The sequence below is a fragment of the Mycobacterium sp. P7213 genome (genome assembly GCF_900604305.1).
Taxonomy (GTDB): domain Bacteria; phylum Actinomycetota; class Actinomycetes; order Mycobacteriales; family Mycobacteriaceae; genus Mycobacterium.
The window spans coordinates 1-46,837 of the sequence record NZ_UWOA01000040.1 but is presented as its reverse complement, the minus strand read 5'-3'; the positions used below and the strand labels follow the sequence as shown (position 1 = coordinate 46,837).

Here is a 46,837-nt window from a genome sequence, read left to right as displayed (position 1 = left end):
GCTAGCGCAGCTGGCGCCGCTGCCCGCGCGGGTGCTGATGGTGGGCGATCGGCGCCACGATGTCGACGGTGCGGCCGCGCACGGTATCGACACGGTGCTGGTCGGCTGGGGCTACGGCCAGACCGACTATGCCGAGACCGCCGATGCCGGTCTGGATTCCCCCGACGGTCCCCTCGCCCGCGTGCAGACCGTCACCGAACTACGGGAGGTACTCGGTGTCTGAGCCGATGCTGCATGTCACGTTCGTCTGCACCGGCAACATCTGCCGCTCGCCGATGGCCGAGAAGATGTTCGCCCACCAGCTCGCGCAGCGTGGACTGGGCGGCACCGTGCGGGTGACCAGCGCCGGGACGGCGGACTGGCACGTGGGCAAGGGCGCCGACGAGCGCACCAACCGGGTGCTGCGCGACAACGGCTATCCGGTGGAGCACCGTGCCGCCCAGGTCGGACCCGAGCATGAGGCCGCGGACCTGGTGGTGGCGCTGGGACGCAACCATGTCGGGCTGCTGCGGGGGCTGGGTATTCCGGCCGAGCGGATCCGGATGCTGCGGTCCTTCGACCCACGTTCAGGAGCCGCCGTGCCCGACGTCGACGACCCCTACTACGGCGGTCATGACGACTTCGTGCAGGCGTTCACCGTCATCGCGGCAGCCCTGCCGGGCCTGCACGCCTGGGTCGACGGGCAGCTGGCGTTGGGCGAGAGCGGCTGATGCGCCGCCTGGCCTTCCTGCTGCGCCCGAGCTGGCTGGCTCTGGCGGCGGTGGTGCTGGGCTTCGCCTACCTGTGTTTCACCGTGCTGGCACCGTGGCAACTGGGCAAGAACACCACCACCTCTCGCGCGAACAGCCAACTCGAACACGCACTGACCGCCGAGCCCGTGCCGGTGAACACGCTGCTGCCGCACCAGGATTCGTTTGCGCCGGACGAGCAGTGGCGGCCGGTGACCGCCACCGGGCACTATCTGGCCGACAAGCAGGTGCTGGTGCGGTTGCGGTCTATCGACGGAGTGCCCGCGGTGGAGGTACTGGCACCGTTCACGGTCAAAGACGGGCCGACCGTGTTGGTGAATCGCGGCTTCGTGCGCACCGACGACGGCGGTTCGCGGCTACCGGACATTGCGGCACCGCCTGCCGCCGAGGTCACCATCACCGCGCGGCTGCGCGACTCCCAGGGCGCCATACCGGGCAAGAACCCGTTCACCGAGAACGGGTTTCGCCAGGTGTACTCGATCAACACCGAACAGGTCGCGGAGGTGACCGGCGTCGAGCTGACCGGGTCCTACCTGCAGCTTGTCGAAGACCAGCCCGGTGGCTTGGGTGTGATCGCGCTGCCGCGCCGGGATGCCGGCCCGTTCCTGTCCTACGGCATTCAGTGGATCGCGTTCGGAATCCTGGCGCCAATAGGTCTGGGGTACTTCGCGTTCGCCGAGCTGCGGGCACGCCGGGCGGAGCGCGCCGCGACACAACCCGAGGCGGGCGAGGACGAGCCCGCGCCGCCGATGACCGTCGAGCAGAAGCTCGCCGACCGATACGGCCGGCGCCGGTAGGCCTCCGACCGCGCTGTGCCATCCTGGGGCCATGGTGAACATTTCCGGTGTCGGGATCTGGAGTGCGCCGCTGCGCTACGGCGATCAGGGCGAGGCCGCCGAGGCGGCCGCCGAATTAGAGGAACTGGGTTTCGGGGTGCTGTGGATACCCGACGTCGGCGGTCCGGTGTTCGACGCGGTGGCCAACCTGCTGGCGGCCACCCGCAACGCAATCATCGCCACCGGCATCCTAAACCTGTGGATGCATAGCCCGGCCGACGTCGCGGCGTCCTACGCTGCGCTGACCGCGGCGCACGGTGATCGGTTCCTGCTCGGCATCGGGGTCAGCCACGCCCCGCTGATCGACGCCGGCGATCCGGGGCGCTACCGCCGCCCGCTGCGCGCCATGAGCGAGTTTCTCGACGGGCTCGACGCCGCCGACGCGCCGGTGCCGGTCGAGTCGCGGGTGCTCGCGGCACTGGGCCCCAAAATGCTCGACTTGGCCGGCGCCCGTAGCCGCGGCGCCCACCCCTACCTGACCACCCCCGAGCACACCCGGTTTGCCCGCGAGCAGCTGGGCGACGGGCCGTTGCTGCTGCCCGAGCAGACCGGGATCCTGTGCGCCAGCCGCGACGAGGCACGCGCGATCGGCACCAAGTGGCTGAGCTCCTATTTGGCGCTGCCCAACTACGCCAACAACCTGCTGCGGTCCGGCTTCTCCGAGGACGACATCGCCGGCGTCAGCGATCGGCTGTTCGACGCGATCATCGCCTGGGGATCTCCGGAGTCCGTGCTCAGCCGGGTCGCCGAGCACCAGGCCGCCGGGGCCGACCACGTCTGCGTCCAGCTGCTGGATGCGGACCCGCGGGCCTTCCCGCGGGAGCAGTGGCGGCAGCTGGCCGCAGCGCTGCGCTGACCTCAGCCGACGGAACGGTCTGCGCCGGACCAGAACTGGGCGCGCACCGCCTTCTTGTCCGGCTTGCCCAACGCCGTCACCGGCACCGATTCTGCGACAATCACCTGCTTGGGCGACTGGACCGAACCCTTGCGGTCCTTGACCGCGGACTGGATCTCGGCGGTCATCGTGGCTACCGCGGCGGCATCGCTGTCCACGCCCGGACGCAGCACCACCACCGCGGTCACGGCCTCACCCCACTTCTCGTCGGGGGTGCCGATCACGCACACCTGGGCCACCGACGGGTGCTCGGCGATAACGTCCTCGACCTCGCGGGGGAACACGTTGAATCCGCCGGTGACGATCATGTCCTTGGTGCGGTCGACGATGAAGTAGAAGCCGTCTTCATCCTCGCGGGCCAGGTCACCGGTGTGCATCCAGCCGTCCCTGAAGGTTTCGGCGGTGGCCTCCGGAAGCTTCCAATAGCCGCCGGACAGCAGGGGCCCGGACACGCAGATCTCGCCGACCTCACCCTGGGGCACCTGGTTGCCGTCGTCGTCCAGCAGCGCGACCCGGGCGAACAGGGTGGGGCGCCCGCAGGAGGTGAGCCGCTTCTGGTCGTGGTCCCCCTTGGCCAGGTAGGTGATCACCATCGGCGCCTCGGACTGGCCGTAGTACTGGGCGAAGATCGGCCCGAACCGGTCGATGGCCTCCTGCAGCCGGACCGGGTTCATCGCCGAGGCGCCATAGTACACCGTCTCGAGTGACGACAGGTCGCGGGTGTGCGAGTCCGGGTGATCCATCAGCGCGTAGATCATCGACGGCACCAGCATGGTGGCGGTGATCTTCTGCTCCTCGATCACCCGCAGCACCTCGGCCGGGTCGAATTTGGTCAGCACCACCAATTGGCCGCCCTTGATGATCGTCGGCACGAAGAACGCCGCGCCGGCGTGCGAAAGCGGGGTGCACATCAGGAATTTGGGGTGCTCCGGCCATTCCCACTCGGCGAGCTGCGTGGTGGTCATCGCGGTGATGGACGACACGGTGCCGATGACGCCCTTGGGCTTACCGGTGGTCCCGCCGGTGTAGGTGAGACCGCCGATGTGGTCGGGGGCAAGGTCGGAGGCCGCTAGGGGCTGCGGGTCGTACTTGGCCGCCTCCGCGGCGAGATCGACGGCCTTGCCCTCCAGCTCCGGCGGCACCGGCCCGATGGTCAGCACCTGCCGCAACGTCGGCACCTTCTCCAGCAGGCCGAGGGCGCGCTCCACGAAGGCCGGTGTGGGGTCGATGATCAGCGTGCTGACCTCGGCGTCGGCCAGCACGTAGGCGTGGTCGTCCAGCGACCCCAGCGGGTGCAGGGCCGTGCGCCGGTATCCCCGGATCTGCCCGGCGCCGATGATCATCAGCACCTCGGGACGGTTCAGCGACAACAGCCCGGTCGCGTCAGCTCCGAGTTCCTCGAACGCCTGGATGTACTGGCTGATGCGCTCGGCGAGCTGACCACCGGTCAAGGTGGTGTCACCGAGGAACAGCACCGGCTTGTCCCTGTTGCGCTTGAGGGCGCCCACGGTGAGATGCCCGGAGTGAATGGGCTGGCGCAGTGACTGCGTCGACATCGAGTTACCTCCGCTAGAGCGCTGAGAACTTGCCCGCTGGACATTACCGACCGCCCCATCGGCCGCTGGGACGAGCCGAGGGTTGACACCCCACGGAATCCAAGGCTTATTATTTGCGTATGCATGCAGATAATGGTCCGGCGGATCGGTTGCCCGAGGATCAGGTCGGCCTGATCGTCGAGGTGTTCCGAATGTTGGCCGATGCCACCCGAGTACAGGTGCTGTGGGCGCTGACCAGCCGGGAGATGTCGGTCAACGAACTCGCCGAGCACGTCGGCAAGCCGGCGCCATCGGTGTCCCAACACCTGGCGAAACTGCGGATGGCTCGGCTGGTACGCACCCGCCGTGAGGGCACCACGATCTTCTACAGCATGGAGAACGAGCACGTCTGCCAGCTGGTCACCGACGCCGTCTTCAACGCCGAGCATGCCGGGCCCGGGGTGCCGCCGCATCACCGCGCCGCCACGAGCCTCCCGGCTGCTGCCGGAGAGGCGTTGCCCCAACTGAGGCAGCGCGCGATCGAACAAGGGAGATGAACCACCCATGTCGCACCACAACCACGGTGAAGACCACAGCCACGACGCGCCGCACGCGCACGAGCACACGCACGGCGACCTGACGCACACCCACGTGCACGACGCGCATGAGCACGACCACGTCGAGCACGACCACGAGCACACTCACGAAGACGGGACCGTGCACAGCCATCCGCACACCCATCAGGTCGGCCTGGAGCACGCCGGGCACGCTCACTCGCACTGAGGACTCCGCAGAGCTCCGGGCAGCGCTTTAGGCCGAGAGCACGATCAGCAGGGCGATGACGCCGATCAGCACCAGCAGTGCCGCCCACAGCACCGCGCGTACGCCGGGCGGCTTGGCGGAACGGCCCGTGGGAGTCAGCTGCGGGCTGGTCGACGGCGGCACCCCCCATTGGCCGGTCGGTGCCCGGTCAGGTGGAACGGGCGGCGACGCTGGAGTGGGTTCGTCCGGTGTCGGAGAGGTTGTCATGCTCACCGCATTGACGGTCTGCCGCGGTGTCAAACAACTGGTGGGCGCGGACGGTATCGAACCGCCGACCGCTGGTGTGTAAAACCAGAGCTCTACCACTGAGCTACGCGCCCCTGCCTCGGGCAGGTTACCCGGACCGGTACCCCAGGCCCAAAACGATCAGGACTTGAGCGCGCCCAGGGCGTCGAGCCAGAGCTGCTGGTCGCGCGCCTCGCCGGGCTGCTTCATCTCGGCGAACCGGATGACCCCGGACTTGTCGATGACGAACGTGCCGCGGTTGGGAAAGCCGGTGTCGGAGTTGAACACCCCGTAGGCCTCGCTGACGGCGCCATGTGGCCAGAAATCCGAGAGCACCGGGAACAGGAACCCACTCTCGGTCGCCCAGATCTTGTGGGTGGGCGGCGGGCCGACCGAGATCGCCAGCGCCACGCTGTCGTCATTGACGTAGCTGGGCAGATGGTCGCGCAGCTGATCCAGTTCGCCCTGGCAGATGCCGGTGAAGGCCAGCGGGAAGAACACCACCAGAACGTTCTTGTCGCCCCGGAAGCTGCTCAGCGTCACCTGCTGCTGGTTCTGGTCCTTGAGGGTGAAGTCAGGGGCCTGCGCGCCGACTTCCAGCATCAACGCTTCCCCGCGCGGGACTTGGGCTGCACCAGGCGACTGGCGCTCCAGTCCCCCAGGTTGACCGACGACGTCGGCATCAGGCCGGCGGTCGGCGCAGCTTCGGCGATCTCGGCGGGCTGCACGTGGCCGGAACGACCGGTCTTGGGCGTCAACACCCAGATCACCCCGTCGTCGGCCAAGGCGGTGATCGCATCCATCAGGGTGTCCACCAGATCACCATCGCCGTCACGCCACCAGAGCAGCACGACATCGACCACCTCATCGGTGTCCTCGTCGAGAAGTTCGCTGCCGGCGGCCTCTTCAACGTCGACACGGATGTCGTCGTCGGCGTCCTCGTCCCAGCCGAACTCCTGGATCAACTGCTTGCTCTCGATGCCCAGTTTGCGGGCGAAGCTCGGGGCGTTATCCGCCGCGACCACCGTGTGACCTCCTTCGATCGTCAGCGCTATGTGTGATGTGAATCATCGTTGCACAGCTCGCTGTGCTTGACAGTGCGAGCGGGGGCTCAGAACGCCTTGCACAGCTGCATTCCCTTGTCCCGGGCCCGGTTGAGCTCGTCCTTGCGCGCGTTGTACACCGACACCGGCGCCTTGGATGAAATCGCGGTCGCCACACCGCGAGCGGCCTGTGCGTAGGTGTTGAACGCGTCGGTCATCTCCTGCGACAACTTCTCGTTGATCGCGGCGGCGACCTCGTCGGCGCTGTGGTTGAGCGCCTCTACCGCCGGCCCGGCGGTGCCGGAGATATCGCCACCGTTGTTGAACGCCTCGACGTACTTGTTCACCACGTCGACGGCGTCGCTGCTGCTGGAGGCGAATCGGCCGCACGCGCCGCGGACCGCCTGGGTGGTCATCGACTGCTGGCGCTGGGTCTCACGAATGCTGGAGGTGGCCTCCGAGGCCGACACCGACGCCGACACCGAGGAGCGGTAGGCCGGGGCTTCGGAGGTGTCGGCTTGCGGGTTGCCGCCGATGATGCTGGTACAGCCCACGACACCCATCGCCAATGCCGCCACCACACCGGCCACCGACGCGCCTACCCGAGCGTGTCGCCGCGTCTGGGCGCGCGAGGCAGTCAGCCGTCGGGTCAGCACAACTTCAGACGTTACCGCGTACCTGCCACCAGGCCGAGATCAGCCCACCCCGCGGCACTCGCCCACCGGCGGGCGGGTGTCCGGTGAGGCACGATAGAAAAGACGAGACCGGCGAATCGATCGGTCGGTGTCATCCTGGCCACAAGCCGGGAGGCACATCTTGCCCTCCGAACCAAGGAGCAATGCGTTGACCACTGAGGCCGTAGATCAGGATCTGGCCAAAAAGCCAAGCAGCACAACCGAATCCGATCGGGTCCGGGTGATCCGCGAGGGGGTGGCGTCCTACCTCCCCGACATCGACTCCGACGAGACCTCCGAGTGGCTGGAGTCCTTCGACGAACTGCTGGCCCGGTCCGGCCCGGCCCGCGCCCGCTACCTGATGTTGCGATTGCTCGAACGCGCCGGCGAGCAGCGGGTGGCGATCCCCGCACTGACCTCCACCGACTACGTCAACACCATCCCGACCGAACTGGAGCCCTGGTTCCCCGGCGACGAGGAAACCGAGCGCCGCTACCGCAGCTGGATTCGCTGGAACGCGGCGGTGATGGTGCACCGCGCGCAGCGCCCCGGAGTGGGCGTCGGCGGGCACATCTCGACCTACGCGTCGTCGTCGACGCTGTATGAGGTCGGCTTCAACCACTTCTTCCGCGGCAAGGACCACCCCGGTGGTGGCGACCAGGTGTTCATCCAGGGCCACGCCTCCCCCGGCATCTATGCGCGCGCCTTCCTGGAGGGCCGGCTGAGCCCCCACGATCTCGACGGTTTCCGCCAGGAGCACAGCCATCCGGGCGGCGGCCTGCCCTCCTACCCGCATCCGCGGCTGATGCCGGACTTCTGGGAGTTCCCCACGGTGTCGATGGGCCTGGGCCCGATGAACGCGATCTACCAGGCCCGGTTCAACCACTACCTGCATGACCGCGGCATCAAGGACACCTCCGATCAGCACGTGTGGTGCTTCTTGGGCGACGGTGAGATGGACGAGCCGGAGAGCCGCGGGCTACTGCACGTCGGCGCGCTGGAGGGCCTGGACAACCTGACGTTCGTGGTCAACTGCAACCTGCAGCGCCTGGACGGCCCGGTGCGCGGCAACGGCAAGATCATCCAGGAGCTGGAATCGTTCTTCCGGGGCGCGGGCTGGAACGTCATCAAGGTGGTGTGGGGCCGCGAGTGGGATGCCCTGCTGCACGCCGACCGCGACGGTGCCCTGGTGAACCTGATGAACGTCACCCCCGACGGCGACTACCAGACCTACAAGGCCAATGACGGCGGCTACGTGCGGGAGCACTTCTTCGGCCGCGACCCGCGCACCAAGGCGCTGGTACAGAACCTGTCCGATCAGGACATCTGGCACCTCAAGCGCGGCGGGCACGACTACCGCAAGGTCCACGCCGCCTACCGCGCAGCCGTCGAACACAAGGGCCAGCCCACCGTCATCCTGGCCAAGACCATCAAGGGCTACAGCCTGGGCAGCTACTTCGCCGGCCGTAACGCCACCCACCAGATGAAGAAGTTCCGGCTGCAGGACCTCAAGGACTTCCGCGACGAGATGCGGATTCCGATCCCGGACTCCGAACTCGAGGAGAACCCCTACCTGCCGCCGTACTACCACCCCGGCGAGAACGCCCCCGAGATCCGTTACCTGCTGGATCGGCGCCGCGCCCTGGGCGGCTTCGTGCCGCACCGTCGCACCCAGGCCAAAGCGTTGCAGCTGCCGGGCTCCGAGGCCTACGCGGCGGTCAAGAAGGGTTCGGGCAACCAGGAGGTCGCCACCACCATGGCGACCGTGCGGGTGTTCAAAGAGTTGTTGCGGGACAAGCAGTTAGGCCCGCGTCTGGTGCCGATCATCCCCGACGAGGCCCGCACGTTCGGGATGGATTCGTGGTTCCCGTCGTTGAAGATCTACAACCGCAACGGCCAGCTCTACACCTCGGTGGATGCCGACCTGATGCTGGCCTACAAGGAAAGCGAAGTCGGCCAGATCCTGCACGAGGGCATCAACGAGGCCGGTTCGACCGCCTCGTTCACCGCGGTCGGGACGTCGTACGCCACCCACGACGAGCCGATGGTGCCGATCTACATCTTCTATTCGATGTTCGGCTTCCAGCGCACCGGCGACGGCCTGTGGGCGGCTGCCGATCAGATGGCACGAGGTTTCGTGCTGGGGGCCACCGCGGGACGCACCACGCTGACCGGCGAGGGGCTGCAACACGCCGACGGCCACTCACTGCTGTTGGCGTCCACCAACCCGGCGGTGGTCTCCTACGATCCCGCGTTCGCCTACGAGGTCGCCCACATCATCGAAAGCGGCCTGCACCGCATGTACGGCCCGGACCCGGAGAACGTGTACTTCTACGTCACGCTCTACAACGAGCCCTACGTGCAGCCGGCCGAACCCGACGGTTTCGATCCGGAAGGGCTGCTGCGCGGCATCTACCGTTTCCGCAAGGCCGCCGAACCGCGGTCGAACACCGCGCAGATCCTGGCCTCGGGGGTGGCGGTGCCCGAGGCGTTGCGGGCCGCCGACCTGTTGGCCGCCGACTGGGATGTGGCCGCCGACGTGTGGTCGGTGACCAGCTGGGGTGAGCTCAACCGAGACGGTGTAACCATCGAACGCGAGCGGCTGCGGCACCCGGACCGCCCGGCCGCGGTGCCATATGTGACCCAGGCACTGGCAGACGCCACCGGCCCGGTCGTCGCGGTGTCGGACTGGATGCGTGCGGTACCCGAGCAGATCCGGCCGTGGGTGCCCGGCAATTACGTCACCCTGGGCACCGACGGGTTCGGGTTCTCCGATACCCGGCCGGCCGCGCGGCGCTACTTCAACACCGACGCCGAGTCGGTGGTGGTGGCGGTGCTGGCGGCGCTGGGCCGCGACGGGGCCATCGACGCATCCGTTGCGGTGAGCGCGGCGACGCAGTACCAGATCGACGACGTGTTGGCCGCCCCGGAGCAGACGTCGGATTCCGGGGTGGCCTAGAGAGGCTTGAGCCTCGGTGACCGCCGGGTTGTCAGTTGTGGCCAGAAAATGGGCGTAGCTTTTAGGGATGACTGACAACCCGGCGGTTCCGGTCCTACCGCGCTCCACCCTGGACCAGCTCAGCGCCGTCCCGGACGCCATCCTGCGCCGACTGAAGAACTACTCGGGCCGCCTGGCCACCCAGGCTGATGCCGTGATGGGCGAGCGGTTGCCGTTCTTCGCCGACTTGGAGGCCTCCCAGCGAGCCAGCGTCCAATTGGTGGTGCAGACCGCCGTGGTCAACTTCGCCGAGTGGATGCGCGACCCGCACGGCAATGTCAGCCACACGGCGCAGGCGTTCGCACTGGTGCCGCAGGATCTGACCCGCCACATCGCGCTGCGCCACACCGTGGACATGGTGCGGGTCACCATGGAGTTCTTCGAGGAGGTCGTGCCACTGCTGGCCCGCTCCGAGGAGCAGGTGACCGCGCTGACGGTGGGCATCCTCAAGTACAGCCGGGATCTGGCGTTCACCGCGGCCTCCGCCTACGCCGACGCCGCGGAGGCCCGGGGCACCTGGGACTCTCGGATGGAGGCCAGCGTGGTGGACGCCGTGGTCCGCGGGGACACCGGCCCGGAGTTGTTGAGCCGGGCGGCCGCACTGAACTGGGACACCACCGCTCCGGCCACCGTCGTGGTGGGCACCGCTCCGCCGGGGCCGGATGCTCTCGCCGGACAGAAAGCCAGCCAAGACGTCCGCGACGTCGCCGAGCGTCACGGCCGGGCGGCGCTGACCGACGTGCACGGCACCTGGCTGGTGGCCATCGTGTCGGGTCCGCTGACGCCCACCCAGAAGTTCCTCGCCGACCTGCTCGGTGCCTTCTCCGACGGTCCGGTGGTGATCGGACCGACGGCGCCGATGTTGACCGCCGCCTATCACAGTGCCAGCGAGGCGATCTCGGGGATGAACGCCGTCGTGGGCTGGACCGGGGCACCGCGACCGGTGCTGGCTCGCGAGCTGCTTCCGGAGCGGGCGCTGATCGGCGACGCGTCGGCGATCGCGGCCCTGCACACCGATGTGATGCGGCCGCTTGCCGAGGCCGGGCCCACGCTCACCGAGACGCTGGACGCCTATCTGGACTGTGGTGGCGCGATCGAGGCCTGCGCCCGCAAGTTGTTCGTTCATCCAAATACCGTCCGTTACCGGCTCAAGCGGATCGCCGACTTCACCGGACGCGATCCGGCCGTGCCGCGCGACGCCTATGTCCTGCGGGTTGCCGCCACGGTCGGGCGGCTGGCCAACCAAGCGCAGCACGCCAGTTTCAGCAGTGCAGACGTCACCTACGCGGCCCCGCCGCTGTCGTCCGGCCGTCCCGATGAACCTCAGGTCAGCCCGGATGGGTGAGCCGCCGGCGGTAGTCCGGACACCTACAGGCGCACACCCACGGCGGACATTTGTCGCAGTTCGGTATCGAACACGTCGCATCGAACGGCAGGTTTGTAGGGTCTCCACAAAAACATAAGACAATGTTCATAATCTAGGACATCCTGCAAATCGCGCTTCACAATGTTCTCTTAAAGACGTGATTGCGTTGCTCGCTCCCGGACAGGGATCTCAGACCCCCGGCATGCTCGCGCCGTGGCTGGAGTCGGCCGGCGCCGATGCCGCCCGCGAGCGGTTGGCCGCCTGGTCGGAGATCGCCGGCTTGGACCTGGTCGCACTGGGCACCACCGCGACCGCCGAGGAGATCACCGACACCGCGGTCACCCAGCCGCTGGTGGTGGCGGCGACCCTGCTGGCCTACGCCGAGCTGGTCGAACGACGCAACGGCCCGGTGAGTGGCAGCGACGTGATCGTGGCCGGCCACTCCGTCGGTGAGATCGCCGCCTACGCGATCGCCGGCGTCATCTCCCCCGACGACGCCGTCATGCTGGCCGCCACCCGCGGCCGCGAGATGGCAAAGGCCTGCGCACTCGAGCCGACCGGCATGGCGGCGGTGCTCGGCGGCGACGAGGCCGAGGTCCTGACCCGCCTCGAGCAGCTCGACCTGACCCCGGCCAACCGCAACGCCGTCGGCCAGATCGTGGCGGCCGGCCCGCTGCCCGCGCTGGACAAGCTCGCCGAAGACCCGCCCGCCAAGGCCCGGGTCCGCAAGCTGGCCACCGCGGGGGCATTCCACACCCAGTACATGGCACCGGCGCTGGAGGCCTATACCGCCGCCGTCGAGCAGGTCAGCGCCGCCGGGGTTTCCGAGCCCAGCGCTATCCTGTTGTCCAACCGCGACGGGCAGCCGGTGACGTCGGCCGCGGAGGCGTTGGAGCACCTGGTGGCGCAGCTGACCCGGCCGGTGCGCTGGGACCTGTGCACCGAGACGCTCCGCGCCCGCGAGGTCACCGCGATCGTGGAGTTTCCGCCCGCCGGCACGCTGGCCGGCATCGCGAAACGCGAACTTCGGGGGACCCCGACGCACGCCGTCAAGTCCCCCGCAGATCTGGACGGACTGCCCGAGTTCTAGAGTCCGCTTCCAAACCTGCACAACCAGATACGCAGTAATCACGCCGCACACCCCGTGCGGATCCAACCGAAGGGAAACACAGTGCCTGCTAGTCAGGAAGAAATCATCGCCGGTCTCGCCGAGATCATCGAAGAGGTGACCGGTATCGAGCCGAGCGAGGTCACCGTCGAGAAGTCCTTCGTCGACGACCTGGACATTGACTCGCTGTCGATGGTGGAGATCGCGGTTCAGACCGAAGACAAGTACGGCGTGAAGATCCCGGACGAGGACCTCGCCGGCCTGCGCACCGTCGGTGACGTGGTGGGCTACATCCAGAAGCTCGAGGCCGAGAACCCGGAGGCCGCCGCCGCGCTGCGCGAGAAGTTCGGTTCCGAGAGCTAATCGTGTCCTCTCAGCCTTCTACGGCCAACGGCGGTTACCCGAATGTCGTGGTAACCGCCGTTGAGGCCACCACTTCAATCGGCGCGGACATCGAGAGCACGTGGAAGGGCCTGCTCGCCGGCGAGAGCGGCATTCATGTGCTTGAGGACGATTTCGTCTCCAAGTGGGATCTGCCGGTCAAGATCGGCGGACACCTCAAGGACCCGGTCGACGACCACATGGGCCGGCTGGACCTGCGACGGATGTCCTATGTCCAGCGGATGGCCAAGCTGCTCGCCGGGCGGTTGTGGGAGAACGCCGGATCGCCAGAGGTCGACCCGGACCGTTTCACCGTCGTCGTCGGCACCGGACTCGGTGGCGGCGAGAAGATCGTCGAGACCTATGACCTGATGAACGAGGGCGGCCCCCGCAAAGTGTCGCCGCTGGCCGTTCAGATGATCATGCCCAACGGTGCGGCCGCAGTGGTCGGTCTGCAGCTCGGCGCTCGCGCCGGGGTCATCACCCCGGTGTCGGCCTGTTCGTCGGGCTCGGAGGCGATTGCGCACGCGTGGCGTCAGATCGTCATGGGCGACGCGGACTTCGCGGTCTGCGGTGGTGTCGAAGGCGGCATCGAGGCGCTGCCGATCGCCACCTTCTCGATGATGCGCGCGATGTCGACCCGCAACGACGACCCCGAGGGTGCGTCGCGGCCGTTCGACAAGGACCGGGACGGCTTCGTCTTCGGTGAAGCCGGCGCGCTGATGATCATCGAGACCGAAGAGCACGCCAAGGCACGCGGCGCCAAGCCGCTGGCCCGGTTGATGGGCGCCGGTATCACCTCCGACGCCTTCCACATGGTGGCTCCCGGACCCGATGGCAAGCGGGCGGGCCGTGCGATGACGCGGTCGCTGGAGTTGGCGGGTCTGTCCGCCAAGGACGTCGACCACATCAACGCGCACGGAACGGCGACTCCGATCGGTGACACCGCCGAGGCGAACGCGATCCGGGAAGCCGGTTGCCAGCACGCCGCGGTCTACGCACCCAAGTCGGCGCTGGGCCACTCCATTGGGGCGGTCGGTGCGCTGGAGTCGGTGTTGACGGTGCTCTCGCTGCGTGACGGGGTCATCCCGCCGACGCTGAACTACGAGACGCCGGACCCCGAGATCGATCTGGACATCGTGGCGGGCGAGCCTCGTTACGGCGACTACAAGTACGCCATCAACAATTCATTCGGGTTTGGTGGGCACAACGTCGCGCTCGCCTTCGGGCGGTACTGACACCGGATCAGAGAGGGAAGTTCGCAACAGCCATGTCAACGCTGGCAACGGGAAAGGGTCTCCCCAACGTCGTCGTCACCGGCTACGCCATGACGACGGCACTGGCCGCGGACGGGGAGAACACCTGGAAGAAGCTGCTCGACGGCCAGAGCGGCATACGCAAGCTCACCGACTCATTCGTCGAGGAGTATGACCTGCCGGTTCGCATCGGCGGGCACCTCGTCGAAGCCCCGGAGTCATTCGACGAGGGGCTGAGCCGCACCGAGCTGCGTCGGCTTTCCTACCTGCAGAAGATGGCTTTGGTGCTGAGCCGGCGTGCCTGGGAGCACGCCGGCTCACCCGAAGTGGACACGCGGCGCCTGATGGTGTCGGTCGGTACCGGGATGGGCTCTTCCGAGGAGCTCGTCTGGGCCTATGACGGTATGCGCGAACGCGGCCTGAAGGCGGTCTCGCCGTTGGTCGTGCAGAAGTACATGCCCAACGGAGCGGCCGCTGCGGTCGGGCTGGACCGTCAGGCGAAGGCCGGGGTGATCACCCCGATCTCGGCCTGCGCGTCCGGCTCCGAGGGCATCGCCCACGCGTGGCAACAGATCGTGCTCGGCGAGGCCGACATGGCGATCTGCGGCGGTGTGGAGACCCGGATCGAAGCAGTGCCGATCGCGGGGTTCGCCCAGATGCGCATCGTGCTGTCCACCACCAATGACGACCCGGAGGGCGCCTGCCGCCCGTTCGACCGCGACCGCAACGGGTTCGTGTTCGGCGAGGGCGGCGCACTGATGGTGATCGAGACCGAGGAGCACGCCAAGGCGCGCGGGGCCAACATCCTCGCCCGGATCATGGGTGCCTCGATCACCTCGGACGGCTACCACATTGTCGCGCCAGACCCCGACGGCCAGAGCGCGGGTCGGGCGATGACACGGGCGATCCAGGCCGCCGGCCTGACACCCGGCGACATCACCCACGTCAATGCGCACGCCACCGGAACCACGGTGGGTGACGTGGCAGAAGGCCACGCGATCAACCTCGCTTTGGGCCCGCACGGCGGCAACGCCGCGGTGTACGCACCCAAGGCGGCGCTCGGCCACTCCGTCGGCGCGGTCGGTGCGGTCGAGTCAATCCTGACGGTGATGGCCCTGCGTGAACAGGTCATCCCGCCGACCCGGAACATGGAGAACCTCGACCCCGAGATCGACCTGGATGTGGTCGCGGGCGAACCGCGCCCGGGCAATTACGAGTACGCGATCAACAACTCATTCGGGTTCGGCGGGCACAACGTCGCACTCGTCTTCGGCCGGTATTAGAAAGCCGCCGGAGCGAGACCCGCGATCAAAAATCAAGGAGAGGCGCGATGACGACTATGGCTCCCGAAACGGTGGGCGAATCGCTCGACCCGCGCGATCCCCTGCTGCGTCTGTCGACGTTCTTCGACGACGGCACCGTGGAATTGCTGCACGAGCGTGACCGCTCCGGCGTGCTGGCCGCGGGCGGCACCGTCAACGGAGTGCGCACCATCGCGTTCTGCACTGACGGCACCGTCATGGGCGGTGCGATGGGCATCGAGGGCTGCGACCACATCGTCAACGCATACGACACCGCGATCGCCGAGCAGAGCCCGATCGTGGGACTGTGGCACTCCGGCGGTGCCCGGCTGGCCGAGGGCGTCCGAGCCCTGCACGCGGTCGGACGCGTCTTCGAGGCCATGATCCGGGCGTCCGGATTCGTCCCGCAGATCTCGGTGGTAGTCGGTTTCGCCGCCGGCGGCGCCGCCTACGGCCCGGCCCTGACCGACGTCATCGTGATGGCACCGGAGGGCCGGGTGTTCGTCACCGGCCCCGACGTGGTGCGCAGCGTCACCGGTGAGGACGTGGACATGGCCGCGCTGGGCGGCCCCGACACCCACCACAAGAAGTCCGGCGTGTGCCACATCGTCGCCGACGACGAGCTCGACGCCTACGAGCGGGGCCGCCGCCTGGTCGGGTTGTTCTGCCAGCAGGGCCATTTCGACCGCAATAAGGCCGAGGCGGGCGAGATCGACCTGCACGCGCTGCTGCCGGAGTCGGCGCGACGCGCCTACGACGTGCACCCCCTGGTGAACGGGCTGCTCGACTCGGACGCTCCGTTCGATGAGTTCCAGGCCAAGTGGGCGCCGTCCATGGTCGTCGGACTGGGTCGGCTGTCCGGTCGCACCGTCGGCGTGCTGGCCAACAACCCGCTGCGGCTGGGCGGCTGCCTGAACTCCGAGAGCGCCGAGAAGGCGGCACGTTTCGTGCGGTTGTGCGACGCGTTCGGGATTCCGCTGATCGTGATCGTCGACGTGCCGGGCTACCTGCCGGGTGTCGGCCAGGAATGGGGTGGCGTGGTGCGCCGCGGTGCCAAGTTGCTGCACGCGTTCGGTGAGGCCACCGTCCCCCGCGTCACGCTGGTGACCCGCAAGACCTACGGCGGGGCTTACATTGCGATGAATTCGCGGTCGTTGGGCGCTACCAAGGTGTTCGCCTGGCCGGACGCCGAGGTCGCGGTGATGGGCGCCAAGGCCGCGGTCGGCATCCTGCACAAGAAGAAGCTGGCCGCAGCGCCCGACCACGAGCGCGAGGCGCTGCACGAGGAGCTGGCCGCCGAGCACGAGCGGATCGCCGGTGGCGTGGACAGCGCCATCGACATCGGTGTGGTCGACGAGAAGATCGACCCCTCACACACCCGCGGCAAGATCACCCAGGCACTGGCCGAAGCGCCCGCCCGCCGCGGCCGGCACAAGAACATCCCGCTCTAGTCGCTCACGAATTCCCGGGCGACGTCGAGCACCCGATCGCGGTCTTCGGCCACCAGCCCGATCCGGGTCCGTCGATCCACGATGTCCTCGACGGTCAGCGCACCCTCGTGGCTGACGGCGTAGTCGAACTCGGCACGGATCACGTCGATGCCCTCGGCCACCGGCTCTGCGGGCCGCTCGCAGGTGGCGACTGCCAACACGTTGGCCGCCTCCCCGCCATAGCGCCGAACCAACGACTCGGGTAGATCTGCCGTCAGCGCAACCTCCGATCCCGGGTTGCCGGGCGCACCGATCAACGGCATGTCCCGGGTACGGCATGGCGTGGCCGGCAGTGCCCGCAGGCGCACGGCTCGGTCCAGCACGTCTTCGGCCATATGCCGGTACTCGGTCAGTTTGCCCCCGATCACGCTGAACACCCCGGTCTCCGATTCGACCACGGCGTGATTGCGAGACACGTCCGCGGTGCGGCCTTCGCCGGTATCGATCAGCGGCCGCAGCCCGGCGTAGGCGCCGCGGACGTCGGCCGTGCTCAAGGCGGTGCCCAGCGCGGTATTGACGGTGTCCAACAGGAACGAGATCTCCGCCGAGGTGGGTTGCGGCACATCGGGAATCGGCCCGGGCGCCTCTTCGTCGGTGAGGCCCAGATACACCCGGTCGAGCTGCTCGGGCATAGCGAACACGAACCGGTTGAGCTCGCCAGGAATCGGCACGGTCAGCGCAGCGGTCGGATTGCCGAAGGCGGCCGCGTCGAACACCAGGTGCGTTCCGCGGCTCGGCCGCAGCCGCAGTGCCGCATCGATGTCGGCGGCCCAGACGCCCGTCGCGTTGATCACCGCCCGGGCGGTGACGTCGAACGACTCACCCGAGACCTGATCGGTCAGCCGAACCGTGTCGCCGGTGGCGTGCGATGCGGCCACGTAGGTCAGGATCGTCGCGCCGTGCTGGGCCGCGGTGCGGGCGACCGCCGTGACCAGCCGGGCGTCGTCGATCAATTGCCCGTCGTAGGCCAGCAGGCCGCCGTCGAGGCCGTCGCGGCGCACGGTGGGCGCCAGCGCCACGGCATGCTCGGCCGAGACCCGTCGCGAGCGGGGCAACACCGTCGCCGGTGTGCCCGCCAACCGGCGCAGCGCATCCCCGGCGAGAAATCCGGTGCGCACCAGGGCCCGATCCCGTCGCGGCATCGACCCCAGTAGCGGGACTAGTTGCGGCATCGCCCGCACCAGGTGAGGCGCGTTGCGGGTCATCAGGATTCCGCGTTCGATCGCGCTGCGCCGCGCGATGCCCACATTGCCGGTCGCCAGGTAGCGCAGTCCGCCGTGAACCAGTTTGGAGCTCCACCGGCTGGTGCCGAACGCCAGGTCTTGCTTGTCCACGCACACCACCCGTAGCCCGCGGGTGGCCGCGTCCAGGGCAATGCCGGCGCCGGTGATACCCGCGCCGATCACGACGATGTCAACCGGTGCGCCGTCGGCCAGCGCGGTCAGTTCGGCGGTGCGGCGGGCGGAGTTGAGCGCGGCGTTATCGGGCATCAGGAGAGGTACCTGTTCAGTGTGTAGGCCAGTTCGATGGAGAGCGCGTCCTCGTCGAGGATCGGCGCGACGACTTGCGCGGACTGGATCGCCGATTGGGTGATCAGCAGACACATCGCGGCAAGTTCACGCGGGTCGCCGGCTCGCACGCTGCCGGCGGCCTGGGCGCCGGCGAGCTCGGCGGCCACCAGGTCGACCAACCGTCGCTGGCTGGCCCCCATCCGCTGGGCGATGTAAACCATCGCGAGGTCGGGAGCGTGGTGTAGCACCCGCATCACCACCTCGTCGTGGCGCAGCCGCGCGGCAACCGCGACGATGCGCTTCACCAGCGCCTCACGCCCGGTTCCCGGTTGCTCGAGCTCGGTCCACGCCGCGGTGATCCGTGCGGTCAGCAGCGCCGCGATCACCGAGCGGCTGTCCGACCACCGCCGGTACACCGTTGGGCGACTCACCCCGGCGCGCCGCGCAATGGCCGCCAGGGTCACCCGCTCCATGCCCAATGCGAGCAGGCAGCTCGCGGCGGCATCGAGGATGCGCTCCCCGACCTCCACCTGCTCGTCATTACTAGTTGACAGCATATGTAATACTGTAACGCATGACGCAGGCCGATACCCAGGATGCCCTGACCCCGCCGATGAAGTGGAACGCCTGGGGGGATCCGGCAGCGGCCAAGCCTTTGAGCGACGGCATCCGTCAACTGCTCAAGGCCGCCCTGGGGGTGGACGGCACGAGCTCCCCGGAGCGCGATCCGAACCAGGTGTCGCTCACGCCGTCGGCATTGACCGAAGCTGACCACGCCGCGTTGGCGGCGATCGTCGGCGCTGGTTTCTGCCGCACCGATCACACCGCACGACTACTGCACGCCGGGGGCAAGTCCACCCTGGATCTGCTGCGGCGCAATAGTTCCGCCACCCAGGATGCGCCCGACGCGGTGCTGTTGCCCGGCAGCGACGACGAAGTCGCGGCGGTGTTGAGCTACTGCAGCCAGCACGCCATCGCGGTGGTTCCGTTCGGCGGCGGCACCAGTGTCGTCGGCGGGCTCGACCCGATCCGCGGCGACTTCTCCGCCGTGCTGTGCCTGGATCTGCGCCGGTTCGATCACCTACTCAACCTCGACGAGGTCTCCGGGGAAGCGGAATTCGGCGCCGGAGTGACCGGGCCCGACGCCGAGCGGTTGCTCGGCGAGCGCGGCTTCTCGTTGGGCCATTTTCCGCAGAGCTTTCAGTTCGCCACCCTGGGCGGCTACGCCGCCACCCGCTCCTCGGGTCAGGACTCGGCCGGCTACGGCCGATTCGACGACATGGTGCGCGGCCTGCGGATGATCACCCCGGCCGGCGTGCTGGACCTGGGCCGCGCCCCCGCCTCGGCCGCCGGGCCGGACCTGCGCCAGCTCCTGCTGGGGTCGGAGGGCGTGTTCGGTGTCATCACCCGGGTGCGGGTGCGGGTGCATCCGGCGCCGGCAACCACCCGCTATGAGGCGTGGTCGTTCCCCGACTTCGCCACCGGCGCAGCGGCACTGCGCGCGGTCACCCAGACCGGCACCGGACCGACCGTGATCCGGCTGTCCGACGAAGCCGAGACGGGCGTGAACCTGGCCACCACCGAGCAGATCGGCGAGCAACAGATCACCGGTGGCTGCCTGGCGATCACCCTGTTCGAAGGGACGGCCGAGCACACCGAGAGCCGGCATGCCGAGACCCGGGCGGTACTGGCCGCGCACGGCGGCACGTCACTGGGCGAAGAGCCGGCGCGGGCTTGGGAACACGGCCGATTCTCCGCGCCCTACCTGCGAGATTCGCTGCTGGCCGCCGGCGCGCTGTGCGAAACGCTGGAGACCGCCACCGACTGGGCGCGCGTGCCCACCCTCAAGACAGCGGTCACCGAAGCACTGACCACCGCACTGGGCGACAGCGGGACACCCGCCCTGGTGTTGTGCCACATCTCGCACGTCTACCCGACCGGCGCATCGCTGTACTTCACCGTGGTGGCGGGTCAGCGCGGCAATCCCATCGAACAGTGGCAGGCGGCGAAAGTCGCTGCGGGCGACGCGATCATGCGGGCAGGCGGAACAATCACCCACCACCACGCCGTCGGCGCCGATCATCGGCCGTGGATGGGCCAAGAGGTGGGCGAACTGGGCGTGCAGGTGCTGCGAGCGGTCAAAGCCACGCTGGACCCGGCCGGAATCCTCAACCCCGGCAAACTGATTCCATGACGTCGCGCCAGATCAGCCGGATCACGCTGCTGACCAACCCGGCGGCCGGGCACGGCAACGCCCGGCATGCCGCCGAGCGGGCGCTGGCGCGGTTCCAGCAGCTCGGCGTCAACGTCAACCACATCGTCGGCTCAGATGCTCACCACGCACGGCAGCTCCTTGATGAGGCCCTGGCCGCCGGAACGGACGCCGTGGTGGTGGCCGGCGGCGACGGCGTCATCTCGCTGGCATTGCAGTCATTGGCGCTCGGTGAGGTGCCGCTGGGGATCATTCCGGCCGGCACCGGCAACGACCACGCCCGCGAATACGGTTTGCCCACCGGCGATCCCGAGGCGGCCGCCGATGTCGTCGCCGAGGGACAGACCGAGACGATCGATCTGGGACGCATCGTCGAAGACGGCGGCGCGGTGTCCTGGTTCGGCACCGTGATGGCCGCCGGATTCGATTCGCTGGTGAGCGACCGCGTCAACCGGATGCGCTGGCCGCACGGCCGGATGCGCTACAACCTCGCCATGGTCGCGGAGATGTCCAAGCTGCGACTGCTGCCGTTCCGGCTGACCTTCGATGACGGTGCGCCGCTGGACATCGAGCTGACGCTGGCGGCGTTCGGCAACACCCGCAGCTACGGCGGCGGCATGTTGATCTGTCCGGGCGCCGATCATGGCGACGGCTTGCTGGACGTCACCATGGTGCACTCGGGGTCGCGGACCAAGCTGATTCGCCTGTTCCCCACCGTGTTCAAAGGCACCCATGTGCTGCTCGACGAGGTGAGCACGCGGCGGGCGAAGTCGATCCGGGTGGAGTGCCCGGGGATCAACGCCTACGCCGATGGCGACTACGTGGCCCCGCTGCCGGTGACGGTGTCGGCGGTGCCCGGTGCACTGCAGATACTGCGTGCGCCCTGATCGCTCTCACGAGATCAGCGAACTCCACAGGTCGCCGAGCTGACCGACCACCTCGTCAACCCAGGTGGTGAAGTCGGCAGCCGCCGGGGCGGCCGTGTCCAGCCAGGGGAAAGCCGGGATGTAGGTGCCGCCGGGCAGGAACGGATTCAGCATCACCGACCACGACGTCGCGAAGTCGATCAGCACCTGGAAGATGTTCGGCATCGGCACCAGCGGGTGCTCCGATGGGTCGGCAGTCAAACTGGCCCAGAGATCCGCCCACGGTTTGCCGAGATCCAAGGTGAACGTCGTGCCGGCCCACGGGTAGACGTCCGAGCCGTCCGAACCGATAGTCGTACCGGGGAAACCCAACGCACCCTCGACCGCACCGTGCGGGTCGGTGATGGTCGGGCCCTCTGTCGGGAAGGTGTAGCCGTTCAGGAGTTCCGAGATCGGCACCCGCCCGTAGCCCTGCAACAGCGCCAGCCAACCTTCGAGGCTGCAGAACATGGTGTCGCACGCAGTGTGGCTCGGTATTTGGGCCTGCAGAAAGCCGATCAACTGCTCACCCAACGGCTTCGAGAACGCCGGAATCGGGATCAGCATGTCGACCACTGCCTGGATTCGCTGCGGGTCGCCGAGGTCGATGCCCCAGATGTTCGTCGCGCTCGGGACGAACCACGGGCCGCTGAAGAACTGCGCGTAGGCGAATGCGTCGATGGCCTTCAGGGCGTTGGCCGGGATGTTGATGATGGCGTAGAGCAGGTTCAGCGGCACGTTGGCCAGGTCTCCGTCAGCGGTCAACTGCACGGCGACACCTGACGTGGCGACACCTGGCGTGGTGATGATCTCGGGTGCGGCCGAGCTGGCGGTGATCAACCCGGCGGCCACCAACGGCACATTGGCGATCGCGACCGAGCGCGTCAGGGCCGACATGATCTCTCCTTGACACCGAGAAACAGCGCGCGCCGAATACGCCTCGATGGAACAGCGCAGGCGCTGAGCACAGGCCGAGCCAACAGGAACAACGGGAGACAACAGGAACAACGCGCGGCTACAGGAGCAACGCGCGAGCGAGTCTACCCTAAGAAAAAACTATCGGCGAGTTGAGCGAATCCTGTGAGCTACCCCACACCACGGCTGAGCCAAGACACCTCTGCGCCGTCGCCACCGTCACGGTAGGCCTCCAGGGCCTCATCCCAAGCGGTGCCCAGCACCGTCTCGAGCTCCGCGGCCAGCGCGTCCGCCCCGGCGGCCATCAGCGTGCGCAGGCGGTTCTCCCCGACCATCACGTCACCGTTGGCACTCATCGTCCCGCTCCACAGGCCGAGCTGCGGCGTGTGGCTGAACCGCTGGCCGTCGACTCCGGCGCTGGGGTCCTCGGTGACTTCAAAGCGCAACACCGACCAGGAGCGTAGCGCGCTGGCCAGTTGGGCGCCGGTCCCCACCGGACCGACCCAGTTGACCACGGCTCGCAGCTGTCCCGGCATGGCCGGTTGCGGCGTCCAGTTGAGCTTGGCCTGGCCGTTGCGGGCACCCAAAGCCGAGGTCAGTGCCCACTCGACATGCGGGCACACCGCCGCGGGCGAGGCATGGATGTACACCACGCCGCTGGTCACGTCGGCGAATTGATTCGTCGCGCGCATCAGTTGCTCCTTCGGATCCACGAGGGACGTCTTCCCCAACGACCTGGTGGGACCGAGCTTGAGCAATGTTGCTGCAGAAACGGGAGTGTATTCAGTGTTGTATGTGTCTATTGTGCCTTGTGTGACGCCTGTTGGCTAGTCCCGGCTGGCCGCGGCTACCACGGCGTCGGACAGCGCCGGCCATCGGCCGGTGACCCAGTCCCCGAAGTCGCGGTCGGTGAGCACCACCAGCGCCCGCTTGATGGCCGGATCAGCCCAGATCAGCGTGCCTGACTGGCCGAAGTGGCCGAAGGTCCGCGCCGAGTTGCCGGCCCCGGTCCAGTGCGGTGTTTTGCCGTCCCGGATCTCAAAGCCCAGCCCCCAGTCGTTCGGTCGCTGCGGCCCATAGCCGGGCAACACCCCGTCCAGGCCGGGAAACTGCACGCGGGTGGCCTCGGCGTGGAGCTGCGGCGACACCGTGACCGGCGTCAGCAGGTCGCCGGCGAAGGCGGCCAGGTCCGCGACGGTGGAGGTACCGCCGAATCCAGCCGCCGGCGCTCCCCCCGTCAGCCGGCTGGCCGTCATGCCCAGTGGCTCGAACACCGCCTCGGCCAGGTAGCGGCCGAATTCGATCCCGGACGCCTGCTGCACGGCTTCGGCCAGCACCGCGAAGCCGTGGTTGGAGTACACCCGCCGCGTGCCGGGTTTGGCCAGCACCCGATCAGAGTCCGCCGAGAGCCCGGAGGCGTGCGCCAGCAGATGCCGCACCGTGGCGCCCGGCGGCCCGGCCGGGGTGTCGAGTTCGACGGCCCCCTCCTCCACCGCGACCTGCACCGCCCGCGCCACCAGGGGCTTGGTCACCGACGCGAGGTAGAACGGCCGCGCGGTATCGCCATGGGTGGCCAACACCCCGTGCGGGCCGATCACGGCGGCGGCCGCGTGACCGACCGGCCAGTCGTCGAGGGCGGCGAGAGCGTCTGCGGCGGACATCGCTGGTCAGCCTAAGCGGGGACTGCGAGCGCGGCGAAGCCGGGCGAGGGGGCACCTCCCGCTCCCAGGGGTCAGGTCACCGCCATCAGCCACCGGGGCCGTCGAACCCGGTCGCCGCACGGACCGCCTTGCGGTGGGTGGTCGCGCTGCACCCGAACCAACGCCGGCAGGACCGGCTGAGCACGCTCTGCTCGGCGTAGCCGAGTTCGCGGGTCAGGTGCGCCAGGCTGATGTCGGTGTCGCGCAGATAGCGATGGGCGGCATCGCGGCGGACGCCGTCGACCAGTGCCGCAAACGTAGTCTCCTCGGCGGCCAGCCGCCGATGCAGCGTCTTGGGGTGCAGGCCCAGCTGGCCGGCGATCAGCTCCAGGCTCACGGCGCCGGTGGGCAACAGCTGCAGCGCCATCGCGCGGACCGAGCCCGCGATGCCCGGCGACTCTGCGGTGATGCCGCTGAGATAGCGCACCATCGCCTCATGCGCTTGGTCGTCCCGGTGCAGGGGGCGGTCCAGATCGACGGTACGGATGGTGAAACCGGCGACCGGCTGCGCGAAATAGGGGCGGCAGCCGAAGTAGGCCACATAGTCGCGTACCGGGGTGAGCGCTTCGTGCGGAAGGTGCACGGACAGCGGCGCATACGGAGCGTCGAACATCATCCGCATGATCCCCAGCGACACTCCCAGCGACAGCTCGGTGGTCTGCGGATGCGGCGGGGAGCGCTCGATGAGGACCTCGAACGCATAGAACGATTCGCCTGGCGCCTGCGGCGGCCCCGGCTTCCCCTCCCCTACATCGAGCCTCGCTGAACCGCCGGCCCGGGCGCCCGGCATGATGCGCGCCGCGATCGCCGGGCTGTAGGCGGACAAGAACCGCTCCACGATCGAGAAGCCGCCGCCGACGGTGGCCGCGGTGCGTGCGGCCACACCCAGCGGCCCGAAGATGCCGATGTCTTGACGGAGGGCCAGCCGGCGCCCGAAATCCGGGCAGACGGTCGCGTTCGCTGCGCCCTCGATGGCCAGGATCAACGCGCGGTACGGCACGAATACGTCGTGGGCTCCGACCGAGCCGTCCGGTATCCCGGCTGCTCGCAGCAGTGCCACGGGATCACCGCCGAGCTCGGTGACCAGCTCCGGGTATCCGGACAGCGCGGTGCCGCGCACCACCGACATGTCCGCAAATATCAAAGAAATGTCCGCAGATGTCAAGACTTCGCCCGCCCTGCGAGACATGCTGGAACGGCATTCGGCGGAAAGGAATACCCGTGAGCTTTGACACCGTGATCCGTGGCGGTCGGTGGTTCGACGGCACCGGGGCGCCGTCGGCGATCCGCAATATCGGCATCCGCGACGGACACGTCGCCGCCATCTCGGCCGAACCACTCGACGAGTCGGGATGCGACCAGGTGATCGACGCGGCCGGCAAATGGGTGACGCCCGGACTGCTCGACATCCACACGCACTACGACGTCGAGATACTGCTTGCCCCCGCGCTGTCGGAGTCGGTGCGGCACGGCGTGACCACGGTGCTGGTGGGCTCGTGCTCGCTGTCCACCATCCACGTCGACGGCCAGGACGCCGGCGACCTGTTCGGCCGGGTCGAGGCCATCCCGCGCCAGTACGTGGTCGACACCATCGATGCGCACAAGACCTGGTCGAGTTGTGCGGACTACATCGCCAGCCTGGAGAAGCTGCCGCTCGGCCCCAATGTGACGGCGCTTATCGGACATTCCGACATGCGCGCCGCGACCATGGGATTGGACCGCGCCACCCGCTCCGATGAGCGGCCCACCGCGGCCGAGCAGGCCCGCATGGAACAGATGTTGGACGAGGCACTGCAGGCAGGATTCGTCGGAATGTCCTCCCAACAGCTGCTTTTCGACAAGATGGACGGCGAGGTCTGCCGCTCGCGGACGTTGCCGTCGACGTACGCCAAGCCCAAGGAGTTGCGCCGGCTCAAGTCCAAGCTGCGCCGCAGCGGACGAATCCTGCAGGCGGGTCCGGACGTCAAGAACCCGTTCGATGTGGTGTCACAGCTGGCCCAGGCCCTGGGAATATTCCGGCGGCCGCTCAAAACCACTCTGCTGGCCGCCGCCGACGTCAAGAGCAACCGCCTGGCGATCCCGACCATCATCAAAACATCACGCCTGCTCAATAAGTTGGGCGCCAACTTCCGCTGGCAGCATCTGCCGGTGCCGTTCGAGGTGTACGCCGACGGCATCGATCTGGTGATCTTCGAAGAGTTCGGCTCGGGCGCCGAGGCACTGCATCTGCGCGAGTCACTCGAGCGGGACAAGTTGATGCGGGACGAGGCTTACCGGCGACGCTTCCGCAAGGACTACGAGAACAAGTATGGACCGCGGGTGTGGCACCGCGACTTCTTCGATGCCGAGATCGTCGCCTGCCCGGACGCCTCGGTGATCGGAAAGTCCTTCGGGCAGGTCGGAATTGAGCGCGGCGGAGTGCACCCCGTCGATGCCTTCCTCGACCTCGTCCTCGAACACGGCACCGCCCTGCGCTGGCACACCACGATCTCCAACGACCGACCCGAGGTGCTCAAAACACTCGCCGCCGAACCCGGCATCCAGATGGGTTTCTCGGACGCGGGCGCGCACCTGCGCAATATGGCGTTCTACAACATGGGCCTGCGGTTGCTGCGCCACGTCCTCGACGCCCAGCAGGCCGGTCAGTCGTTCTTGTCCGTCGAGCAGGCGGTGCACCGGCTGACCGGTGAACTCGCCGACTGGTACCGGGTCGACGCCGGTCACCTGCGCGTCGGTGACCGCGCCGATGTGGTGGTCATCGACCCCGCGCACCTCGACGACACCCTGGACGCCTACGCCGAGGAATCCTTCGAGCCCTACGGCGGGATGTCCCGGATGGTCAATCGCAACGACAAAGCCGTCAGCGCCGTGTTCATCTCCGGCCGGGCAGTGGTCCTCGACGGTCAGCCCACCAGCGTGCTCGGCACGCAACGCACCGGAAGCTTTCTGCGGGCCGACACCCGCACCCCGGCCGCGGGCGTGCCGGCCGCGCAAGCCAGCGCACCGGACGCCACACCGGCAACATAGGGTGGCCCCATGAGTCAGACAGTGCGCGGTGTGATCTCCCGCGAAAAGGGCAAGCCGGTCGAGGTGACCGACATCGTCATCCCCGACCCCGGTGCCAACGACGTCGTCGTCGCCATCACCGCCTGCGGGGTGTGCCACACCGACCTGACCTACCGCGACGGCGGTATCAACGACAGCTACCCGTTCCTGCTGGGCCACGAGGCCTCCGGCACGGTCGAGTCGGTGGGCTCGGCGGTCACCGCGGTGGCGCCCGGTGATTTCGTGATCCTGAACTGGCGCGCGGTGTGCGGACAGTGCCGCGCCTGCAAGCGCGGTCGCCCGCACCTATGCTTCGACACCTTCAACGCCTCGGTTCCCATGACGCTGACCGACGGCACCGAGCTCACCCCGGCGCTGGGCATCGGGGCGTTCGCCGACAAGACCCTGGTGCACGAAGGTCAGTGCACCAAGGTAGATCCCAGCGCTGACCCCGCGGTGGCCGGCCTGCTGGGCTGCGGCGTGATGGCCGGTCTGGGTGCGGCGATCAACACCGGTGGCGTCACCCGTGATGACACCGTCGCGGTGATCGGGTGCGGCGGTGTGGGCGACGCCGCGATCGCCGGGGCAGCCCTGGTGGGGGCCCGGCGCATCATCGCGGTCGACACCGACAACACCAAGCTGAACTGGGCGCGTGACTTCGGCGCCACCCACACCATCAATGCCCGCGAGCTCGACCCGGTGGAGACCATCCAGGATCTCACCGACGGCTTCGGCGCCGATGTGGTGATCGACGCCGTCGGGCGCCCGGAGACCTGGAAGCAGGCGTTCTACGCGCGCGACTTGGCCGGAACCGTAGTGCTGGTGGGGGTTCCGACCCCGGAGATGCAGCTGGAGATGCCACTGATCGACTTCTTCTCCCGCGGCGGTTCGCTGAAGTCTTCCTGGTACGGCGACTGCCTGCCCGAGCGCGACTTCCCCACCCTGATCAGCCTCTACCTGCAGGGCCGGCTTCCGCTGGACAAGTTCGTCTCCGAACGCATCGGGCTCAACGATGTGGAGAAGGCGTTCGGGCGGATGCACGGCGGCGAGGTGCTGCGGTCGGTCGTGGTGCTATGACCGCAGCCAGTCCGATTCAGCGGGTCATCACCCACGGCACATTCGAACTCGACGGCGGCAGTTGGGAAGTCGACAACAACATCTGGATCGTCGGTGACGATTCCGATGTGGTGGTCTTCGACGCAGCTCACGACGCCGCCCCGATCGTCGAAGCCGTCGGCGGGCGCAACGTGGTGGCGGTGGTGTGCACGCACGGCCACAACGACCACATCACGGTGGCACCGGAGCTGGGTCGAGCGCTCGACGCGCCGGTGCTGCTGCACCCCGGCGACGACATGCTGTGGCAGATGACGCACCCGGACAGCGACTTTCGGGCGGTTGCCGACGGCGACACGCTCACTGTCGGGGGCTTGGAATTGCGGGCGCTGCACACCCCCGGCCACTCACCGGGCTCGGTGTGCTGGCATGTACCGGACCTGGGCGCGGTGTTCAGCGGTGACACCTTGTTCTGCGGCGGCCCGGGGGCGACCGGCCGATCGTTCTCGGACTTCCCGACGATCTTGGCGTCGATCTCCGAGCGGCTCGGCGCACTGCCGGCCGACACGGTGGTCTACACCGGGCACGGCGACAGCACGCGTATCGGTGACGAACTGGTCCATTACGACGAGTGGGTGGCGCGCGGCCACTGACGATGCGCCGCGAGGAACGAGCGGCGAAGAGGAAGGGCCCATCCAGCCCGGCCACTGAGCGCCACTAAGCGCCACCGAGCTCAGTGCCCGCGCAGGATTCGCCGCTTCTCTTCGGCAAACTCCTGCTCGGTCAGCGCTCCCGAATCACGCAGCGCCGTTATCGTTTTGAGCTGCGCGATCCGGATCCCCTCGCCCTCCGGAACGAACCGACCGTGGCTGACGTCTGCTCCCGTGTCGGTCGTCTCCACCGACGGGCTTCGACGGGGCGCCGCCCACAGCCGGCCTGCGATCAGATTCACCAGCCCCAGGACGAAGATCACCGGAAACACCCACAGCAGCGCCGAGTGGCCGGCAGGTTTTCCGAAGGCCAGCCGCGGAGCGATGTAGGCGCCGACCTGCCCATCGGTGACGATCTGGTAGTCACCGGCCTCGGCCACGTTTATCCGCCACAACCGGCGCCGGCTGTCGTTGTTGACCGTGGTGGTCATCCCGATGCTTTCCTCGAACTCCGGATCGGGCACCCCATCCGGTGGTGTCACCGTCACGCTGATCGGTGGGACCGGCAGTCCGCCGCCAGTGGGACTTGAGATGACCCGGGTGTGAAGATTGACCGTCACCTCGCCCGCCGGCAGATGCACTCTGCCCGAGCCCGGGATCGGCACTTCGCCATAAGCGTCGTAGCGGTCCAGCACAAAGACGTTGAGAATCAGCGCGACCACGAAGCCGATCACCCCAATGGTCATCAGGCCGGCTGTCACCACGAGCGGAATGCGCCCGATCGCCCGTTGTGCGCCCACTTACGGAAGTGTGCCACGGATTGCCGATGCCGCTACGGTCAGTGGTGGATATCGATGACGGTTTCGCCGGGGTCGGAGGTGGCCATGCCAGAGTCGAGTATCGTCGTCCGCCCCGAGCCCGGCGGCGCTCCCTCGAGTCGCTTGCAGGCGGCCGGGCTGGCCCATGCGACCGGTGTTTTCGCACAGCTCGCGGCGACGGTTCCGCTGCCCGCCGCCCCGCGGCCGATCGTCGTCGCCGACTACGGGGCCGCCACCGGTTACAACTCACTGCTTCCGATCGGGGCCGCCATCGCCGCGTTCCGACGGCGAACCCGGACCGACCATGCCGTGTTGGTGGTCCATACCGACCTGCCGGACAACGACTTCACGGCGCTGTTCACGACGCTGGCTGACGATCCCGACAGCTATGTCCGCAGGGACACCGCCAGCTTCCCCTCGGCGGTAGGACGCTCGTTCTACAGCCAGATTCTGCCCTCGCAGAGCGTCAATCTGGGCTGGACGTCCTGGTCGACCATGTGGCTGCGCCGGACCGCCGCGGAGCTGCCCGAGTTCTCCGATCACGTCCATGTCGCGCACACTGACGACGACGACGCGCGGCGCGCCTACGCCCGCCAGGCCTCCCAGGATTGGCATGACTTCGTGGCGTTCCGCGGCCGGGAGTTGAGTCCGGGCGGCAAGCTGCTGGTGTTGACCGCCGCCGTGGACGCTGCCGGCCGATCGGGCTACCAGCCGCTGCTCGATGCGATCGTCGCGGTCCTGGACGAGCAGGTGCACGACGGCACACTGACGCGGGATGAAGTGGCCCGCATGTCGATTCCGGTGCTCGGCCGCACTGAGAAGGAACTTCGTGCGCCGTTCGCCCCTGCCGGGCGGTTCGAGTCGCTGACGATCGAGCGGCTGGAGGTGTTCGACGCCGAGGACCGGTTCTGGGACCGATACCTGCTGGATGGCGACGCGGCTGCGCTCGGCACCCACTGGGCCGCCTTCGTCAGCGCCGCCGTCTTCCCCACGCTGGCCTCTGCCTTGGCCGGCGGCCCCGACGATCCGCGCGCAGCCGACTTCGTGCGTCACTTGGAAGCCGGCGTCGCCGCCCGGCTCGCGAGCCACCCCGAGCAGGTGCAGATCCCGCTGGCATTGATCGTTCTTGCCAGGCAGCGCTAAGGGCTGACGGGGATCTCGGCGGTTTCCGGCGGCGAGCTCTCGGGAATCTCGGGCACGGTCGGCGGTATCGGTTCGGGGCTGGGAGCGAACGCCGGGGGCGGCTCGAAGGTCGCTGGCGGTGAGGTGGTCGTCGTCGACGACGAGACCGTCGTCAGCTCGCTGGTGCCCGGTCCGGTGTCGGCGGCACGCCGCAGCACCAAAACGGCAACCGTACCCAGCAACATCGCGACCAGCGCAGCCAAGAGCACCACCGGGACCGGCCTTCGATACCACTCCACGCCACGCCCGCCACCGATCACTTCGGGTTCCGGCGCGGCGAGCTGCGGCGGCGCGGCGGGTGCCGGGCTCGCCGGCGGCGGCGGAGTCACCAACGGTTGCAACCCCGCCTCAGGGACGCTGTCGGGCACCGGTGGTGGAGCATGCTCCGGTGGCGGCACCGACTCCGGGAACGGCGGCGGCGCCACGGTCGGCGGCGCCTTCTTCGGAACGGCCACCACATTGCCGGCAACGCTCAGCGCGGCCCCGATCGCCGCCGTCAGCTGTGGTCGCGGCGAGCTGATTACGGCGACCCCGAAGCGTTGCGACAGACCGGTCGTGACCGACGGCATGTTCGCTCCGCCGCCGACGGAGACGATCGCCGACAGCGCATCGGGACCGATTTCGTTGTCGGCCAAGGTGTTCTGCAGGACGGTGAAAAAGCCCTCGAGCGGCTGGCGCAGCGCCTCGTCGAGTTCGATACGGGTCAGCCATACGCCGCCGTGGAACCCCGCGAGTTCGGCCACCGTCTCAGATGACAGTTGCTCCTTGGCGTCACGGCACTGGCTGCGCAGCCGGGTCAGCGACCCCACCGTCGGAGGCCCGTCGCCGTTGCCACCCAGATCGGCCACCACGTGATCCAGCAACGCCTGGTCGATCACGTCGCCGGAGAAGACGGTGCTGCGCCGGGTGGCACTGATCGGTTCGAAACCGCGCTCCGCGTCGACGAGGGTGACGTTGGTTCCGCTCCCCCCGAAGTCGCACACCGCGATGATCCCGTGCTCGGGCAGGCCCGGATTCGCTTGCAGCGCAGTCAAAGCAGCCGTCGCGTCGGAGACCAGCGACACCGGATGCTGCGCCCATTCCGAAACCCGTGCCAGCGCGGTGCGCAGCGCCCCGACGGCGTCGCGTGACCAATGCGCGGGGTAGGTGACCGCTACCGCGGGCGGGATGGGACGTCCCTCGGTCACCGCATACGCCAAGGCGTGCAATCCATCTGCGAGCAGTTGCTCGGCACGGTGGGTCGATCCGTCGCTCGCCACCACGGGCCCGCCGCCGCCGACGCGATCCACGAAATCGGTCACTACGAGTCCACGGTCGTGCAGTTCGGAACTCACTGCGGAGTTCTCCGACGGCATGCCGATCTGGGAGGGCCGATCCCGGAACAGCGTCAGCACGGGCCGACGGGCGATCGCGCGATCGGCGGTAACCGCCGCTAATGTGGTCGCCCCGACGGACATCCCCAACGCGGGGCCTGTCTCTTGCGCCATGCTGTCCCATCCACGGTGTCATCCGGCGGTCAGAGCGCACCGGTCCGCGCAATTTTATCGATGAATGTTCGATATATCCGGTATTGCAGCGCTGTTGGTGCGCCGGAGAAGTCGCGCCGAGCGCTGCTGCCGACATTCGGCATCTGGTCGTATGCGAGCGCTGGGCCACCGCCCCTTGGCGTTGCCCGGTGCCGCGGCGCCGGCGCTTCCGCGAGCGTGGCCGGGGGGTGCCGCGGTGGGCAGCCCCTACCGAGCGTTCGGCGCCGGGCCGGGCCGCCGGACTGCTCACGGGTTGGCTCTGCGACGTGTCCGTCGGCGCGCTGATCGCGTCGATGCTGGGGATTCACTGCTCGCACTCCCTGTCGAGGGTGGCTTCAAAGTTTGCTCGGGAGGCATTGCCGGCGGTCATCTCGCTGACACCCGACGGTCACAAGCCGGTAACCGGAAGCCGCTTCTGAACCTATCTCAGTTGCGACTCAGATCCTGGATACGAGCTACTCAGCATGGTCCACGAGGTTCGGTCAGCTACCACCGAATATGTTCACTGCCTGGGGTGTCTGCTGCACACGGGGCGCTTCGTATGCCACCATGTACCGGTGAACCCACGACGGATCCTTCGCTCCCTCGGTGTTGTTCTGGCCCTGACTTGGCTGCTGCACAGCACCGTCGCCACCCCTCCCCCCGCCTTCGCGGATCCCTGTCCCGATGTCCAAGTTTTGTTTGCTAGAGGCACTGGCGAGGAAGTCGGCCTCGGTGAGACCGGGCAAGCATTTGTCAACTCACTACGGAACCGGCTGCCCGAGCGGCCCGTCGACGTCTACGCCATCGACTACCCGGCCACCAACGACTGGCCGACCGGCATTCAGGGCATCCGTGACGCCACCGCGCACATCGAGGCCACCGCGGCGAATTGCCCCAAGACCAAGATGGTGCTCGGCGGCTTCTCGCAGGGCGCCGCAGTGATGGGTTTCTCGACCGCTAGCGTCATCCCGGACGGGGTGGAAGGGGTCGACATACCACGGCCGATGCCCCCGGAAGTGGCTGACCACGTCGCCGCTGTGGTGCTCTTCGGCACGCCGAACGAGCGGGCGATGAATTTCCTCGGCCAACCGCCCCTGGTCATCGGCCCGGCATACACCGCCAAGACCATCCAGCTGTGTGCGCCCGAGGACCCGGTCTGCTCCGAGGGACTGAACTTCTCAGCGCACGCTCCCGGCGCCTACGATGGCATCGCGGACGAGGGCGCGGCGTACGCGGCAAACCGGCTTTAACCTCCGTTTTCGCTCCACGCGGCCGACTTTGCGGTTTGCTGATCGGCGACCCGCAGGCCAGTGGCACCAGCGAGACATGTCAGCATTTGAGGATGACTTTGCGTAACACTGTTCGCACCTTCGCTGCCGCGGTGACGCTCACCGGAGCCTTGGTGGCCGCGCCGGCCGGCCTTCCCCTCGCAACCGCAGAGCCTTGCCCGGACGCCGAAGTGGTGTTCGCCCGCGGCTCCGGTCAGCCCGTCGGGCTCGGTGACGTCGGTGACGCTTTCGTCGGCTCGTTGCAGGAGCAACTGGCGGGCGTCAACCTCAACGTCTACCCGGTCGAGTACCCGGCGAGCACCGACTACCGCAACAGCGCGGTGCTCGGCGAGAGTGACGCCACCGCCCACATTCAGGCGACGGTCGCCAACTGCCCCAAGACCAAGCTCGTGCTCGGCGGATACTCCCAGGGCGCCAGCGTCATCGCAATGTCCAGTAATGCCCTGCCGGCGCCGGTCGCCAACCACGTGGTCGCGGTGGCCCTGTTCGGCCCGCCGTCGAGCCCGTACTCCACCTCGTTGTGGGGCGGTCCCCTGCCGGTCCTCGCCTCGTCCTACCGCCCGAAAACCATCGACTTCTGCCTGACGGGCGACATCTACTGCGAAGACAGCGGCAGCGTCGTCCCGCACCTGATGTACGTGCAGGACGGCAAGACCGTGGAGGCCGCGACATTCGTGGCGAGCCGGCTCACGGCCGGCCAGAGCGTCAACTAGAACCGCTCGGCCGGACCGGCGCCGGCCGGCACGGGTTCAAGGCGGCGTCGTTCGGTCAGAACAGGGTCGGGATGCGCGCATCGATCAGATGCGGCCCCGGTTCTGCGACGGCGCGGCGGAACTGTTCGGCGAGTTCCTCGCAGGTGGTGGCCACCGTGGCCGGCACCCCGAAGCCCTCGGCGATCTTCGCGAAGTCCATGTTCGGCCGCGACAGGTCGAGCAGATCGTTAGCTTTCGGGCCGCCTCCCTCAGCGCCCACCCGGGCCAGCTCCAGGCGCAGGATCGCATACGAGCTGTTGTTGATCAGCACCGTGGTGACGTTCAGGTTCTCGCGGGCCATCGTCCACAGCGCGGAGATGGTGTAGGCCGCACTGCCGTCGGCCTGCAGCGCGATCACCGGCCGGTCCGGTGCGGCCACGGCCGCACCCAGCGCGACCGGCAGCCCCTGCCCGATCGCCCCGCCGGTGAGCGTGAGCACGTCGTGGCGTGGTGACCCGGCGGTGGCCGCGGGCAGCATCAGGCCCGAGGTGTTGGACTCGTCGGAGATGATCGCGTTGTCGGGCAGCAGCGCGCCGATCACCTGCACCCAGTTCTGCGGGGTCAGCTGACCGCTCGGCAGGTCGGGGACGGCCGCGGGCGCGGGCCGCGGCTGCACCCCGGCAGCCACCGCTTCGGCCAACTGTTCCAGCGCGGCCACCACGTCGGTCTCGAGGCCGGCCAGGTTGTGCACGACGCAGCCCTCGGGAACCAGGTCGCTGGCCTTGCCGGGATAGGCGAAGAACGACACCGGAGCCCGGGTGCCGGCCACCACCAGGTGCTTGATGCCGTCGAGTTGGAACGCGGCCTGCTCGGCCAGGTAACCAAGCCGGTCGATCGCCGGGACCCCTGCCCCGCGGACGAGCCGGGCCGGGAAGGTCTCGACCAGAGCACGCGCCCCGGTTGCGGCGACGATCCGATCGGTGGCCTCCAATGCGCGCACATCGGCGACAGCGGGCCCGCCGATCAGGATCGCCACCGGCTCGCCGCTGCCCAGCACCGCGGCGACGTCGGAGACGGCCTGTGCGTCGGGGGCGGCCGCGGGAACCGGTTCGACCGGTCCGGCCGCCTGCGCCCCGTCTTCCCAGGAGATGTCGGCGGGCAGAATCAGGTTGGCCACCTGCGCCGGGCTGGCCATCGACTCTGCGACCGCTTCGGCGGCATCGCGCCCGAGGTCGTCACCGGAGTTGGTGCGGCGCACCCAGCCGTGAGTCCAGTCGGTCAGGGGCTCGATGTCGGATTCCAGCGGTGCGTCGTACTTCTTGTGGTAGGTGGCGTGGTCCCCGATGACGTTGACCACCGGCACGTGCGCGCGGCGGGCGTTGTGCAGGTTGGCCAGGCCATTACCCAGGCCGGGCCCCAGGTGCAGCAGGGTGGCGGCCGGCTTTGCGGCCACCCGGGCGTACCCGTCAGCGGCTCCGGTCACCACACCTTCGAACAGGCACAGCACCCCGCGCATCTGCGGCACCGAGTCCAGGGCGGCCACGAAATGCATCTCCGAGGTACCGGGGTTGGCGAAGCAGACCTGCACCCCGCTGTCGACCAGGGTGGCGATCAGGGCCTGTGCTCCGTTAGTCATGTGGTTGCCTTTCTTCATGGGCACCGAAGTACGCGGGATGGGCGCGATCTTCCGCCTATAGAAGCACGCCCGGATTGAGGATCCCGGCGGGGTCGAAGGCCTCCTTGATCCGGCGCATCAGCGCAATCTTTGTCGGGTCCTCCAGCTCCAGGAAATGCTGCGTCTTGACGCGTCCCAGACCGTGCTCACCGGAGATGGCACCGCCGAGGTCCATCGCGGCCGCGAAGATGTCGTGCAGCAGCCGGTGGCGGACCTCGTCGTCTGCGCAGAACACCGCCAGGTGGACGTTGCCGTCACCGGCATGCCCGCAGCCGACCACACCGGCCCCGGCCGCCTGGGCGAATCCCTGTGCCTTGGTGAGGAACTGGTGCATCTCGGCCCGCGGGACCACCACGTCGATGACGTCGTGGGCACCGGCGGCCTTGGCCGTCCAGAACGCCTTCTCGCGGGCCTCGATCAGGGCATGCGCTGAATTGCCCTCCAGCACATAGACATCCTCGGCGCCGAGCGTGGCGAGCAGTTCGCCCAGCATGGCCACGTCGTCGTCGAGGCGCTCACGGTCTCGGTTCTCCACCCCCACCACCAGGTAGGCCTCGGCGCTCTCACGCACCGCGTCGGGGATCCCCAGGTTCAGGTTCTGCGAGTAGCTGATCGCCGCCAGGGTGAGCTTGTCGACGTATTCGAGGATCACCGGGTCCACTCCGCTGCGCACCACCGCGGGAACGGCGCGCATCACCGCGGGCAGATCGCGGAACGGCGCCAACAATGTGGCGGAGTGCCCGAGCCGAGGGTAGAGCCGCACGGTGACCTCGGTAGCCAGCGCGCAGGTGCCCTCCGAGCCGATGATCAGCTGAGTCAGGTCATAACCGGTGGACAGCTTCGTGATTCGCCCACCGGTGCGGATCAGCTCGCCGGTCGGCAACGCGGCCTGCAGGCCGAGCACATTATGCCGCGTCACCCCGTATTTGACCGCGCGCATACCGCCGGCGTTGGTACCTACGTTGCCTCCAACGCTGGCGGACAGCTCCCCGGGGAAGACGGTGTACATCAGCCCCGCCTCGGCCGTGGCGGTGTCGAGGTCGGCCAACGTGACGCCGGGTTGCACCACCGCAACCTGATTGTCGGTGTCGATCTCCAGGATCGCGTTCATCTGCTCGAAGGAGATCAGCAGTCCGTCGGGGCACGGCCGCGCGCCGGCCGACATGCCGGTGCCCGAACCGCGGGCGGTCACCGGAACTTTCGCCTCGGTTGCCGCGGCCAGCAACGCCGCAACCTGCTCGGCGGTCTGCGGGCGGGCGACGTAGCTCGGTGTCACCGGTGCTCCGACCAGCGCCTCGTCGTGGGCGTAGTCGGGGCCGATCTGCTCGCCGGTCAGCAGTGCGCCGGCCCCGACGATGTCGGCGAACTTGCGCGCGGCCGCAAGGGATGAGCTGTCTACCGTGGCCATCCGTCCCTACTTTCCAAATCCGGCGTCACGCAACGCCTGAGCCATCGACCCGCCTGCCGGTGCCGCATCCCGACGCCCGGCACTGTTGCCGGGACGCCGCCCACGATTCTGCTTGGCGTTGTCACTGCGCGCAGCCGGTTTGGCACCCGGGCCCCGGGAGGATGCGGCGGGCTTGTTCGCCGGCTTGTCCCCCAGCCGCAGGGTCAGCCCGATGCGCTGGCGGTCGACGTCGACATCGACGACTTTGACCTTCACCACCTGACCGGAGCGCACCACCTCGTGCGGGTCGGAGACGAAGCGGTCCGCCATGGCCGAGACGTGCACCAGACCGTCCTGGTGCACCCCGACATCGACGAAAGCTCCGAAGGCAGCGACGTTGGTGACCACCCCTTCCAGCACCATGCCCACCTTGAGGTCGGCCACCTTCTCCACGCCCGCGGCGAACGTCGCGGTGGAGAACGCCGGCCGCGGGTCCCGACCGGGCTTCTCCAGTTCAGCGAGGATGTCGGTGACGGTCGGTACCCCGAACCGGTCGTCGGCGAAGTCGCCGGGTTGCAGCGATCGCAGCGTTCGTTCGTCGCCGATGATCTCGGCCAGCGAGACGCCCGCGCGGTCCAGGATGCGCCGGACCACCGGGTAGGCCTCGGGATGCACCCCCGAGGAATCCAGCGGGTCGTCGCCGTCGCGGATGCGCAGGAACCCGGCGCACTGCTCGAATGCCTTGGGGCCCAACCGTGGCACGTCGAGCAGGGCGGCCCGGTTGCGGAAGGGCCCGGCCTGGTCGCGGTGCGCCACGATCGCTTCGGCCAGCGACTCCGACACCCCTGACACCTTGGCCAGCAGCGGGGCCGAGGCGGTGTTGAGGTCCACACCCACGGCGTTCACCGCGTCCTCGACCACCGCATCGAGGCTGCGCGCCAGGGTTCCCGGTGTCACGTCGTGCTGGTACTGGCCGACGCCGATCGACTTCGGTTCGATCTTGACCAGTTCGGCCAACGGATCCTGCAACCGTCGCGCGATCGACACCGCCCCGCGCAGCGTCACGTCCAGGTCGGGAAGCTCATGGGCGGCATAGGCCGACGCCGAGTACACCGACGCGCCGGCCTCACTGACCATCGCCTTGACCGGTGCCGGGGCGCCGGCCGCCTTGAGGTCGGCGATCAACTCGGCGGCCAAGGCGTCGGTCTCGCGCGACGCGGTGCCGTTGCCGACCGCGATCAGGTCCACACCATGGCGGGCGACCAGTGCGGCCAGCGCCGCCTTGGCCTGATCCCACTGCTTCTGCGGTTGGTGCGGGAAGATCGCGCAGGTGTCGACGACCTTGCCGGTGCCGTCGACGACGGCGACCTTCACCCCGGTACGAAAGCCCGGGTCGAGACCGAGTGTGGTGCGGTTGCCCGCCGGCGCCGCCAACAACAGGTCTTTGAGGTTCTTGGCGAACACCGCCACCGCGTCCTGCTCGGCACGCTGGCGCAACCGCATCCGGGCCTCGACGGCCGCCGAGAACGCCAGTCGGGTGTCCCATGCCCACCGCACGGTGTCGGCCAGCCAGGGCGTGGCCGGGCCGGGCGCGGTCATGTTCACGCCCAGCGATTTGGCGACCATCGCCTGGTAGGGCTCGTTGTCGCCACCGTCGAAGGCCAGCGCCAGGGCGTCTTCCTTCTCGCCGCGCAACACGGCCAGCACCCGGTGCGACGGCATGGTCTCCAACGCTTCACTGAACTCGAAGTAGTCCCGGAATTTTTGTGCCGCAGCACTTTTCGCTGCCTCTTCGGAGCGCGGCATGGTCCGCAGTGACCCTGCCGACCAGAACTTCTCCCGGACCGCGCCCACCAATTCGGCGTCCTCGGCGGCACGTTCGACCAGAATCGCGCGCGCACCCTCCAGTGCGGCCGCGGTGTCGGCGACCGCCTCTCCGGTGTACTCCGCAGCGAGCTGCTGGGGGTCCAGGGTGGGGTCGGCGAGCAGCCGGTCGGCCAAGGGCTCCAGGCCCGCCTCGCGCGCGATCTGCGCCTTGGTGCGGCGCTTGGGCTTGTAGGGCAGGTAGATGTCTTCCACGCGGGCCTTGGTGTCGGCCGACAACAGCGCGGCCCTGAGCTCGTCGGTGAGCTTGCCCTGCTCCTCGATTGAGGACAGCACCGCGGCCCGACGGTCGTCGAGCTCACGCAGGTAGCGCAGCCGCTCTTCCAGGGTGCGCAGCTGCCCGTCGTTGAGGCTGCCGGTGACCTCTTTGCGGTAGCGGGCGATGAACGGCACCGTCGCCCCCTCGTCGAGTAGCGCGACGGCCGCCGCGACCTGCCGTTCGGCTACTTCCAGTTCGTCGGCAAGGCGGGCATTCACCGGTTTGAGGGTCACGTTCGCGGTCACGCCGACGGACCCTACCGAACGCCGCTGACAGTTCCTGGGTGCGGCACGGCGCGACTTTTCACTGCGCGAAGGGCGGCTACGATGCCGTCCACGTCGGCCTCGGCCGAACATCGGTACCGACAGGATTACAACCGGTGAAGCACTCGACGGCCGGCTCTATCCACAGTTGCCCGATTCATCCACAGACAACAATTTGACCTCCGATATTCGAACATCTGTTCGATACATTGGAGACATGTCCGATCAGGTCCTTCCTCCCGCCGCAGCCGCCCGTGCGGCCATCCGCGCGGACCTGGCTCTGATCGACGACGCCCAGGCCCGGCTCCGTGGCGCTGACACCGACCTGGTCGGCAATGCGTTTCGCGTGGAAGTCGCCGAACACCTCGAAACTCAGCACCGCGTCAATCGCGGCTTGTCCTACCGCATCTTCGGCGAGATCGCCGACCCCGCCGACGGCGCCGAGGACCCCCGACTGCCCGCTGACACCAAGATCACGGACCTGCTGTGGTCGCGCCTGCGTATCACCCGGGCCGAGGTCCGACGCCGATTCCGCGTCGCCGCCCGGATCCGGCCGCGGCGCAACCTGACCGGACCGCCGGCCCCGCCGGAGCTTGCCGAAGTCGCCGCCGCTGTCGAGGACGGCCGTATCGGTGACGACCACATCAAGGCGGTCACCAAGGCCCTCGACGAACTGCCCGCGAAGGTCGCACCGGCCGATCGCGCGGCCGCCGAACGCACCCTGGTGCGCCACGCCTCCGAGCAGGACGCCGCCTTCGTGACCGCGATAGGGCACGCGATCGCCGATCACCTCAATCCCGACGGCAACTTCACCGACGAAGACCGGGCACGGCGGCGCAATCTCGTCCTGGGCCGCCAAGGCCCCGACGGGATGAGCTCACTGTCCGGCTGTATCGACCCCGAAACCCGCGCCTACCTCGAGGCAGTCACCGCCGCGGTTCGCCCCGGCCACCGCCAGCCCGAGGGCGCTCAAGAACGCGATACCCGCTCGTCGGGGCAACGCGACCACGACGCACTGAAGCTGGCCCTGCGCCATGGCATCGAGTCCGGTGCGATGGGCACTCACCGCGGTGTACCGGTGACGGTCATCGTCACCACCAAACTCGCCGACCTCGACCAGGCGGCCCGCGCCATGGCCAACCCGGAGATCCCGATGCCGGGACCTGCCCGCACCGGTGGCGGCAGCCGCCTACCGATGCGTGATCTGATCCGCATGGCAGCCAACTCGATTCACTACCTGGCGGTCTTCGACAACCACTCCGAGCGGCCGCTGTATCTGGGCCGCAGTAAACGGATCGCCACCCTGGATCACCGGATCATCTGCCACGCCCGCGACCGCGGTTGCACCAGACCGAACTGTCCGGAGCCCGGCTACCACTGCGAGGTTCACCATTCGACCGACTGGGCACGCGGCGGCCGCACCAACGCCGACGAGCTCTACTTCGCCTGCGGCGGCGACCACGGCGGTGCCACCCGTGGCGATCTAGAGACCGTGGTCACCGAGCAAGGTCGACTGGCCTGGACCGACGGCACCAGCCCACCACGCATCAACCACCTGCATCACCCGGAGGAACTGCTCGACGACGATCTCGACGACGGCCCAGATCCATAGCCGCGACCTCAGGTATCGCGGCCCGAACCGCGAGAAGATGGCACCGTGACGACCTACGCCGAGATCCGCAACAACGCGCCGCTGTGGCCGGGCGTGATGGACCGCTCGCTGCTGGGCAACCGGCAGGCGCAAGCCGCGTTGTATCTGGCCGACATGGCCAAGCGGGGCAAGTGGAGCACGGTGATCCGGGAACTCGACCGCGGTGATCACGTGGTCGATACCAAGTCGTGGCGGCCCGGCGGCAAGACCTGGTTGACGGTGCTGCATCAGGCCGGCTGGCATGGCGCGTCTCCCGACGTGGCGACCTGGCTGATCGAGCAGGGTGCGCTGCGCTCGCAACCGGATGCCGCCGGTCGGACCGCCTATGACCTGGCCGTCGAGCACCAACGGTCGGCCGAACTGCTGGAGGTGCTCAAGCCTCCTCCGGCCGCCCTCGAACACGACCGGATCGCCGCGCTCAACTTCCAGCTCACCGCCGTGCTCGACGACCTGATCCAACACCTGTTTCGCGGCGGCGACCTGCGCCAGATGCTCCGCTATCCCCCGGTCGAGGTGCTGCACGAGCTGCCCGGAAAACAACTGTGGTTCCCGGTGCCCTACCTGTGGGGCGGGTTTCGGATCGGTCTGCACGATAACGACATCGAAGTGATCGGCGGTTATCGAGAACTCGACCCGGTCGGCGATGTGCACGTCGCGACGGTCGGCTACCTCATCACACCCGAGGGGCCGTCGCAGGTTTACGAAGGCTACGAGTGACCGCTGATCTCGCGCAACTGTCCCTTGGCGATCTTGCCGCCGGATGAGCGCGGCAACTCGTCGATGACGACAAGGCGTTCCGGCAACAGCTCTTTGGACACCCCGAGCGCCAGCAGGTGTTCGACAAGCTCGGCCAATTCCAAGGTGCCGGCGCCCGCGCGCGCCACCTCCGCGAGTTCGGCGTAGACGCACACCCTCTCGCCGAACACCTCGTCGCGCATCGGCACCGCGGCGGCCACCGCGATCGCCGGATGGGTCATCACCGCGTCTTCGACCTGGGCGGCGCTGATGTTCTTGCCGCCGCGCAGAATGAAATCCGACGTCCGGCCGGTGACGCTGAGATAGCCGTCGGCGTCGATCTCGCAGATGTCGCCCATCCGCATCCAGCCGTCGGCGGTGAACAGCTTGTCGTGATCAACTCCGTTGAGATAGCCGAGGCTGGTGGCCGGGCCACGGCAGGCGGGCTGCCCCCGGCCGGTGTCGGTCACGTCGGTGTTGCCGTCCTCGCCGCCGAACAACCGGACCGCCATCTCGGGCACGATGCGCCCACCGGTGCGCAACCGCCGCTGCAACGTGTCGTCGAGCGTGGTGGCGCTGAGCACGCCGGTCTCATTGGATCCGTAGAACTGCAGGATTTTCGCGCCGGTCAGCTCCTCGAACTCCGCGGCCGGCCGGTAGGGCAACGCCTCGCCGCCGGTGAACACCACCCGCAACGAGCTCAAGTCGAACTCGCGGCTGGCCGGATCCGCCATCATCATGGTCAATTGAGTGCTGACACAGCACAATACGGTGACCCGATGACGAGCTATCGCGGCACAGGTCGCGGCTGCGGTGAAGCGGTCCAACAGGATTGCCGTGGCGCCGAGGTGGATCGGAGTGGTGTGGCTGGTCCAGAGCCCGAAGCCGAACGGCGTGGGAATGACGGGCAGGAAGACGTCGTCGTGACTCAACCGCCCGTTGGCGACGGCCAGCTGGTGAAAGTAGTGCCAACGGTTCTGGGTGTGCACCACACACTTGGGCAGCCCGGTGGTACCGGAGGTGGAGTTGATCAAGAAGACGTCATCGGCGCCGAGTTGCGGACCCGGTACGCCGATTTCGGCGGCAGCCTGCAGCTCATCGATGCTCAGCGTCGCGATCTCGAGTCCTGCCGCGGCGGCGTGCCGCTGCTCATCGGTGATCAGTAGCCGGGCCTGCGAAGCGGCCAGAATCGCAGCCACCTCACGAGTTCCGGCCCGGGCACCGATACCGACCACGATCGCCCCGCAGCGCTCGATCGCCACGAACAGCACATGGATGGCCACGGCATCGCGATGCCATACCGCGATCCGGTCTCCGGTGCGCACTCCGGCTCCGGCCAGCCGCGCCGCCAATGCGTCTGCCGCGGTGTCGAATTCCTGCCACGCCAAGCCCGCGCCGAGATAGTCCAGATAAGCGTCCCGGGCAGGGAATCGTCGGGCGTTGCGGCGCACCGCATCCGACAGCGTGGTCTGCGACCACCAGCCGACGGCGTGATACCGGGCGGCCTCGACGGCGGTGTAAGCCGGTGTATCCCAGTGAGGCACGGGCCGCCTCCGATCAGTCAGTAGATGTAGTCTTCGCCGCTCGCTCGCACGGTGATGTCACTGATACTGATGCCCCAGGGCTGGTCGATGACGTGCACCACCGCCTCGGCGAGGTCTTCGGGGGTGATCAGCCAGTACTTCACCGAGTCGATGTCGGTCTGCTCAGGCTCCAAGGTGCCCTCGGCGAACGCGGTGACCGACCGCATGTAGCTCTCACCGCGTGATCCCACGATGCCCATGATCGCGGAGCCGTTGACCACGCCGCTGCCGAGATTGGTGCCCAGCACACCGGTCGGCTTGACCGTGGTCACCTTGATCTTCCCCTTCGCCTCGCTGCGCAGCGAGTCCGACAGGACGGCGACCGCGGCCTTGGTCGCGCTGTAGACCCCCGAGCCGGCCACACCGGCGTTGCCGTAGATCGACGAGATGTTGACGACGTGGCCGCGGCCTTGGGCGATCATCTGGTCGTAGACGGCCGAAATGCCGTTCACCACGCCCTTGATGTTGATGTCGATCGCCCGGTGCCAGTGCTGCCAGGCCTTGTCGTGATCGGCGAAATAGGCCAGCGGCATCACGCCGGCATTGTTGACGATCACGTCCACCGCGCCGAAGGTCTGCACCGCGTGCTGCACGGCGGCCTTCATCTGCTCGATGTCGGTGACGTCGGCGACCTGATGGCTGCCCGACAGGCCGGCCGCGCGAATCCCGTCGAAGACGGCCGCAAGGTTCTCGGCGCCGATGTCGACGCCGACCACGTGGGCTCCGGCGGCGGCGCACTTCTCGGCGATCAGTTTGCCGAATCCACCGCCGGCACCGGTGATGACGACGACTTTATCCTTCAGGTGCTGCGACATAGTCGGCCAGTTTAGGTGGCCGCTGTCGCCCCGGGTGTCACCGCCCGATTTGCTCGGCGACAGGCCGGGCGTTCGAACGCCCGCCGACGGGATTGGAAGCTATGGTCACTTCGTGAAGCGTCGAACGGCACTGGGGCTCCCCCTTCTGCTGGCGGCGGGTCCCACTTTGAGCCGGCTCCCGCTCGCCGGCGCGGACCCCGGCCGGTGGTCGATCGACCGGGTTAATCGCTGGTATCAGGCGCAGGGTTGGCCGGTCGGCTCCAACTACATCACCTCCACCGCGGTCAATCAGCTCGAGATGTTTCAGCCGGGCACCTTCGATCTGCGGCGGATCGACTCCGAGTTGGGCTGGGCCCGATCGGCGGGGTTCAACACGGTGCGGGTGTTCCTGCACGACCAGCTGTGGGCCGCCGATCAGCGGGGCTTCCAGTACCGTCTGGGCCAGTTCGTGGCGGTCGCGGCCCGCCACCGCATCAAGCCGATGTTCGTGCTGTTCGATTCCTGCTGGGACCCGCACCCCAAGGCTGGGCCACAGTTGGCCCCGCGAGTCGGCATCCACAATTCGCGATGGGTGCAAAGCCCCGGTGCCGACCGACTGGGTGACCGCAACTACTACCGCACCCTGCGGGACTACGTCACCGGCGTGATGACCCAGTTCCGGTACGACGAACGGATCCTGGCCTGGGACCTGTGGAACGAGCCGGACAACATGGCCCGCGAATACAGCGCCGTCGAACGGTCGGACAAGCTGGATTACATCAGCGACCTGCTGCCGCAGGTGTTCAGTTGGGCCCGGTCCGTCGATGCGCGTCAGCCGCTGACCAGTGGGATCTGGGAGGGCTCGCGTCAGGGCAGCACGATCGTCAACACCCAACTGGGCAGCTCCGACGTCATCACGTTCCACTCCTACGACAAGCCGGCCACATTCAGTGACCGCATCGCCGAATTGGCGCCCCTGGGCCGGCCGATAATGTGCACCGAGTATCTGGCTCGTACCCGCGGCAACACCATCGACGGGATTCTGCCGATCATGAAGCGCCACAATGTGGGCGCCTACAACTGGGGCTTCGTCGCCGGGCGAACCCAGACCTACCTGCCGTGGGACTCCTGGGACAATCCCTACACCGCCGAGCCGCAGGTCTGGTTCCACGATCTGGTGCAACCAACCGGGCGCGCATACCGGAATCTGGAGATCCTGACGATCAGCAACCTCACCGGCCGCTGACCGGCAACGTACCCGGCACGCCACCAGGGAATCGGGCGATGTTGGCGCTACCGGCTGATAGCGGCGCGGTTCAGTGATGAAATCATGGGCGGCAATGTCGTGGTGAGGAGTCGGTGATGAGCGAGACCGCGTCGGGTCCGCGGGCTGGGTCACGGGTGGGGCGTTATCTTCTCAAACAACTGCTGGGACGCGGCACCACCGGTTCGGTCTACGAGGCGGTCGACACACACAAGGACCGCACCGCCGCGCTCAAACTGCTGGCGCCGGCGTTGGGCGGGAATCCGGCGTTCCGCGAGTGGCTGCAGCGCGAGGTGCTGGTCGTCGGTCGGGTGCAGGAACCGCACGTGGTGCCGGTTCGCGACTACGGCGAACTCGACGGCCAGGTGTTCATCGATATGCCGCTGGTGGCCGGTGACGACCTGGCCGCGGTGCTGAAGCGCAACGGGGTGCTGCCTCCCTCACGTGCGGTGAACGTGGTGTGGCAGGCGGCCTCGGCCCTGGATGCCGCGCACAGCGCCGGGGTCATCCACCGCGGCATCAAGCCGCGCAACATCCTGCTGACCAGTGATGATTTCGTCTATCTGGTGGATTTCGGATTGGCCGGCGCCCCCGGTGCCGAGGCGGCCGATGCCGAGAACGCCGGTGCCCGCTGGAAGTACGCGGCGCCGGAGCTGTTCTCCGGCAGTGATTTCGGGCCGGCCGTCGACGTCTATGCGCTGGCATGTGTGCTCTACCAGTGCTTGACGGGTTCTCCGCCGTACCGCGCCGACAGCCTCAAGATGCTGGCCAACGCGCATCAGAACAAACCGATTCCGCGGCCCAGCCTTGCCGGCGCCACCATCCCGGCCGGCTTGGACGAGGTCGTCGCCAAAGGCATGGCCAAGGACCCGCAGGAGCGTTATGCCAGCGCCGCGGAGCTGGCGACCGCGGCCTATCAGGCGCTCAGCGCGCCCGACCAGCACCGGACGCTGCAGATCTATGAGACCAGCCAGCAGTCCACCCCGCCGCTGATCGAACCGTCACAGCCGAGCGCGCCGCCGGTGGCGGCGACCGAGGTGGCGGCGGCCGAGGTGGCGGCGGCCGAGGTGGCGGCGGCCACCCCGCCGGTGCCCCCCGCTGCGGCGGCCGAGGATCCCCCGGCCCCGGTGCGCGAGGTGCCGGCGGTACCCGAGGTGCCGTCGACCACGCCGCCGGTCCCGCC

43 protein-coding genes and 1 tRNA gene are annotated in these 46,837 nt (G+C 68.3%); 25 read left to right on the top strand and 19 right to left on the bottom strand.

Translation table 11 applies throughout. From position 1 onward, the window contains the following. The 4 genes from EJK91_RS15665 to EJK91_RS15650 form a co-directional block, all read left to right on the top strand. A partial coding sequence (locus tag EJK91_RS15665) for an HAD hydrolase-like protein (RefSeq protein WP_164517980.1) occupies positions 1 to 223 on the top strand: 223 nt, incomplete at its 5' end. Next, entirely contained in the window at positions 216 to 710 is a 495-nt protein-coding gene (locus EJK91_RS15660) for a low molecular weight protein-tyrosine-phosphatase (RefSeq protein ID WP_024440556.1), read from the top strand. The genes EJK91_RS15665 and EJK91_RS15660, both read left to right, overlap by 8 nt. Further along, entirely contained in the window at positions 710 to 1,546 is an 837-nt protein-coding gene (locus EJK91_RS15655; protein WP_125079390.1) for an SURF1 family cytochrome oxidase biogenesis protein, read from the top strand. Before EJK91_RS15660 ends, EJK91_RS15655 begins: the two co-directional genes overlap by 1 nt. A 34-nt stretch (positions 1,547 to 1,580) precedes the next feature. After that, positions 1,581 to 2,441 carry an LLM class F420-dependent oxidoreductase gene (locus tag EJK91_RS15650; protein ID WP_125079392.1) on the top strand — a complete coding sequence of 287 codons (861 nt, stop codon included), beginning with the start codon at positions 1,581 to 1,583 and terminating at the stop codon, positions 2,439 to 2,441. Between the two features lie 2 nt (positions 2,442 to 2,443). Here EJK91_RS15650 and fadD8 read toward each other — a convergent pair whose 3' ends face one another. Further along, positions 2,444 to 4,036: a fatty-acid--CoA ligase FadD8 gene (gene fadD8 / locus EJK91_RS15645; RefSeq protein ID WP_125079389.1), complete on the bottom strand. Its 1,593-nt coding sequence runs from the start codon at positions 4,034 to 4,036 to the stop codon at positions 2,444 to 2,446. 119 nt (positions 4,037 to 4,155) lie between these two features. Between fadD8 and EJK91_RS15640 the strand changes: the two genes are divergently transcribed. Both EJK91_RS15640 and EJK91_RS15635 read left to right on the top strand, forming a co-directional pair. Further along, the gene (locus EJK91_RS15640; RefSeq protein ID WP_125079388.1) at positions 4,156 to 4,572 is read left to right on the top strand and encodes an ArsR/SmtB family transcription factor; all 417 of its coding nucleotides are present in this window, start codon (positions 4,156 to 4,158) and stop codon (positions 4,570 to 4,572) included. Between the two features lie 7 nt (positions 4,573 to 4,579). Continuing rightward, on the top strand, positions 4,580 to 4,798 hold the full coding sequence (locus EJK91_RS15635) for a zinc transporter Slc39a7 (RefSeq protein ID WP_125079387.1): 219 nt from the start codon (positions 4,580 to 4,582) through the stop codon (positions 4,796 to 4,798). 27 nt (positions 4,799 to 4,825) lie between these two features. Here the strand turns inward: EJK91_RS15635 and EJK91_RS15630 are convergent, their stop codons facing one another. From EJK91_RS15630 to EJK91_RS15610, 5 genes are all read right to left on the bottom strand, one after another. Then, the gene (locus EJK91_RS15630) at positions 4,826 to 5,044 is read right to left on the bottom strand and encodes a hypothetical protein (protein ID WP_125079386.1); all 219 of its coding nucleotides are present in this window, start codon (positions 5,042 to 5,044) and stop codon (positions 4,826 to 4,828) included. Positions 5,045 to 5,082: 38 nt separating this feature from the next. Then, a tRNA-Val gene (locus EJK91_RS15625) sits at positions 5,083 to 5,157 on the bottom strand. A 46-nt stretch (positions 5,158 to 5,203) separates the two neighbouring features. Continuing rightward, positions 5,204 to 5,665, bottom strand: coding sequence for a peroxiredoxin (locus EJK91_RS15620; RefSeq protein ID WP_024440578.1), 462 nt, complete (start codon positions 5,663 to 5,665; stop codon positions 5,204 to 5,206). After that, entirely contained in the window at positions 5,665 to 6,087 is a 423-nt protein-coding gene (locus EJK91_RS15615) for a DUF3052 domain-containing protein (RefSeq protein ID WP_024440579.1), read from the bottom strand. Before EJK91_RS15615 ends, EJK91_RS15620 begins: the two co-directional genes overlap by 1 nt. Positions 6,088 to 6,173: 86 nt before the next feature. Then, positions 6,174 to 6,695: a hypothetical protein gene (locus EJK91_RS15610; protein WP_231383965.1), complete on the bottom strand. Its 522-nt coding sequence runs from the start codon at positions 6,693 to 6,695 to the stop codon at positions 6,174 to 6,176. A gap of 253 nt (positions 6,696 to 6,948) precedes the next feature. On the opposite strand from EJK91_RS15610, the gene aceE reads away from it, so the two are divergent. The 7 genes from aceE to EJK91_RS15575 all read left to right on the top strand — a co-directional run bounded on the left by aceE (position 6,949) and on the right by EJK91_RS15575 (position 16,640). Then, entirely contained in the window at positions 6,949 to 9,738 is a 2,790-nt protein-coding gene (aceE, locus tag EJK91_RS15605; RefSeq protein ID WP_125079385.1) for a pyruvate dehydrogenase (acetyl-transferring), homodimeric type, read from the top strand. Positions 9,739 to 9,805: 67 nt separating this feature from the next. Then, entirely contained in the window at positions 9,806 to 11,122 is a 1,317-nt protein-coding gene (locus EJK91_RS15600) for a PucR family transcriptional regulator (protein ID WP_024440582.1), read from the top strand. Positions 11,123 to 11,300: 178 nt separating this feature from the next. Further along, positions 11,301 to 12,233 carry an ACP S-malonyltransferase gene (locus tag EJK91_RS15595; protein WP_125079384.1) on the top strand — a complete coding sequence of 311 codons (933 nt, stop codon included), beginning with the start codon at positions 11,301 to 11,303 and terminating at the stop codon, positions 12,231 to 12,233. 81 nt (positions 12,234 to 12,314) lie between these two features. Then, positions 12,315 to 12,614 carry a meromycolate extension acyl carrier protein AcpM gene (gene acpM / locus EJK91_RS15590; RefSeq protein ID WP_024440584.1) on the top strand — a complete coding sequence of 100 codons (300 nt, stop codon included), beginning with the start codon at positions 12,315 to 12,317 and terminating at the stop codon, positions 12,612 to 12,614. Between the two features lie 2 nt (positions 12,615 to 12,616). After that, entirely contained in the window at positions 12,617 to 13,870 is a 1,254-nt protein-coding gene (gene kasA, locus EJK91_RS15585) for a 3-oxoacyl-ACP synthase KasA (protein WP_024440585.1), read from the top strand. Between the two features lie 32 nt (positions 13,871 to 13,902). Further along, complete coding sequence (gene kasB, locus EJK91_RS15580; protein WP_024440586.1) at positions 13,903 to 15,171, top strand: 3-oxoacyl-ACP synthase KasB; 1,269 nt, start codon at positions 13,903 to 13,905, stop codon at positions 15,169 to 15,171. A 47-nt stretch (positions 15,172 to 15,218) separates the two neighbouring features. After that, positions 15,219 to 16,640 (top strand): acyl-CoA carboxylase subunit beta, encoded by a 1,422-nt coding sequence (locus EJK91_RS15575; RefSeq protein WP_024440587.1) that lies wholly within the window; start codon positions 15,219 to 15,221, stop codon positions 16,638 to 16,640. On the opposite strand, the gene EJK91_RS15570 is transcribed toward EJK91_RS15575, so the two are convergent. Further along, positions 16,637 to 18,169, bottom strand: coding sequence for a glycerol-3-phosphate dehydrogenase/oxidase (locus EJK91_RS15570; protein WP_164517978.1), 1,533 nt, complete (start codon positions 18,167 to 18,169; stop codon positions 16,637 to 16,639). The genes EJK91_RS15575 and EJK91_RS15570 overlap by 4 nt on opposite strands. After that, positions 18,169 to 18,747 (bottom strand): TetR/AcrR family transcriptional regulator, encoded by a 579-nt coding sequence (locus EJK91_RS15565; protein ID WP_125079383.1) that lies wholly within the window; start codon positions 18,745 to 18,747, stop codon positions 18,169 to 18,171. Before EJK91_RS15565 ends, EJK91_RS15570 begins: the two co-directional genes overlap by 1 nt. Before the next feature lie 56 nt (positions 18,748 to 18,803). Here EJK91_RS15565 and EJK91_RS15560 point away from each other — a divergent pair, with 56 nt between their 5' ends. Together EJK91_RS15560 and EJK91_RS15555 are read left to right on the top strand one after the other, a co-directional pair. Continuing rightward, complete coding sequence (locus EJK91_RS15560) at positions 18,804 to 20,384, top strand: FAD-linked oxidase C-terminal domain-containing protein (RefSeq protein WP_206430430.1); 1,581 nt, start codon at positions 18,804 to 18,806, stop codon at positions 20,382 to 20,384. Next, a complete protein-coding gene (locus tag EJK91_RS15555; protein ID WP_125079381.1) occupies positions 20,381 to 21,289 on the top strand; it encodes a diacylglycerol kinase in 909 nt (302 codons plus the stop codon). The genes EJK91_RS15560 and EJK91_RS15555 overlap by 4 nt, the downstream gene beginning before the upstream one ends. A 6-nt stretch (positions 21,290 to 21,295) precedes the next feature. Here EJK91_RS15555 and EJK91_RS15550 read toward each other — a convergent pair whose 3' ends face one another. From EJK91_RS15550 to EJK91_RS15535, 4 genes are all read right to left on the bottom strand, one after another. Continuing rightward, positions 21,296 to 22,204: a hypothetical protein gene (locus tag EJK91_RS15550; protein ID WP_024440592.1), complete on the bottom strand. Its 909-nt coding sequence runs from the start codon at positions 22,202 to 22,204 to the stop codon at positions 21,296 to 21,298. Positions 22,205 to 22,392: 188 nt separating this feature from the next. After that, positions 22,393 to 22,914: a DUF3145 domain-containing protein gene (locus tag EJK91_RS15545; protein ID WP_036457126.1), complete on the bottom strand. Its 522-nt coding sequence runs from the start codon at positions 22,912 to 22,914 to the stop codon at positions 22,393 to 22,395. A 135-nt stretch (positions 22,915 to 23,049) separates the two neighbouring features. Further along, entirely contained in the window at positions 23,050 to 23,883 is an 834-nt protein-coding gene (locus tag EJK91_RS15540; RefSeq protein WP_024440594.1) for a serine hydrolase domain-containing protein, read from the bottom strand. An 85-nt stretch (positions 23,884 to 23,968) separates the two neighbouring features. Then, positions 23,969 to 25,051 carry an AraC family transcriptional regulator gene (locus EJK91_RS15535; RefSeq protein WP_024440595.1) on the bottom strand — a complete coding sequence of 361 codons (1,083 nt, stop codon included), beginning with the start codon at positions 25,049 to 25,051 and terminating at the stop codon, positions 23,969 to 23,971. Between the two features lie 92 nt (positions 25,052 to 25,143). On the opposite strand from EJK91_RS15535, the gene EJK91_RS15530 reads away from it, so the two are divergent. Genes EJK91_RS15530 through EJK91_RS15520 form a run of 3 tightly spaced genes read left to right on the top strand, consistent with a single transcriptional unit; the run spans position 25,144 to position 28,673 of the window. Further along, positions 25,144 to 26,949 carry an N-acyl-D-amino-acid deacylase family protein gene (locus EJK91_RS15530; RefSeq protein WP_024440596.1) on the top strand — a complete coding sequence of 602 codons (1,806 nt, stop codon included), beginning with the start codon at positions 25,144 to 25,146 and terminating at the stop codon, positions 26,947 to 26,949. Between the two features lie 9 nt (positions 26,950 to 26,958). After that, complete coding sequence (locus tag EJK91_RS15525) at positions 26,959 to 28,044, top strand: S-(hydroxymethyl)mycothiol dehydrogenase (RefSeq protein WP_046299925.1); 1,086 nt, start codon at positions 26,959 to 26,961, stop codon at positions 28,042 to 28,044. After that, a complete protein-coding gene (locus tag EJK91_RS15520) occupies positions 28,041 to 28,673 on the top strand; it encodes an MBL fold metallo-hydrolase (protein WP_024440598.1) in 633 nt (210 codons plus the stop codon). The genes EJK91_RS15525 and EJK91_RS15520 overlap by 4 nt, the downstream gene beginning before the upstream one ends. An 80-nt stretch (positions 28,674 to 28,753) precedes the next feature. On the opposite strand, the gene EJK91_RS15515 is transcribed toward EJK91_RS15520, so the two are convergent. Further along, positions 28,754 to 29,470: an SHOCT domain-containing protein gene (locus EJK91_RS15515; protein ID WP_024440599.1), complete on the bottom strand. Its 717-nt coding sequence runs from the start codon at positions 29,468 to 29,470 to the stop codon at positions 28,754 to 28,756. Positions 29,471 to 29,554: 84 nt separating this feature from the next. On the opposite strand from EJK91_RS15515, the gene EJK91_RS15510 reads away from it, so the two are divergent. Further along, complete coding sequence (locus tag EJK91_RS15510) at positions 29,555 to 30,631, top strand: SAM-dependent methyltransferase (RefSeq protein WP_024440600.1); 1,077 nt, start codon at positions 29,555 to 29,557, stop codon at positions 30,629 to 30,631. Here EJK91_RS15510 and EJK91_RS22970 read toward each other — a convergent pair. Beyond that, on the bottom strand, positions 30,628 to 32,157 hold the full coding sequence (locus EJK91_RS22970; protein WP_125079380.1) for an Hsp70 family protein: 1,530 nt from the start codon (positions 32,155 to 32,157) through the stop codon (positions 30,628 to 30,630). The two genes, EJK91_RS15510 and EJK91_RS22970, sit on opposite strands and share 4 nt — an antisense overlap. 596 nt (positions 32,158 to 32,753) lie before the next feature. Here EJK91_RS22970 and EJK91_RS15500 point away from each other — a divergent pair. Beyond that, a complete protein-coding gene (locus EJK91_RS15500; RefSeq protein WP_024440603.1) occupies positions 32,754 to 33,428 on the top strand; it encodes a cutinase family protein in 675 nt (224 codons plus the stop codon). Positions 33,429 to 33,520: 92 nt separating this feature from the next. Next, complete coding sequence (locus EJK91_RS15495; RefSeq protein ID WP_024440604.1) at positions 33,521 to 34,180, top strand: cutinase family protein; 660 nt, start codon at positions 33,521 to 33,523, stop codon at positions 34,178 to 34,180. A gap of 55 nt (positions 34,181 to 34,235) precedes the next feature. Here EJK91_RS15495 and EJK91_RS15490 read toward each other — a convergent pair whose 3' ends face one another. From EJK91_RS15490 to EJK91_RS15480, 3 genes are read right to left on the bottom strand one after another with little or no spacing between them, the layout of a single operon-like run. Further along, entirely contained in the window at positions 34,236 to 35,795 is a 1,560-nt protein-coding gene (locus EJK91_RS15490; RefSeq protein ID WP_024440605.1) for an acetolactate synthase large subunit, read from the bottom strand. Positions 35,796 to 35,850: 55 nt separating this feature from the next. Further along, the gene (locus tag EJK91_RS15485) at positions 35,851 to 37,242 is read right to left on the bottom strand and encodes an FAD-binding oxidoreductase (RefSeq protein ID WP_125079378.1); all 1,392 of its coding nucleotides are present in this window, start codon (positions 37,240 to 37,242) and stop codon (positions 35,851 to 35,853) included. A 6-nt stretch (positions 37,243 to 37,248) separates the two neighbouring features. Continuing rightward, the gene (locus EJK91_RS15480; RefSeq protein WP_046299929.1) at positions 37,249 to 39,609 is read right to left on the bottom strand and encodes a Tex family protein; all 2,361 of its coding nucleotides are present in this window, start codon (positions 39,607 to 39,609) and stop codon (positions 37,249 to 37,251) included. 235 nt (positions 39,610 to 39,844) lie between these two features. On the opposite strand from EJK91_RS15480, the gene EJK91_RS15475 reads away from it, so the two are divergent. Together EJK91_RS15475 and EJK91_RS15470 are read left to right on the top strand one after the other, a co-directional pair. Next, positions 39,845 to 41,239 (top strand): HNH endonuclease signature motif containing protein, encoded by a 1,395-nt coding sequence (locus EJK91_RS15475; protein ID WP_024440608.1) that lies wholly within the window; start codon positions 39,845 to 39,847, stop codon positions 41,237 to 41,239. Between the two features lie 45 nt (positions 41,240 to 41,284). Next, the gene (locus EJK91_RS15470; RefSeq protein ID WP_125079377.1) at positions 41,285 to 41,995 is read left to right on the top strand and encodes an ankryin; all 711 of its coding nucleotides are present in this window, start codon (positions 41,285 to 41,287) and stop codon (positions 41,993 to 41,995) included. Here the strand turns inward: EJK91_RS15470 and EJK91_RS15465 are convergent. Beyond that, entirely contained in the window at positions 41,986 to 43,557 is a 1,572-nt protein-coding gene (locus tag EJK91_RS15465) for a class I adenylate-forming enzyme family protein (protein WP_125079376.1), read from the bottom strand. The genes EJK91_RS15470 and EJK91_RS15465 overlap by 10 nt on opposite strands. 17 nt (positions 43,558 to 43,574) lie before the next feature. Further along, positions 43,575 to 44,411, bottom strand: a complete 837-nt coding sequence (locus EJK91_RS15460; protein ID WP_125079375.1) for an SDR family oxidoreductase — start codon at positions 44,409 to 44,411, stop codon at positions 43,575 to 43,577. 112 nt (positions 44,412 to 44,523) lie between these two features. Between EJK91_RS15460 and EJK91_RS15455 the strand changes: the two genes are divergently transcribed. Both EJK91_RS15455 and EJK91_RS15450 read left to right on the top strand, forming a co-directional pair. Beyond that, complete coding sequence (locus tag EJK91_RS15455) at positions 44,524 to 45,636, top strand: cellulase family glycosylhydrolase (protein WP_024440612.1); 1,113 nt, start codon at positions 44,524 to 44,526, stop codon at positions 45,634 to 45,636. A 116-nt stretch (positions 45,637 to 45,752) separates the two neighbouring features. Next, on the top strand, positions 45,753 to 46,837 hold a 1,085-nt coding region (locus EJK91_RS15450; RefSeq protein ID WP_164517977.1), incomplete at its 3' end, for a serine/threonine-protein kinase.

Coding starts and splice junctions, on each gene's coding strand:
- EJK91_RS15655 (WP_125079390.1), top strand. CDS start 710: ATGCGCCGCCTGGCCTTCCTGCTGCGCCCGAGCTGGCTGGCTCTGGCG.
- fadD8 (WP_125079389.1), bottom strand. CDS start 4,036: ATGTCGACGCAGTCACTGCGCCAGCCCATTCACTCCGGGCATCTCACC.
- EJK91_RS15640 (WP_125079388.1), top strand. CDS start 4,156: ATGCATGCAGATAATGGTCCGGCGGATCGGTTGCCCGAGGATCAGGTC.
- EJK91_RS15635 (WP_125079387.1), top strand. CDS start 4,580: ATGTCGCACCACAACCACGGTGAAGACCACAGCCACGACGCGCCGCAC.
- EJK91_RS15630 (WP_125079386.1), bottom strand. CDS start 5,044: ATGACAACCTCTCCGACACCGGACGAACCCACTCCAGCGTCGCCGCCC.
- EJK91_RS15620 (WP_024440578.1), bottom strand. CDS start 5,665: ATGCTGGAAGTCGGCGCGCAGGCCCCTGACTTCACCCTCAAGGACCAG.
- EJK91_RS15600 (WP_024440582.1), top strand. CDS start 9,806: ATGACTGACAACCCGGCGGTTCCGGTCCTACCGCGCTCCACCCTGGAC.
- kasB (WP_024440586.1), top strand. CDS start 13,903: ATGTCAACGCTGGCAACGGGAAAGGGTCTCCCCAACGTCGTCGTCACC.
- EJK91_RS15575 (WP_024440587.1), top strand. CDS start 15,219: ATGACGACTATGGCTCCCGAAACGGTGGGCGAATCGCTCGACCCGCGC.
- EJK91_RS15570 (WP_164517978.1), bottom strand. CDS start 18,169: ATGCCCGATAACGCCGCGCTCAACTCCGCCCGCCGCACCGCCGAACTG.
- EJK91_RS15565 (WP_125079383.1), bottom strand. CDS start 18,747: ATGCTGTCAACTAGTAATGACGAGCAGGTGGAGGTCGGGGAGCGCATC.
- EJK91_RS15560 (WP_206430430.1), top strand. CDS start 18,804: ATGAAGTGGAACGCCTGGGGGGATCCGGCAGCGGCCAAGCCTTTGAGC.
- EJK91_RS15555 (WP_125079381.1), top strand. CDS start 20,381: ATGACGTCGCGCCAGATCAGCCGGATCACGCTGCTGACCAACCCGGCG.
- EJK91_RS15550 (WP_024440592.1), bottom strand. CDS start 22,204: ATGTCGGCCCTGACGCGCTCGGTCGCGATCGCCAATGTGCCGTTGGTG.
- EJK91_RS15545 (WP_036457126.1), bottom strand. CDS start 22,914: ATGCGCGCGACGAATCAATTCGCCGACGTGACCAGCGGCGTGGTGTAC.
- EJK91_RS15540 (WP_024440594.1), bottom strand. CDS start 23,883: ATGTCCGCCGCAGACGCTCTCGCCGCCCTCGACGACTGGCCGGTCGGT.
- EJK91_RS15535 (WP_024440595.1), bottom strand. CDS start 25,051: ATGTCGGTGGTGCGCGGCACCGCGCTGTCCGGATACCCGGAGCTGGTC.
- EJK91_RS15525 (WP_046299925.1), top strand. CDS start 26,959: ATGAGTCAGACAGTGCGCGGTGTGATCTCCCGCGAAAAGGGCAAGCCG.
- EJK91_RS15520 (WP_024440598.1), top strand. CDS start 28,041: ATGACCGCAGCCAGTCCGATTCAGCGGGTCATCACCCACGGCACATTC.
- EJK91_RS15510 (WP_024440600.1), top strand. CDS start 29,555: ATGCCAGAGTCGAGTATCGTCGTCCGCCCCGAGCCCGGCGGCGCTCCC.
- EJK91_RS22970 (WP_125079380.1), bottom strand. CDS start 32,157: ATGGCGCAAGAGACAGGCCCCGCGTTGGGGATGTCCGTCGGGGCGACC.
- EJK91_RS15495 (WP_024440604.1), top strand. CDS start 33,521: ATGACTTTGCGTAACACTGTTCGCACCTTCGCTGCCGCGGTGACGCTC.
- EJK91_RS15490 (WP_024440605.1), bottom strand. CDS start 35,795: ATGACTAACGGAGCACAGGCCCTGATCGCCACCCTGGTCGACAGCGGG.
- EJK91_RS15485 (WP_125079378.1), bottom strand. CDS start 37,242: ATGGCCACGGTAGACAGCTCATCCCTTGCGGCCGCGCGCAAGTTCGCC.
- EJK91_RS15475 (WP_024440608.1), top strand. CDS start 39,845: ATGTCCGATCAGGTCCTTCCTCCCGCCGCAGCCGCCCGTGCGGCCATC.
- EJK91_RS15460 (WP_125079375.1), bottom strand. CDS start 44,411: ATGTCGCAGCACCTGAAGGATAAAGTCGTCGTCATCACCGGTGCCGGC.